The 57,671-nt window shown below is 44.3% G+C and carries 48 protein-coding genes and 2 pseudogenes (1 of these 50 cut by a window edge); 6 read left to right on the forward strand and 44 right to left on the reverse strand.

The features are described from left to right. The 29 genes and pseudogenes from rhgW to KHQ79_RS16715 all read right to left on the reverse strand — a co-directional run. A protein-coding gene (gene rhgW / locus KHQ79_RS16575; protein ID WP_472771074.1) for a rhamnogalacturonan lyase crosses the window boundary here: on the reverse strand, positions 1 to 1,374 show its 5' portion. It extends 471 nt beyond the left edge of the window; 1,374 of the gene's 1,845 nt are visible here — the first part of the coding sequence; it begins with the start codon at positions 1,372 to 1,374; the stop codon falls past the left edge of the window. A 138-nt stretch (positions 1,375 to 1,512) separates the two neighbouring features. Continuing rightward, positions 1,513 to 2,139, reverse strand: a complete 627-nt coding sequence (locus KHQ79_RS16580; RefSeq protein ID WP_003240013.1) for a YesL family protein — start codon at positions 2,137 to 2,139, stop codon at positions 1,513 to 1,515. Then, positions 2,136 to 2,798 carry a YesU family protein gene (locus tag KHQ79_RS16585; protein ID WP_225516122.1) on the reverse strand — a complete coding sequence of 221 codons (663 nt, stop codon included), beginning with the start codon at positions 2,796 to 2,798 and terminating at the stop codon, positions 2,136 to 2,138. Before KHQ79_RS16585 ends, KHQ79_RS16580 begins: the two co-directional genes overlap by 4 nt. Further along, entirely contained in the window at positions 2,791 to 3,489 is a 699-nt protein-coding gene (gene rhgT / locus KHQ79_RS16590; protein WP_080030867.1) for a rhamnogalacturonan acetylesterase, read from the reverse strand. The genes KHQ79_RS16585 and rhgT overlap by 8 nt, the downstream gene beginning before the upstream one ends. A gap of 13 nt (positions 3,490 to 3,502) precedes the next feature. Beyond that, on the reverse strand, positions 3,503 to 5,788 hold the full coding sequence (yesS, locus tag KHQ79_RS16595; protein WP_225516124.1) for a transcriptional regulator YesS: 2,286 nt from the start codon (positions 5,786 to 5,788) through the stop codon (positions 3,503 to 3,505). Between the two features lie 22 nt (positions 5,789 to 5,810). Then, a complete protein-coding gene (gene yesR / locus KHQ79_RS16600; protein WP_225516126.1) occupies positions 5,811 to 6,845 on the reverse strand; it encodes a rhamnogalacturonyl hydrolase YesR in 1,035 nt (344 codons plus the stop codon). 14 nt (positions 6,846 to 6,859) lie between these two features. After that, on the reverse strand, positions 6,860 to 7,750 hold the full coding sequence (locus KHQ79_RS16605) for a carbohydrate ABC transporter permease (RefSeq protein WP_225516128.1): 891 nt from the start codon (positions 7,748 to 7,750) through the stop codon (positions 6,860 to 6,862). 3 nt (positions 7,751 to 7,753) lie between these two features. Beyond that, positions 7,754 to 8,683, reverse strand: coding sequence for a carbohydrate ABC transporter permease (locus KHQ79_RS16610; RefSeq protein ID WP_080030868.1), 930 nt, complete (start codon positions 8,681 to 8,683; stop codon positions 7,754 to 7,756). Further along, a complete protein-coding gene (locus tag KHQ79_RS16615) occupies positions 8,680 to 9,963 on the reverse strand; it encodes an ABC transporter substrate-binding protein (protein ID WP_060398109.1) in 1,284 nt (427 codons plus the stop codon). The genes KHQ79_RS16610 and KHQ79_RS16615 overlap by 4 nt, the downstream gene beginning before the upstream one ends. A gap of 103 nt (positions 9,964 to 10,066) precedes the next feature. Beyond that, a complete protein-coding gene (locus KHQ79_RS16620; RefSeq protein WP_225516130.1) occupies positions 10,067 to 11,173 on the reverse strand; it encodes a response regulator transcription factor in 1,107 nt (368 codons plus the stop codon). Next, positions 11,173 to 12,906 (reverse strand): two-component system sensor histidine kinase YesM, encoded by a 1,734-nt coding sequence (gene yesM, locus KHQ79_RS16625; RefSeq protein WP_225516132.1) that lies wholly within the window; start codon positions 12,904 to 12,906, stop codon positions 11,173 to 11,175. The genes KHQ79_RS16620 and yesM overlap by 1 nt, the downstream gene beginning before the upstream one ends. After that, positions 12,903 to 13,532, reverse strand: coding sequence for a YesL family protein (locus KHQ79_RS16630; protein WP_225516134.1), 630 nt, complete (start codon positions 13,530 to 13,532; stop codon positions 12,903 to 12,905). The genes yesM and KHQ79_RS16630 overlap by 4 nt, the downstream gene beginning before the upstream one ends. A 114-nt stretch (positions 13,533 to 13,646) precedes the next feature. Next, a pseudogene (locus KHQ79_RS16635) lies at positions 13,647 to 13,947 on the reverse strand (YesK-like family protein). Positions 13,948 to 13,969: 22 nt separating this feature from the next. Continuing rightward, the gene (locus tag KHQ79_RS16640) at positions 13,970 to 14,512 is read right to left on the reverse strand and encodes a GNAT family N-acetyltransferase (RefSeq protein ID WP_119913525.1); all 543 of its coding nucleotides are present in this window, start codon (positions 14,510 to 14,512) and stop codon (positions 13,970 to 13,972) included. A 122-nt stretch (positions 14,513 to 14,634) separates the two neighbouring features. Beyond that, positions 14,635 to 15,204 (reverse strand): spore coat protein CotJC, encoded by a 570-nt coding sequence (cotJC, locus tag KHQ79_RS16645; RefSeq protein WP_003240039.1) that lies wholly within the window; start codon positions 15,202 to 15,204, stop codon positions 14,635 to 14,637. 14 nt (positions 15,205 to 15,218) lie between these two features. Further along, positions 15,219 to 15,482 (reverse strand): spore coat protein CotJB, encoded by a 264-nt coding sequence (gene cotJB, locus KHQ79_RS16650; RefSeq protein ID WP_003240040.1) that lies wholly within the window; start codon positions 15,480 to 15,482, stop codon positions 15,219 to 15,221. Beyond that, positions 15,466 to 15,714: a spore coat-associated protein CotJA gene (gene cotJA, locus KHQ79_RS16655; RefSeq protein WP_003240042.1), complete on the reverse strand. Its 249-nt coding sequence runs from the start codon at positions 15,712 to 15,714 to the stop codon at positions 15,466 to 15,468. The genes cotJB and cotJA overlap by 17 nt, the downstream gene beginning before the upstream one ends. Positions 15,715 to 15,844: 130 nt before the next feature. Then, entirely contained in the window at positions 15,845 to 16,708 is an 864-nt protein-coding gene (locus KHQ79_RS16660; protein ID WP_119913733.1) for an NmrA family NAD(P)-binding protein, read from the reverse strand. After that, positions 16,705 to 17,148, reverse strand: coding sequence for a nuclear transport factor 2 family protein (locus KHQ79_RS16665; protein ID WP_119913732.1), 444 nt, complete (start codon positions 17,146 to 17,148; stop codon positions 16,705 to 16,707). The genes KHQ79_RS16660 and KHQ79_RS16665 overlap by 4 nt, the downstream gene beginning before the upstream one ends. A 77-nt stretch (positions 17,149 to 17,225) precedes the next feature. Next, entirely contained in the window at positions 17,226 to 17,810 is a 585-nt protein-coding gene (locus KHQ79_RS16670; RefSeq protein WP_225516138.1) for a TetR/AcrR family transcriptional regulator, read from the reverse strand. Between the two features lie 107 nt (positions 17,811 to 17,917). Further along, positions 17,918 to 18,286, reverse strand: a complete 369-nt coding sequence (locus KHQ79_RS16675) for a spore coat protein (protein WP_225516275.1) — start codon at positions 18,284 to 18,286, stop codon at positions 17,918 to 17,920. Between the two features lie 124 nt (positions 18,287 to 18,410). Beyond that, positions 18,411 to 19,130 (reverse strand): YebC/PmpR family DNA-binding transcriptional regulator, encoded by a 720-nt coding sequence (locus KHQ79_RS16680; protein ID WP_032732215.1) that lies wholly within the window; start codon positions 19,128 to 19,130, stop codon positions 18,411 to 18,413. Between the two features lie 160 nt (positions 19,131 to 19,290). Further along, positions 19,291 to 19,467 carry a phosphatase RapH inhibitor PhrH gene (phrH, locus tag KHQ79_RS16685; protein ID WP_060398102.1) on the reverse strand — a complete coding sequence of 59 codons (177 nt, stop codon included), beginning with the start codon at positions 19,465 to 19,467 and terminating at the stop codon, positions 19,291 to 19,293. After that, positions 19,457 to 20,599: a response regulator aspartate phosphatase RapH gene (gene rapH / locus KHQ79_RS16690; protein ID WP_225516140.1), complete on the reverse strand. Its 1,143-nt coding sequence runs from the start codon at positions 20,597 to 20,599 to the stop codon at positions 19,457 to 19,459. The genes phrH and rapH overlap by 11 nt, the downstream gene beginning before the upstream one ends. Before the next feature lie 296 nt (positions 20,600 to 20,895). Next, entirely contained in the window at positions 20,896 to 21,099 is a 204-nt protein-coding gene (locus KHQ79_RS16695) for a lysozyme inhibitor LprI family protein (RefSeq protein ID WP_225516142.1), read from the reverse strand. Between the two features lie 100 nt (positions 21,100 to 21,199). Further along, entirely contained in the window at positions 21,200 to 21,466 is a 267-nt protein-coding gene (locus KHQ79_RS16700; protein WP_225516144.1) for a hypothetical protein, read from the reverse strand. Between the two features lie 38 nt (positions 21,467 to 21,504). After that, complete coding sequence (locus KHQ79_RS16705) at positions 21,505 to 21,903, reverse strand: hypothetical protein (protein ID WP_225516146.1); 399 nt, start codon at positions 21,901 to 21,903, stop codon at positions 21,505 to 21,507. Positions 21,904 to 22,064: 161 nt separating this feature from the next. After that, positions 22,065 to 22,502: a hypothetical protein gene (locus KHQ79_RS16710; RefSeq protein WP_225516148.1), complete on the reverse strand. Its 438-nt coding sequence runs from the start codon at positions 22,500 to 22,502 to the stop codon at positions 22,065 to 22,067. A 191-nt stretch (positions 22,503 to 22,693) separates the two neighbouring features. Beyond that, entirely contained in the window at positions 22,694 to 23,710 is a 1,017-nt protein-coding gene (locus tag KHQ79_RS16715; protein ID WP_225516150.1) for a hypothetical protein, read from the reverse strand. Between the two features lie 213 nt (positions 23,711 to 23,923). On the opposite strand from KHQ79_RS16715, the gene yeeF reads away from it, so the two are divergent. Together yeeF and KHQ79_RS16725 are read left to right on the forward strand one after the other, a co-directional pair. Then, on the forward strand, positions 23,924 to 25,933 hold the full coding sequence (gene yeeF, locus KHQ79_RS16720) for an LXG family T7SS effector deoxyribonuclease toxin YeeF (RefSeq protein ID WP_225516152.1): 2,010 nt from the start codon (positions 23,924 to 23,926) through the stop codon (positions 25,931 to 25,933). Positions 25,934 to 25,952: 19 nt separating this feature from the next. Continuing rightward, positions 25,953 to 26,408: a TIGR01741 family protein gene (locus KHQ79_RS16725; RefSeq protein ID WP_250648344.1), complete on the forward strand. Its 456-nt coding sequence runs from the start codon at positions 25,953 to 25,955 to the stop codon at positions 26,406 to 26,408. 71 nt (positions 26,409 to 26,479) lie between these two features. Here the strand turns inward: KHQ79_RS16725 and KHQ79_RS22440 are convergent, their stop codons facing one another. From KHQ79_RS22440 to srfP, 10 genes are all read right to left on the reverse strand, one after another. After that, on the reverse strand, positions 26,480 to 26,743 hold the full coding sequence (locus tag KHQ79_RS22440) for a hypothetical protein (RefSeq protein WP_225516277.1): 264 nt from the start codon (positions 26,741 to 26,743) through the stop codon (positions 26,480 to 26,482). 126 nt (positions 26,744 to 26,869) lie between these two features. Further along, the gene (locus KHQ79_RS16735; protein ID WP_225516156.1) at positions 26,870 to 30,208 is read right to left on the reverse strand and encodes a DEAD/DEAH box helicase family protein; all 3,339 of its coding nucleotides are present in this window, start codon (positions 30,206 to 30,208) and stop codon (positions 26,870 to 26,872) included. Positions 30,209 to 30,246: 38 nt separating this feature from the next. Beyond that, complete coding sequence (locus KHQ79_RS16740) at positions 30,247 to 31,458, reverse strand: restriction endonuclease subunit S (RefSeq protein WP_225516158.1); 1,212 nt, start codon at positions 31,456 to 31,458, stop codon at positions 30,247 to 30,249. Continuing rightward, positions 31,445 to 32,941, reverse strand: a complete 1,497-nt coding sequence (locus tag KHQ79_RS16745) for a type I restriction-modification system subunit M (protein ID WP_225516160.1) — start codon at positions 32,939 to 32,941, stop codon at positions 31,445 to 31,447. Before KHQ79_RS16745 ends, KHQ79_RS16740 begins: the two co-directional genes overlap by 14 nt. Before the next feature lie 57 nt (positions 32,942 to 32,998). Then, a complete protein-coding gene (locus tag KHQ79_RS16750) occupies positions 32,999 to 34,816 on the reverse strand; it encodes an N-6 DNA methylase (protein ID WP_225516162.1) in 1,818 nt (605 codons plus the stop codon). An 88-nt stretch (positions 34,817 to 34,904) separates the two neighbouring features. Then, entirely contained in the window at positions 34,905 to 35,303 is a 399-nt protein-coding gene (locus KHQ79_RS16755) for a hypothetical protein (protein ID WP_225516164.1), read from the reverse strand. Positions 35,304 to 35,361: 58 nt separating this feature from the next. Beyond that, positions 35,362 to 35,676, reverse strand: coding sequence for a hypothetical protein (locus tag KHQ79_RS16760; protein ID WP_225516166.1), 315 nt, complete (start codon positions 35,674 to 35,676; stop codon positions 35,362 to 35,364). Positions 35,677 to 36,095: 419 nt separating this feature from the next. Then, positions 36,096 to 37,490: a 23S rRNA (uracil(1939)-C(5))-methyltransferase RlmD gene (rlmD, locus tag KHQ79_RS16765; protein WP_225516168.1), complete on the reverse strand. Its 1,395-nt coding sequence runs from the start codon at positions 37,488 to 37,490 to the stop codon at positions 36,096 to 36,098. A gap of 56 nt (positions 37,491 to 37,546) precedes the next feature. Continuing rightward, a complete protein-coding gene (locus tag KHQ79_RS16770) occupies positions 37,547 to 38,458 on the reverse strand; it encodes a diacylglycerol kinase (protein ID WP_003219448.1) in 912 nt (303 codons plus the stop codon). A gap of 151 nt (positions 38,459 to 38,609) precedes the next feature. Continuing rightward, positions 38,610 to 41,768, reverse strand: coding sequence for a surfactin resistance protein SrfP (srfP, locus tag KHQ79_RS16775; RefSeq protein ID WP_225516169.1), 3,159 nt, complete (start codon positions 41,766 to 41,768; stop codon positions 38,610 to 38,612). Positions 41,769 to 41,899: 131 nt separating this feature from the next. Between srfP and KHQ79_RS16780 the strand changes: the two are divergent. Then, positions 41,900 to 42,788 (forward strand): annotated as a pseudogene (locus KHQ79_RS16780) (TetR/AcrR family transcriptional regulator). Here KHQ79_RS16780 and gatB read toward each other — a convergent pair. Genes gatB through gatC form a run of 3 tightly spaced genes read right to left on the reverse strand, consistent with a single transcriptional unit; the run spans position 42,785 to position 45,992 of the window. Further along, the gene (gatB, locus tag KHQ79_RS16785; protein WP_225516171.1) at positions 42,785 to 44,215 is read right to left on the reverse strand and encodes an Asp-tRNA(Asn)/Glu-tRNA(Gln) amidotransferase subunit GatB; all 1,431 of its coding nucleotides are present in this window, start codon (positions 44,213 to 44,215) and stop codon (positions 42,785 to 42,787) included. The pseudogene KHQ79_RS16780 and the gene gatB overlap by 4 nt on opposite strands. Positions 44,216 to 44,228: 13 nt before the next feature. After that, positions 44,229 to 45,686 carry an Asp-tRNA(Asn)/Glu-tRNA(Gln) amidotransferase subunit GatA gene (gene gatA / locus KHQ79_RS16790; RefSeq protein WP_003240095.1) on the reverse strand — a complete coding sequence of 486 codons (1,458 nt, stop codon included), beginning with the start codon at positions 45,684 to 45,686 and terminating at the stop codon, positions 44,229 to 44,231. A 15-nt stretch (positions 45,687 to 45,701) separates the two neighbouring features. Continuing rightward, entirely contained in the window at positions 45,702 to 45,992 is a 291-nt protein-coding gene (gene gatC / locus KHQ79_RS16795; protein WP_003219442.1) for an Asp-tRNA(Asn)/Glu-tRNA(Gln) amidotransferase subunit GatC, read from the reverse strand. A 413-nt stretch (positions 45,993 to 46,405) separates the two neighbouring features. On the opposite strand from gatC, the gene opuE reads away from it, so the two are divergent. From opuE to KHQ79_RS16810, 3 genes are all read left to right on the forward strand, one after another. Continuing rightward, entirely contained in the window at positions 46,406 to 47,884 is a 1,479-nt protein-coding gene (gene opuE / locus KHQ79_RS16800) for a proline transporter OpuE (RefSeq protein WP_060398089.1), read from the forward strand. Positions 47,885 to 47,989: 105 nt separating this feature from the next. Further along, positions 47,990 to 48,688: an MgtC/SapB family protein gene (locus KHQ79_RS16805; protein ID WP_072181537.1), complete on the forward strand. Its 699-nt coding sequence runs from the start codon at positions 47,990 to 47,992 to the stop codon at positions 48,686 to 48,688. Between the two features lie 112 nt (positions 48,689 to 48,800). Continuing rightward, complete coding sequence (locus tag KHQ79_RS16810) at positions 48,801 to 50,177, forward strand: alkaline phosphatase (RefSeq protein WP_225516173.1); 1,377 nt, start codon at positions 48,801 to 48,803, stop codon at positions 50,175 to 50,177. Positions 50,178 to 50,247: 70 nt separating this feature from the next. On the opposite strand, the gene KHQ79_RS16815 is transcribed toward KHQ79_RS16810, so the two are convergent. Next, positions 50,248 to 51,249, reverse strand: coding sequence for a phosphotransferase enzyme family protein (locus tag KHQ79_RS16815; RefSeq protein ID WP_060398087.1), 1,002 nt, complete (start codon positions 51,247 to 51,249; stop codon positions 50,248 to 50,250). Then, a complete protein-coding gene (locus KHQ79_RS16820) occupies positions 51,242 to 57,670 on the reverse strand; it encodes a type I polyketide synthase (RefSeq protein WP_225516175.1) in 6,429 nt (2,142 codons plus the stop codon). The genes KHQ79_RS16815 and KHQ79_RS16820 overlap by 8 nt, the downstream gene beginning before the upstream one ends. Position 57,671 lies beyond the last annotated feature (1 nt).

Below are 57,671 nucleotides of genomic sequence, written 5' to 3' on the forward strand. Positions count from 1 at the left end.
TCCCGGGTAACGCGGGTCAATATCAGCAGCCATCCCCCGGCCTACATCCTTGCCGGCATAAACGCCCCAAAGGATTTTTCCGGTTGCCGCATCACGGAAGGATAAGCCGTATTTTGCGTTTTTGTCCTCATGCACCTGAAACACCTCAAGACCAGGCCGGCTCGGATCAAGATCCCCGGTATGGAGGGCATCCCCGTGGCCTAAGCCAGTCGAGTACATGCCTTTGCCATCATGATCAACAGCCATTGAGCCAAAAATGATCTCATCTTTACCGTCTCCGTCAACATCCGCGATGCTCAGGTTGTGATTCCCCTGTCCGGCAAACGCTTCATTTCCCGACTTCGAAGAATCAAGCGTCCAAAGCTTTGACAGCTTTCCGTCTCTGAAGTTATAGGCGACAAGCATGGTTTTGGCATAATACCCTCTAGTCATGATCAAGCTCGGCCGCTGTCCGTCGAGGTAGGCAATGCCGGCGAGAAAACGATCAACACGGTTGCCGTAGCTGTCTCCCCAATCCGACACATTGCCGCGCGCCGGTTCAAAGTTTGCGGTGACAAGCTCTTTCCCGGTTGCACCTTGAAACACAGTGAGATATTCAGGGCCTGAAAGCACACGCCCCTGTTCATTTCTGTAATCAGCATTGGCATTTCCAATCACTTTGCCCGTGCCGTCTTTTGTCCCGTCTGCCGTTTTCATCGCCACTTCCGCTTTTCCGTCACCATCAAGGTCATACACCATAAACTGGGTGTAGTGCGCTCCCGCTCTGATGTTTTTGCCGAGATTGATCCGCCATAATTTCGTTCCGTCCAGTTTATACGCGTCAATCAGCACGTCACCCGTATAGCCATCCTGTGAATTGTCCTTTGAATTAGACGGGTCCCATTTCAGGATCAGCTCGTATTGCCCGTCTCCATCCACATCGCCAACACTTGCGTCATTGGCGCTGTAGGTGTAAGCTTCACCCTTTGGCGTCGTGCCGCCAGCCGGTTTATCCAGCCGGACAGAATGATACGGCTGCGCCCATACGGAGGCTTTTTCAGAAGCCGCCTGTTCGGTTCCGTTTACGATAGCCCGAACCGTATACGCAGAGCCCGCCGATCCGTTTTTATCCACATAGTTCGTGGTTTTGACAGGCACAGCATTCAGCTTTTGCCCGTCTCTGTACACATTGAACGAAACAGATGCGTTTTCAGTGCCAAGAAACCGCCAGCTGACAAAAATGCCGCCGTCCGTCTTGACTGCCACAAGCCCCCGGTTCAGCGCTTCCATCTGCCGCGCTGCCCCTTCAGCTTTCACAGGACATACAGAGGCTCCCATCATCAACAAGACCAGCAACGTAACAGCGGTACATATGAGTTTCCTTCGTGTAATCATCAGACAGCTCCTTCTCATTTATCTGTAAGCGCTTACTTAAATTGGATTTTATGCGTTGCGGGAGCTGTCTTCAATTTCACTTTTTTGCATCTGCCTTTTTCGGACACTGCACTTTTTTGCGCGATTGTCATTTTTTTGTTACCCGGCTTGGCGGTGTTGGACCTCTGTCTTTTGAAACCCTCTGAAAGCAAAAAACATCGACACAAGCCCAAATAAACATGGGCCGTAAAATGGAATCAGGCCTGGGAGCGTATACAGCAAATAAAGGACAAATCCGCACCCGATCAGCATACAGCCGGTCGTCAGCGGCCGCATGGCGCCAAACAGCAGCGCTTGAGGAATATATTTGCGAAGCGGGAGCTGGTAGTGCACATAAAGGGGAAACACATACATCAATGCGACGATATACAAAAGACCCGCAAGCAGCGTGCAGCTCGTCACGGTAAAGGACAGCCAATCCGTACTGGCTGAAAAATAATGATAATTCGCGGACAATATGAGCAAAAGAGCAACAAACGCCAATCCGATCGCATTGACCTTGAGAAACTCTTTTTTGTAGATAGCGAGGAATAACGGAAACACCGGGACATCCTTCTGCCCCATCAGCCATTTCCGAATGACGGCACACATCGCGGCTGTGCTCGGCGCCCAGCCGAAAAGAACGCCGCCCAAAAGCGTAAACAACAGCCACAGCCCGTTGAGCCACGCAATTTTCACCACCGCTTCGCAGCCCGCATAGAGCGCATCCGTTACCGTCGTCTTCATCTTCTCACCGCTTGATGCACAGCAAAATCTTGATAAGCCGCTTTCATGGGCGCCATCTGCCGGAATCCGATTTTCCCTTTCGTTAACACAGGCCCATACGTACTGCCGTCGTCCATCCACTCAAGAATGGGCAGATCATTGATTGAAAAGTGCACATAACCTTTGTCTTTGATGAGCTTCATATGATACGGAGAATCAGCGTCGTCTGGAGAAGGCAGCGGATCGGCTCCCATCGCGGCGAGGTGGAAACCGCGGCTTTTTCTTAAATTACAAGTGCGGAATGCTCTTTCCTCCGCGTATTTTCTGCGGAAATACGACAGATGGAGCGCGTTGATGTCCCCCGAATGATATTCGGGGTATTTTCCCGTTCTTTTCTTAAGACTCGGATCAAACAAATCCTCGCCTCCAATCCCCGCAGCGGAAAAAAACAGCATACACAGTCCCGGCTGCTCAATCGGAGAGAAGTCCCACGTCACAATGACGCCGTCCGGAAAGGTTTCGGGGCACCAAAAGACAAAGTGTGCTTCATCTTGAACATGCGACAGGTGCAAGCGGTGATCGTCAAATGAGATCTGTCCGCCTCCCTCCATCCGCCAGTCCTTCACATCGCTTGCTGACCGGAGCGGATTGCGGTACAGGCACGCGCCTTCCTTATACATATTCTTTTCCCTCCCGGCTCACAAGGTGGTCCTTCAGGGGAAGGCCGAGCTCTTCAATGCCTTCTGCCACAAGCTTCGCAACCTCCATTGCCCCTTCTTCCGAAAAATGCGTATTGTCCTCAATGCCGTCCGGATAATTCGGATGTTCATTCGGCTGAAACCAAACGAACAATCGCTTCGACTCCTCCGGTCCGTATGCTTCATAGAGCTCCTTTGTTTTTGCCAGCAGATCAATCACGGGCACATCAAGCTCCTTCGCCAGTGCTTTCATCGCATCAGGGTACTCGCCGAGCGTATGCTCAATCCGCCCGTTTTCATCGAAGCGTCGGCGCTGCACTGATGTGATAAACACAGGATGCGCTCCCTTTTCGCGTGCCGTATCTGCAAACAGGGTGAGAAATTGCTGAAACGTGGAGTACGGCTTCGTCCCGCGCGGTTTCTGGTCATTGTGGCCGAATTGAATAAACAAATAATCGCCTTGCGTGATACGCTCAGCAATCGACTGAAGCCTTCCTTCCTCCACAAAAGAATTGGTGCTCGCTCCTCCTTTGGCGTGATTGTGCACCTTCACATCTTCAGAAAACAATTGCCCGAATACCTGCCCCCACCCCGCCATCGGCGCTTCATGAGGCGGGCAGTCACTTACGGTGGAATCCCCCGCTAAAAACACTTGAATCGGTTTCTCCATCACATGTTCTCTCCTTTCACGGCGTTTCCTGATACATTTGCCTGAAGACACCCGGCGGCATGCCGACCTGTTTTTTAAAAATCCGATTGAAGTAATTGTGGCGGTAGCCGACTGCTTCTGACACGTCATGAATTTTTTTATTCGTATTCACCAGCAGTTCTTTCGCCTTTTCGATTCTGATTTGGGTTACATAATCAATAAAATTAATGCCGGTTACTTGCTTAAATGCCTTGCTTAACGTATATGAATTCATGCCGAGCGCATCGGCACAGCTTTCCAGTGAAATATCCGCCATATACTGTTCGTGAATCATGGCTATGACACGTTCCGCCAGCTGCTTTTGCTGTCGGTTTTTTCTGCCCTCAAGCTTGGAAAGATAAGGCGTTACGACAGCATCCATCAGCCAAGCCGCCGCTTCACCGGGTTCGCGCAGTTCTGAAATGTCAAGAAGCAGATCCCGATGCTGAAGCAGTTCACTCGGATTGAGCCCGGAATGCAAAATATCCTCCTGAATGCGGGAAAACAGCTGAATCAGGGCGGAGTGCACATGCCTGTCTATAGCCGCCTTTTCCGCCAGTTCCTCCATGCATACACGAATCAGTTCCTCGGCCTCCTGTTTTCTTTCCAGCCGGATAGCCTGAACAATTTGTTTTTCCAGTTCAAAAGGATAATAAGGGGCGGATTGCTCATCCTGAGGAAAGTCTGCCTGCAAATCAATCACCTGATGCCGGTTGGCAAACTGCCTGCGGGATTTGCCGCTTTTCACATCTTGAAATAAAGCAGGGATCTCTGTGACACGCTCCGCCTTCCTGCTCATCGTTCCGGTCAGGCTTAATCCGGTGACATCACCAAATTGGCATGCCAGCTCCGTTACATACTCCTTCAGATCAGAGCTGTTTGTTTTCATCACAAGCACGGTGACGGAAAGCCGGCCGATATCAAGTATGGAGGGATGAAAACAGCGTTTTGCCGCAAGCTCCTCGGCCAGATTGGTCAGTGTAAATACAGCGAGCTGTTCATCCCCTTCACGGAAGATGCTTTTTTCAGAGCGGAGGCCTGTCACCTGAAGATCAAGCACATGAAACACGTTTTCTCCGATGCTCCATCCTGCCTCCTCCATCCGCGATCTGAGGCTTTCCTCGTTGTCATAGTAAAAATCGCCCTGCAAGAGGTGCTGTAAAAAACTCTTTTTCATGTGGGGTGTCTGCCGTAGGAGCTGCTCTTGAAGCTTCCGGCTTTCAAGGGATAAATCATGCCATCTCTTTTCAATCCACTTGAATTCATCCTGCCCGGACGCCTGCCATGTTTTCTTCTCTCCGCCGGTAAACAAGCCAAGCAACTGCTGAATGGGACGATAGATTTTTTTCGATGCATACCACGTCATGCACACCGCTAAGATAATGCAAATGACAAGCATCACGATGATCACTTTTGATAAAAACACCATCGGCGCTGTAATGGCTGAAAGAGGCGCCGCTGACACAAAGGTCCACTTCTGATGCATTCGGTTCATATCCCCAAAGGAGACGGAATACACCGTGCCGTCCCATTCCATCTGAAAATGGCCTTTCTCATCCGGCTGTTTTTGTACCTCTTCAATTAAAGCCTTTTGAAAATCTTTTTCTCCCTCATGAAATAGAACCTTCCGATTTTGATCCAGAAGCAGCGCACTGCCATCAGGATAAGGGGACAAGCTTTGCAGGATCGACTCCATTTCTTTCGGATCAACCGCCAGCATGATCGCGCCGAACGGTTTCTCCGCCGCGCCCGGAATGAGCTGGATCAGCATCGCCTGATTTCCCGACCGGTTCCAATAAATACTGTTGTCTGAGGCAAGCAGCGGGCGATACTTGCGAAGTGCCTCCTGTTCTGTCAAAGCGCTGTATTCGGGGCTCAGCACAAGAGGCCGGGGGCTGTTCAGAAAGATGGAAGCCTGCTCAATCAGCGGCTGCTGGTCCCGTAAAAGAAACAGTTTTTTCGTTAATTGATAGGAGAACGTAAAGTCTTTCTCCAAATCCCTCTCGGCCAATCCGTTCATCAGCGAAGAATCGTATGCCATCTGGGTGAGAGTCAGCTCGAGCACTCCAAGCTTCTCATCCATCCGGCTGACTTCACGCGCCACCTGTGTTTCATGCGATTTCTGCAGCTCTTTCTCTACCTTGTCGATCGAAAGAAAGTAGATAGCGCCGCCAGTCAGCAATCCGGGAATACAGGCAATCAGCAAAATGAAGACAAAGTTTCTTTTGAAATACGTTCCCTTCCAGCGTGAAACCCGTTCCTTCTGTTGAGGCTTTTTTTTCATCCCTTTCCCCCCGCCGCCGTCTTTACTGATACACGCGTTTTTTCGTTCTCAAAACATCAGCAAGAAAAGTCAGCGCAAGTCCCTGTCCCCATCCTTGTATTCGTTTGTAAGGCACCTGTTTGTATCCGTCGGCATTTTTCATGACGGCTGTTCCGGCCGATACCTTGCTGACCCGGCCGTCCTCTTCCACCGCATCCAAAATGGCGGAAAGCGATTTCTGCACGTATTTTGTATAGAGCTTTCCGCTCGACAGCAGAGCAGAGGCAATGCCCGCCGATGCCGACACCTCGAGATACGAATCCGGATCATCCAAAATGGTATGCCACAACCCTGATTCATCCTGAAGCCGGACAAGTGCGCTCAGCTGGTCTCTGAGCGATCCGTCGATGATCATGAAGGAGGGATGCGTCACCTCAATGAGCGGGAGCGCCTTCGCCATCGTGAGTGCTGCCCAGCCATTCGCCCTGCCCCAATAAATCCCTGACAGATGATTTTGCGCTTTGTTGTCCCAGGCGTGGTAGTACAAATTCGTGACAGGGTCCTGAAGCACGTCTTCATGTCCGTGAAACTGGCGCAGACCGTCTTCAAAATAATCCTCGCGCTCCATCACCCGCCCGATTCTCAGCATAAACAGCCCCGCCATCATCAGCGTATCCGCCCATGCCTGCTCAGGAAACACATATTCAGCCGAATTCACCGTATGCTGAAGGATGCCCTCGCCGAAGCGCGGTGCTTTATGCAGCACATATTCCGCCATCTCGCCGGCCGTTTCCAAATACACGTGATCACCCGTCATTTTATGGAGAAATAAAAGCGTATGTCCAATAGATACCCCGTTGATCGAAAGCGGGGGAAGCCCATCCTCCAGCTGTTCATCCACCCACGTTTTTAACAGATTGATATATTCCTCGTTTTCCGTCGCTTCATAAGCCTCCGCCACGCCGTAAAACGCGACGCCGCCCGGCCAATCCCACGCAAAATCCATCTGAAATGTCCGTTTCACGATCCGGTCAATGACGGACGTCACCTTTTCTTCATCAAAAATAAGCTGTGCCATCTGCAACACTCCTTTTATTTTAATCCGGTCGTACTGATGCCCTGAACGATATATTTTTGAAACAAAAAGAATACGAGAATCACAGGCAATAACGAGACTGCTGACATAGCAAACATCGCACCCCAGTTCGAAGCCGATTCCGTATCGAGGAAAAGCTTCAGCGCAAGTGAAACTGGATAAAGCTCCGGCTTATTCAGATACAAGAGCGGCTGAATCAGCTCCTCCCACTTCCAATAGAAAGAAAAAATCGCAGACGTCGCAAGCGCCGGGGCAATCAGCGGCAGAATAATCCGCCAAAAGCAGGCAAAGCGCCCGCAGCCGTCGATTCGCGCGGCTTCATCCAGCTCCTCGGGAATCGTCCGGATAAACTGGATCATCAGAAAGATAAAAAACGCATGCCCGAAAAATTGCGGAACGACAATTGGTTTAAAGGAATTCAGCCAGTCTAATTTCGCAAACATAATATACTGCGGAATCATCAAAACTTCATGCGGCAGCATTAACGTCCCCATCATGCAAGCGAACCAAAACGCTTTTCCCTTAAAAGGGATGCGCGCAAATCCGTACGCAATAACAGCCGATGACAAGACGGCGCCGATTGTGGACAGCCCGACAATGATCGCCGAGTTTTTAATAAAGGTCAGAAACGGCTGTCCCGCAATCCCCTTCCATCCTTCAGCATAGTTACTGAGAATAAAAGGATCGGGAAATAGAGAATGAGAGGTTGTAAAAATACTGGAGCTTTCCTTAAACGAGCTGACAAACAGCCAAATGACCGGGTACAGCAATAACACCGCCAGCGATGCCGTAAAAACATGGAACAGTATGCGTTTGGGCCTGACGCGCCCGGCTTTTTTTCTCTCAAAAACCGGGGCTTCTCTGACAGGCTGGTTGACCGGCTCCATCCATCATTCCTCCTTTGACTCGTAATGAACCCAATATGACGATGTTTTAAACAAAATCAGCGTAATCAGCCCGACAATGAGAAGCATGACCCACGCCATCGCCGATGCGTAGCCCATTTGAAAATAGTTAAACGCCCGCTGGAACAAATAGAGCGAATATAAAAGCGTCCCGTCAAGCGGCCCGCCCTCGCCCTTTGAGATGATATAGGCAGGTGTAAACGTCATAAAAGCAGAAATCGTCTGCATTACCAGATTGAAGAAAATAATCGGCGTAAGAATCGGAAGCGTGATCTTAAAGAAACGCTGCACCCGATTTGCCCCGTCCACGCTGGCCGCTTCCAAATACGAAGACGGAATGTTTTTCAGCCCGGCCAGAAAAATCAGCATTGATGACCCGAACTGCCAGACAGACAGCAGAATCAATGTCCACAGCGCACTTATCGGGTCCTGATACCAAAGAATTTTTTGATCAATCCCGACGAAAAACAGCAGTGCATTGATGACCCCGTCATTGCCAAAAATATTGCGCCACATAATCGCCACGGCCACGCTCCCGCCGATGATGGAAGGCAGATAAAAAAGCGTTCTGTACATGGCCGTTCCTTTTGATGCATTGTTTAAAATGACAGCGATAAAAAGCGCGAAGCCGAGGCGGAGCGGAACCCCGGCAAGCACATACGTAAACGTCACCTTCAACGACTGCCAATACTTTTCGTCACCCGTAAACATTTCCTTGTAGTTGTCGAGCCCGATCCACTTCGGCGCCGTAAACAAGTCATAGCTTGTGAAGGACAGAAACAGGGACGCCCCCATCGGAATCACCGTAAAACAAAGGAACCCGATAATGAACGGAGAAATAAAAGCATATCCCGCCAGATTGTCTTTTCTCATGCTCCGGCTTTTTTTCATTGCGTCAGCCCCATTTCCCGTCAATTATTTCTCTCTAATATCTCATTGGCCTGCTTCCGGAACGTTTTGGCGGCTTTTTCCGGCGATATCTTCTGATACAGAATCTGATCAGACGTATCCTTCAGCAGCTTGATGACCTCCGCGCTTCCCACAGGCTCCGGCGGATCGGCTTTACTGATGTTTTTTGATGCTGTTTCTACATATTCCACGATGTTGGCTTCTTTCTCATTCAGCTTCGGTTTAATCGCATCCGCTACCTTGTCGGATACCGGTACACCCCGCTCGCCTTTGATCAGCATATTTGCTTCTTCATTGTTGACGAAGAAGTCGATAAACTTTGCGGCCTCTTTTTTATGCTCAGAGCTTTTCGGAATCGAAAACAGCATACTCGGCTTCAGCGTCAGCGCCTTTTCCTTCATTTGCTCCGGCGGCAGATAAAGAGACAGCGGCGAGTCTGTCAGCCGGGCAAATCCCAAATATTGATTGGAGTAGTTCCACGTAATCGCTGATTTGCCTTTGACGATAAAGTCGTCCTCCATCCCTTTAATCTGTGCGCTTTCATCAGGTGTTGGGGATGTTTTTGCTTTCACCAGCCTCAGCTGCCGTTCAAAATAATCGACGAACAGCTGATCATCCTGATACGCGAGGCCTGTGCCGTCTTCTTTATAAAAACGCTCACCCTTCGTGCGCAAATAATAAGGGAAGAAAATATCAGGCGGATGCATTCCGTTAGATCCGTAGACGCCGGCTTTTTCCTGAAGATCATACGCCAGCTTCTCGTAATCCTCCCACTTCCAGTTTTCCTGATTGATGGACACACCGGCTTTCTTCAGCAAATCATCATTCGCAATTACAGACAGCACGTTGACACCTAGCGTAAATCCATAGAGCTTATTGTCAATTTTTCCGCCCGACAGCATATTCTCCTCGATTGAACTGACATCAATCGTTCCATCCTTTGTATACGGCGTTAAATCTTCCAGCTGGTTTTTCTTGCCGTATTGTGCCAAATAGGCGGTATCCATTTGAATGACATCGGGAAGCTGGCCGGCGGCAGACATCGGCGCAAGCTTTTTCCAGTAGTCATCCCAGTTCGCAAATTCCGCATCAATATGGACGTGCGGATTCTTTTTCTCATATAGTTCAATCACCTTCGTTGTATAATCATGCCTTGGCTGCCCGCCCCACCATGCGATTCTGAGCGTAATGTCTTCTTTTTTCCCCGATGCCTCTTCCCCCGCAGAACATCCGCTGAAAATAAAGACGCAGACAAGCGATAACAGCACGTAACAAATCTTCTTCAAACCAATCCCCCCTTTAATGTAAGTGCTTACATTTTATTTTAAAGCGTTCATATGGGGCGAAACACTCAAAAAACAGTGACGAAAGTAAAAAAAACAGAGATGGCTATCCTGCGGAAGCGCCTCCCTGTTTTCTTCTGAATTCTGACGGTGTCAGACCTGTATATTTTTTAAAGACGAGACTGAAATACTTTGGATTATCGCCAAACCCGATTTCTTCCGCGATCTCTGAAACACTCACGTCCCGCCTTAATTTCATCTGCTTCATCGCATGCTCAAGACGCACTCGCGTAACGTATTGGGAAAATTTCTCGCCTGTTTCCTGCTTAAATAATTTCCCGAGATAATCAGGATTCATAAACAGCATATCCTTCGCCACCCACTTCAAGGAGAGATTCGGATTTCCGAGCTCGTCGGCAACAAGCCTGATCATTTTTGAAATCACTGCGCTCCCGTGCAGGTCACCAGACGCTTCGGCTGTGTCACGAAACAGCTGCCCCGCGTTCCGAAGTTCTCCCGCCTGGCTGATGGCTATCTGGCGGTTCGCGAAAACGTCCGTCGCCTTGTCAGCGGCGTTCTCCGCCACAGCGAGCACGGTCCACTCTCCGCTGCTGCAAACCGCTGTCAGCGCAGAACCGAATGCCTCTTTGGCCGCGGCATCAACAGATTGTTCCCCTTTTAAAATCAGGAGGCGAACCTTTTTTTCGGCAAGTGAAGGCGGCGGAGACAGCTGGGCTACGCCGGCGATCAAACCCTCCAAGTATTGATCGGCAGCAAAGGAACGGATATGATCGAGCTCATGTTTCAGATGAGCGGTTTTCTTTTTCCGCACCTCATGCTGCTTCAGCTCAGCAATGATTTCCTCCAGCGAGCTGATAATTTGCTGTTCATTGCAGGGCTTCAGCAAATAATGCTTTACACCGTATTTCATGGCTTCCTTCGCATACTCAAACTCTCCAAACCCGGACAGGACGATAAATTGAACCGACGGACTCACGGCTGACACCTTTTTGATCAGCTCAAGCCCGTCCATGCCGGGCATTTTGATATCTGTAATAACGATATGCGGCTGCTTATATAATATCTTGTCATACGCCTCATTCCCGTTCAGCGCTTTGCCGATCAATGAAGCACCAAGCGCCTCCCACTCAATGATTCCTGCCATTCCGTCAAGAATAATCCTCTCATCATCAGCTAGTAATATCTTATACATCACGCCACCTCATTTCGGCACGGTATTGTGATCACAATCCTCGTTCCCTTTCCTTGCTCACTTTGAATGTGCAATCCGTACGACTCTCCGAATGTCAGCCGGATGCGTTCACGGATATTCCAGAGTCCGATTCCTCTTCCGCCCGATGTTTCGAGGATCCGCTCATCCATGCCGGGGCCGTTATCTTCGACCGTAATACAGACACAATTCTTCGTCTTTTTTGCCTGAAGGCGGATGGCGCACGGCCTTGTGAAGGGCTCAAGCGCGTATTGTATCGCATTTTCCGCCAGCGGCTGGAGCGTCAGTTTTGGAATGAGGCAATGCTTCACTTCTTCGTCGATATCCAAAGTGAAGTTCAGGCGCTCTTCAAATCGAAACCGCTGAATGGTCATATAGTGAAGAACGATGTCCGCCTCCTCCTGAATGGTCACTGTATCTTTCTCCATATGTATGCTGTTACGCAGAAGAAAACCGAGCGATTCCACCATTTTTGAGATTTGCTTTTGCTGATTCGCCTTTGCCAGCCAATTGATGGACTCGAGCGTGTTATATAAAAAATGGGGGTTAATCTGGGCTTGCAGTGCTTTCAATTCGGTTTCTTTAATGATAAGCTGCTTCTCCACATTTTCTTCCATAAGTTCATTAATCCGTTTCATCATGACCGTAAAATGGCGGTTCAGCATGCCGGCCTCATCCTGTGTATGTTCTGGCAGAGATAGAGATACACCCGCTTCAAGACCGCCGTGCTGCACCGATTTCATCGCGGACACAAGCTGCTCGATCGGCTCCGTAATGCTGTTGGCGATTTTCCGTCCGAAAAGCAAAACCACACAGAAAAACAGAAGAAAACACGTGCCGATCACCGTTTTCATAAAGGAAATTTTTGCGAACATCTGATCAAAGGGGATGACATTATAGTAGCTCCAATTTTGATAGGATGATTGAAGAAAAGAAATAAAATAACGTTTGCCATTCTTTTTTATCAAGTCATAACCGGGATGCTTTAGCGTCTCTTTTGCAGCCTCAGGCGCAAGCACCGAACCATGTGCCGAATACACCAAATTCCCGCTTTGGTCGGCGATCATCATGTCTCCGACCGAATCGCCCCAATCCTTCGGCAAATCACGAATCATTTGTTTCACATTGACTTGGATCAGCACCATACCCAAGCCATTCAAACTCAGCTGGTGATAAGATCTGATTTGCCGCGCTGAAATCAGGACAGGATCTGAACCGCCGAGCGTCATCCAAAGATTTCTGCCATTTTTCGCTTTGGCTCGTTTAAACACCTCTTCCTGCTGCTGCTCCAAAAGATCTGAAGAACTGCTTCCGGCTGAATACTCTGAGCCGCGGGCATCGATCAAATGAATGGAATCGATGTACTTTTCATCACTGGCATATTCCGCCAGCTGATCCCACAGCTCCTGCTTCATTTGATACTGATCGTACGTATCATCACGATTTTGCATGCTCAGGATGCGCTGAATCTGTTCGTCCGTAATAATTTCATATGACACATCCTCTATCTTCTTCAGCTCGTCTTCGATTCTTTCAGAAGACATCCGCAGCACCTCCGAGGATTTGCGGTAAATCTGCTCATCATACACATGAAAGGCGTATTGCACCCCGCTGTATACAAACAGAAAGGACACGGCCATAATCAGTGAAAGGAACACAAACAGCTTATCCTTAATCTTCATCCGCCTGTACCAGCCAGCAACTCTTTTTTTCATGCCGCCTTTTCTTTCTCCTGCCGCTGATCCATTGACCGAAACGCTTTAAAGGATAGCTTTGTTAAAATCAGGCTAAGTAAACTCCCGCTGAAAAACAGCAAAAATGTGACATGAAACAGCACAAGAAACAACACACCGACAGCTCCCGCCGCCATGAGGAGCGTCACCGCCGGACGGCTGAAGGCAATCAAAAAGCTGATGCTCAGCACCTCTCTGATTTTCACATCAAAATGAGAAAACACCGGGAACACATACAGCACAACAAATGCGAAAATCAGGCTGATGCTCAGGAACACATTGACAAGCACAGGCTGATTCATTTGAGCCGCAATCCGCATATCCGCAAACAGAAACAGGCCGGCTGTCACAACAATAAGCCCGAGGATTTGCGCTGCCCGCCACTCCTTTTTAAACGCCCGAAAAAAGACTGAAAAGACCGGGGCATCTGTGTTCCCCTTCGCCCATTCTCTCGCCACTGAAAACATCGCGGCAGTAGCGGGCATCAATCCAAACACAACCAAACCTGCAAGAGAAAACAAAATCCAAAGCACATTCAAATAGGCTAATCTCATCACCCACGTACAAAAACGATTCAGCCCATTCGTCACACTGTGTATCATCAACATCACCTTCCTGCTACAGAAAACGCTTTCATTTTAAAGTAATATGTATTTCTCCTTCCGAAAGAAAATTCCTGCCGCCCTGTGAAAAATTCGACATCATGAGAGCAGCCGCAGCCCTTATTTTTTCCTGTATCGTTGGATGACCTTTTCAATCAAATATCCGGCAGTGGCCCCGCAAATGACATGAAATCCAAGCACTCCGAGCACTGCCCCCTCCCAGCCGCGTACAAAAACGAGGCTGTACCAAATCGCAAACACGCCGAGGACAACCAGCCCGGCCAACATCCATTCCGGCAACCTTCTGTCAGGAAGCTTCATCCGTACAAAAAACGAGACGCTAGCGAACAGACAAGCCGTCACGATCCCTATCACAAAAAAATTGGCCACATCGCCTGCCCTCCCTTTTAGAAAAAGACAAAAAAGCCTCCTGCAAAGGACGCTTATTCTGCCGAAATCTCTTTCTCAAATAAATGATACCCGGATGCATCGGCACCCATGAATTCATATCCCATACGCCGATAAAAGGAGTGCAAGGCGTCGTTATCAGCGACACAGTCAAGCCGGATCCGTGTTTTTCCCGGATAGTCAACACCCGTCTCTGCCCAATGAAGAACACGCGCGCCAAGCCCCTGTCCTGCAAACCGGCGGCTGACCGCCAGGCGGTGCAAATAAATGGACTCCTCGTGCCCATCATCTCCCCAAAGTGTCCTGTCCCACTCGCTCGGTTCCGGCAGCAGCATCACGACAGCCGCAAGCTCTTCGTCTTTTTTAAACACAAACACATGTCCATTTTCAATTGAACCCGTGATATCATGTGTATCTTGCCCTTCCAGCAGTCCGCTCCATTGGTTAGAGCCCCGATCCCGAAGCCATTCAGCAGTTCGAACGAGCAATCCAGTAATCGATTCCGCATCCTCATACACGGCCGGACACGCGTAAAATCCATCTGCAATCGTTTTACTCTTAATCTTAAAAGATGACATAAAGGCCTCCCAATCAAAAAGTAAGCTTGCACACACCTTGATTATAATGCAGACCTAACAGCAAAAACAGACATTTTCTCTGTATGTAAAAGGGGTGCATGAAAGAGAGGCCCATCTGCCCATTAGAAAAACTTCTTTTTATCCCGTTCTTCTTTTAAAATCTCAACCGCTTCTCTGAAGCGCATAGAATGCACGATTTCACGTTCACGCAAAAAACGCAGGGAATCGTTCAAATCAGGATCATCCGATATATCGATCAGCCATTGATACGTCGCCCGCGCCTTTTCTTCTGCCGCAATGTCTTCGTATAAATCGGCAATCGGGTCGCCCTTCGCCTGGATATAGCTCGCTGTAAACGGCACGCCCGCCGCATTGTGGTAAAAAAGCGCGCCATCATGATTGGCATAGTGATCGCCGAGCCCGGCCTCACGCAGCTGCTCCGGCGTGGCATCTTTCGTCAGCTTATAAACCATGGTCGCAATCATTTCCAAATGGGCAAATTCCTCCGTGCCGATATCCGTTAAAAGGCCGATGACCTTATCAGGAATCGTATACCGCTGATTCAAATACCGAAGAGCCGCGGCCAGCTCGCCGTCCGCTCCGCCATACTGCTCAATCAAATATTTCGCCAGCGTCGGATTGCACGTGCTGACCTTGACAGGGTATTGCAGCTTCTTTTCATACACCCACATTCAGGCATTCCTCCTTATACTTGCCACGGCCAAGGCCCTTTTCCCCAATCCCAATCCTCGCCCGCGGGGCTGTTTCCGAACTGCAGAAGCGGTCCGTAAGAGGATTCGAACTGTCTTTTTAAGTGCCTTGAATAACCGGAGTATTGATTGAATTGCTTCAGCGCGTCTTCATCATGAGGATGTGTATTTAAATAAAGGCTCAGCTCAACAAGCACAAAATCAGCGGCCTGGATTTGCTCAAGCTGACGGTAATATTCGGCATCAATCTTTTTTGCCATGTACGTCTCCCCCTCGATAAGGGTTTTCATAAAAATCATAGAGATCCTTCCAAAGGGTGCCTTTCCTTAAAGCCTCCATTGGCGAGAACTGCTCCATATGCTCAGGCTGAAAGGTCATATAAAGATTAGGCGGCGTTCTGTAATATTTCTTCCCTATGGGCGGACAGGGATCAAAACGGCTGTGAAAGGGCGTGTATGTTTTGATAGGCGTAAACGGCTGCATATCCTTCATTCCGGCTCCTCCTTTCTCAAAAACAATGACCTTAATAGGTATGAGGCAGGAGGCATGATTATGACTGAAACACGACTTAGCTTTTTCAAAAAGAAGACCTTCGGCATCGCCGAAGGTCTTTCTAGATCAATCAGTCCAAAATAAGATCGGGTTTCCAGTATGCAGCATGAGCAGCCGCAAACTCAGTCAGCGAACGGGGTTCTTTTCCCGTCACACACTTCACTGTATCCGTTACCCGATGTTCCGCACCATGGCGAATCGCTTCATCCAGCCCCGCCATAAAACGGGCATAGTCCGCCGGCAAACCTGCTGCCTCCATCCTATTCTGCAGCTCGGAACGAGAAATGCTGACGTGCTCCACCCGGCGTCCCGCCGCAGCTCCGATGATCTCCGCCGCTTCGGCATAGCTCAGCGCCTCGGGTCCTGTCAGAATATGATGTGTTTGATGAGGAACATCATCTATCAAAGCACGCACGGCCGTTTCTGCGATGTCATCAGCGTCGATGAACCCTAGCTTTCCCTCACCCGAAGCCGTGATGATGTGCCCCTCAGTTTGAATAGACATGCGATGCTGGACATTGATGAAGTTTTGCATAAAGTATGAAGGCCTCAGCACCGTCCATTCAGGGAAATCACGTACCGCCCGATGAAGCGCACCAAACACAGGGCCATCCTCAGGGACAACCGACGCACTGAGCATTACCACACGCTCTGCACCGAGCCGCTTTGCCTCCTTTAAAAACGGGAGCACATAAGGAGCCGGGTCAAATACACCGACCGGGGCAACAAGAAAGATCTGTTTCACCTGTTCCAAAGCAGGTGTAAAACTGGACGTGTCCTTCCAATCAAAATACACATACTCAGCATCAGAAAGCGTGCCCTTTTTCCGGCTTGCAATACGCACTCTGTACCCGAGCTCTATTAAACGGCTGGCGATTCGGCTCCCGGTTGTGCCGGTCCCGCCCGTGATTAAAATCGGCTGCTGTTTCATTATTTTCCACTCTCCTCTGTTTGCAAAAATGATCCTCCAAACGCCTCTTTTACGACAAGCGGATTCCAATAATCCTTATAACGCACAATGCGGCCGTCCCTCGTTTCGATGACACTGATATAGCTTTGGCGATAAGGCAGCCCAGTCTCAATCACATGGCCGTCACATTGAAACTCCGCGATGATCGTATTCGTATCTGCTGAGCGGTACACTGTCGGAGCCGTAAACGAAGAAAGGTGAATCTGATCAGGATAATCTTTAATATAATTGTAAATGGCCGCCTTTCCTTCTATTCTTTTTGGTGACCCCTCCGGCGCATAAGGAAACTCAAATACGGCATTCTCATCCCAAAGCTCCGTCCAGCTCTTCATGTCCTTCTCAAGCATATAGGCCATAAACTTTCTCAATGTGTCACATGCCTTTTCAAATTCATTCATTAACATTCATCATCACCTCATTTTTATTTTAGACCATTCAGTCCGAAAAGTGCATACATGGGCAAAGAATCCTTTACCACATGTTAATCAAGCACCGATAAACTTACGTCAACATGGTCCTGAAGCCGGCCCATATCAGCCGTCACTTTGGCGACAAACGTCAGAGACAGCCTGCTCTGATTCAAATACCGGGCAAGCGCCGATATATCATTGTCTTCGCCAGTCAATTCTCCTTGATCCTTCGCTCTTAAAAGCGCCTGATAAAAAGCGTCCTCAAGCTGCTTCGACTGTCCCTCAAAATACCAGGCAAGCTCAGGATCATGCGGGATCTGTTCAATCGCACTGTTAATGATGAAACACGCCTTCGCCCGTTCCGGATCTTTAAGGACATTGACGCCTTCTTGAAAAATTTCACGAATGGCTTCCTTTACAGATCCAGGCGCCTCAAGCCTTTCCATAACGGCAGCATTTTTCCCCTCAAGATACGTTTTCACAGCTGACAGAAACAAATCACGCTTTGTGCCATACGTATCATACAAACTTTGGCGCGCAATGCCTAAATGAGAGAGCAGTTCCTGAAGAGACGTGCCTTCGTAGCCGTACTCTCCGAAAACCTCTATCGCCCTGTGAAGAACAAGCGCCGTATCAAATTCTTTATTCCTCCCCAAAAGGATATCACCTCCTGAAACAAATGTTATCAGTTTCCAGACTGAACAGTCAAGAAAAAGATAAAAAACACTCTTGAACTGCAAGAGTGCCTCTTTTTACATCATCTTTATTTATAGCCGTCTTGTCCCCAGTGGCCCATATGGTGGTGGTGATGGTGACCGTAATTACTATCATGATGATGGTGGTGATGATTATCTTTTCCATCATGATGATGGTGATAATAGTGGTGATGCCCATCGTTCTCATGGTGCATGCCGTAGCTCGGATCACTTACAGTTCCCGGATAGCCTGCATAGCCGCCGCTTGGATAACCGCCGTAGCCCCTGTGTGCGGCATGGCCCGGATATCCGCTGGCCCCTCCATGCATGCCGTATCCTGGGTAGCCTGCATCTTGCATACCGTACCCCTGATGGCCAATACCACAGCCCGGATAACCAAAACCGGGTCCGCCATACATATGTCTAATATCAGTCATATTCATCCACTCTCTCCTTCGCATAGGTTACAGTCCAGAGTATGAGAAGATCTTATAGATCGTATGGGCGGCCGCCTAAACCAGCTAAAAAGAAAAAAGCAGACCATGACAGTCTGCTCACTTCTTATTCACCTAAATCAACGTTATGATACACCTGCTGAACATCTTCCAAATCCTCTAATGCATCAATCAACTTTTCAAACTGTTCCTTCGCATCATCCGGAAGCGTCACTTCACTTTGCGCAAGCATGGTCAGCTCCGCTACTGTAAATTCCTCAACGCCCGCGTTTTTAAACGCCTCCTGCACCGCATGGAATTGATCTGGCTCAGCATATACGATCACGCTGTCATCCTCTTCTAAAATGTCACGGACATCGACATCCGCTTCCATCAGGATTTCAAGCGCTTCGTCAGCTGTTTTGCCTTCTACACCGATTACAGCCGTCGCATCAAACATGTAAGCAACAGATCCGCTCACACCCATGTTTCCGCCGTTTTTCCCGAACGCCGCACGCACTTCCGGCGCCGTACGGTTTACATTATTCGTCAGCGCATCAACGATAATCATTGATCCGTTCGGCCCGAAGCCCTCATAACGAAGCTCATCGAAATTCTCTTCCGCTCCGCCCTTCGCCTTCTCGATCGCACGTTCAATGATATTTTTCGGCACGCTGTAAGTCTTCGCGCGCTCAAGCACAACCTTCAGCGCCTGGTTGGATTCCGGATCAGGCTCTCCCTGTTTCGCCGCCACATAAATCTCACGGCCAAACTTCGCATAAATCCGACTCGTATTCGCGTCCTTAGACGCCTTCTTCTCTTTAATATTGTTCCACTTACGGCCCATGATGCTCCACTCTCTTTCATATATATCAATCTGTATATTGTTATTCACTTTATCCATTATACCTCAAATGGTTTGGTTGTTTCGAGTGTCTTGCGTTAGAAATAGAAGGAATGCCGCGGTGTGGAGAATCGAACGTCTTCCGTAAAGCAAGAAAAAAGCCCTAGCTAAGGGCTTTCTTCTTCTGATCCATGAGCTTGTAAGGGGAATGATCGATATACGTCGTGTTTCGATCCGTTGATTCCTTAAAGCCGCCGGAGTTTGCCAAGAAAGGAAACGAAATGCTTCCGAAAATAAGGGTAACACCAAGGCACATCAACACTTTTTTCTTAATAAGCATATAAACACTCTCCTTTTTGAATATCTTCTTGCGCTTTTAGCACTTTCCGATAAAACGCAGCAGCGTGCTCAAAATGACAGCGGCTTTCAAAAACAGCGGCAGCGCTGCGGGCACATGCTTCAATGTAAGCGTGCAGGTTCTTTTTTTCGAAATAGGCTAACATCTCAAGGATTCTGGTCTCATCAACACTCTCTTTGTAGACGGCCTGCAAGAACAGATACAATTCTTTATAAAATTTGTAAGAACTCGCATTTGGATATGTTCTAATATGGCCTAATCCTTCCTCTATGAACTGAAACGCCTTCTGTGTTTGGCCTGTTTTACATAATGTCCAGCTTAATCCAAACAAGACGTTCGGAAGCAGATCAGGGACCGTTTCTCTGCTTACCTTCGCTGCTTTTTGGAAGTGTTCTATAGCCATCTGATCGTCTCCTGATCTGTCATAACTGTTCGCGATGTTCAACAAAGAAATGGCGATAAACCGGTCGTTTTGAATGTCCATGGCCAATTCCAGCGCCGCTTCTAAATGCGGCAGCGCTCTACCATAATGTTTGAAATCATCATAGTTGCCGGCGATCACAAACAAGCTTTGTATGGTTCTAATGCTGTATAGAGGATGGTTTTGATAAATGTCTAAGGCTTGAAGAATATGATGCATCGACACATGGGTTTGCTTCATGTGATAATACGCTTCTGCCACTTTAAAATGGAATTCCGCTTTCTCGATTTCATCTGACACAAACGGCAGTTCTTTCTCCGCCTCGCGATAAAACCCGATTGCTTCCACATATTCTTTTTGATCAAATTCATACATGCCGCGGAAAAACAAAGAGTAGTATTTCAAAAGGCCTGTGAGTTTTTTCTGAGGAGTCTCAATCGTTTCCAGAAGCTCTGTCACTGTAGGACGATTCCCGTATGTTTGTCCCGGCTCCAAATAATCCAGCATCAGCTGGTGCCGAAAACACATCAGAGAATAATAGATCAGCAAATCCTGATCCTCTTCCATCTGCTGAATGTCCTGCTCCACCTCCGCTTTCAGAACCTCAGCATCCGGAACACTGAACTGGCGAATCATCTTGTACCATTCATTAATCTTAACACCGACACGCGAAGACGGTATGGCTTGACTCAACGGCTTCCCTCCTTCTCTGTGAGATATGTCATATTCTATCAATCCCAAATTTTGAAAACAACACAGAAGGAAGAAATTGTTTTTTCATCCTGTCAATTTGTTTTTCCCCGCAAAAAAAATACCCTTTGCGCAAGGGTCCATGTCATTCTTATTTCATATACGTATTCACTAGCTCGTAATAGCGCTCTTTCGTCTGTTTAGCAAGTCTTCTGTTTGGACGACTCGGATAATGAACCGCCGCCCTCCTCATCATATCGTTTCTGGGCCGAAGCATCTCTATCCTTAATCCATTGCCGCTATTCATTTTTTAAATTCGCCATGTCTGAAGCAGAAAGCTGCTTTTGCAGCACGCCGTATATCTCGTTCAGCAATCCGTCCCACATTTGATAATTGTAACCGTAATCCTCAATCATCTGATAATCACTTTGATAGTCATTGTGCTTTTCTTTCTGTTCTGTCGCTGACAATTTGGCAATATAATCTGCTTTTGTGCTTCCCATTGTCTGCTCACTGCTCTGTGTATCTAAGGTATCAGTTGACTCGGTTTCCTCAGTCGTCTGAGCCGTTTCTTGCTCCGGAGTCTCAGCTTCGTCTTTACCATCACTCCAGGCTGGTATCCTTTGAGCTGATCACCGCCTGTCTTTCCCCATTCGAACTTTTCACATTGAAAAGATAAGCTGTTCCGCCGGCAGCCTTCGATTCATAGGATTTCACGAATTCCGCTGTTTCTCCGTTTCTCGACAGAATCGTTTTCGCTTCTTCTTTTGTCAGCTTGATATCGTCACCTTTAAGCGACTTGCTGTCCCACTTGTTTATCTTCCAATCGCCATCTTCCTTCACCAGTTCAAACGTCCATGACGTGCCCATGTTGTTTAATTCTGTTGCCGTATCTATTGATGAAGCCTTTATCTTATTCTTGTCCTGTTCATATGTAAAACGCACATCGAAATCAGTGTGGGGTGAAAAGGAGCATCGCACTCACAATAGTACTCCCCGGCCAAATCCTTTAACGTCTGATCAGCAAATATCTCTGTTGCATAAGGCAGCACATCAGGCCGCAGCTTGCTAAAGTCCGCCTTGTTTGCCGTGCTCCATCCGTTTTCTTTTCCCGCTTTATCAAATGCATTAAAGATCGAATCAATATCGTTTTTTAAAGCAGATTTTACTTCCTGCTCCGTCAGCTTCACAACACTCGCTTTCTTCACGGTTTGCTTTGCTTGATCCTTATCAGAAGCTCCGTTATCCGAACACGCCGATAATAGAAATAAAATAGATAAAAGCAACGCCCCCAATTTATAACTCATCGTCTCTTCTCACCCTTCTGTTCTCTCATGGTAGCTTTCTTATTTTATAGGTCTTTTATAGGTTTTTAAATTTAAAATCTATATCTAGACAAACTAAGTATAGTTAGGGGCGTATTGTTGCAACAAAAAAGCTACCCTTCATAAAAAGGATAGCTTTTTCTTCATCTAGTCCATTTACTAGAATATACTGTTTGCATATAGTCTGAGTGATTCCAATTATTATAAAGTTTTAGTTTCACTCTAGTCGATGCAGATTTTTTTGCAATGTTTGTGAATGTAACATTTAATTTTCTACCATATGATGCATTTCCAGAAGCTGTATCGATTGTTTTCCAAGAACCGTTTGTATAACGCTGCAGATATAATTTGCAATAAGCAGCACTTTCCCAAGTTCCTGTTCTTCCCATTTCAACTGTAGTATAAACATTCTTATAGTTTTCTGATGTGTGAATATAAGATTTTGATTCTACAGTTGCATGAAAAGTAAAACTCGTAGTTTTACTAACAGCCTTGGCTGAATGACCCGATCCAATGAATACTAGTCCAAATGCCATCACACCCGCAAGAACTAGCGTCATCAAATGATTTACTCTTTTCACTATCAAATACCTCCATCAATCAATTAGAATTGTAAAAAACAGGGCTGTTATACATTATAGACCATAAAGTCGAGAATTAAAATATAATTAATGAAAATTTATAAAGATTTCTATTATCCTGCAGAAAGACATTTGATTAATTTGCTCACCTTGAAACATAAGAGCTTGATTCAAGATCTTAGCTTTGGAGTCTAATCAACCACAACAAAATCCTGTTCCTTAACCTGTTCCTCAGGCAAATCAAACTGATAAAGCTTCTTCTTAGAACGAATATCAAACACACCCACATATCCGCCAATGCCCTTTTTATGCTCTTCCTGGGCAACAATATACAGTTGATTCCCCTTAAACTTTGCATCCATATAAGGGAATTTCAAGCCGTATGTGTGAAAAGAAAAATCCTTCCCATATTCCAGCAAGTTCGCTTCACCCTCTTTGTCTTCATACGTCACATAAAAGGTGCCGTTTTCTTTGTCATAGTACACGGTATCAGCGTATTCAAGCTCATCAGGATATGGAATATATTTCGTCTTCCATGTTCCTTTTTCAATAACAGTCAGTTCATGCTGCGAGCTCGCGACAATAAATTCCTCCGAGTCTGCGAATTTATCAGCGTATGAGGCTAAGCTCAGGGTTTCTATGATTTCCTCTGTGTTTCTGTCGATCACGTAAATAGACATGCTTTGAATAATATAAATATAGTTTTTATCACTCGACCCCATCGTGACAAGTGAAGGCAAGGTGAGGCTATATTCCTTTTTCGTTTTTTTGTCGTTTATATGGACGTCATTCCCCGTCGTATCAACGTTATAGGCCTTAACAGTGACATCCTTTCCCTCATACCAAAACGCAAATGGATCTGACAGCGGATGCTCTTTGATCACATCCTTCTCCAGCGTGTAATAAAACGACTCGTGCTCCGCTAATAAGACAATATCTGTTGATGCGTTAGATTTCGTTTGAATATAAGGCACATCCGCCACCTTGAATGTACGCCTGTTAAACCGTTCGCCTGTTGAGGTTGAGAGTAGCGTGCTTTCTTTTATGAGAGGATTGGAGTAGATAAAAAAGATGCGGTCTTCTTCAGGGTGGATGGCGGAAGTTTTGACAGGAATATTGTCTTTATTGTGTAACTGACCATACAGAGCAAACAGTATGAAGCATACCATTAACACTAATAAACCAAATGTAACCCGTTTTTTCTTCATCAACATGCTCCTTAAAAATACAATATAGAATCCTAACTTCCAAAAAATGTTTAGTGGTCAATATCATTTCGACCGTGTTTCCTCCAATCCCTTCATGAATAAAGACACATGCCAAATGACTCATTTTTCCACCAAAACATGTTCTCACACCCACCCTCATCCCGCACCGTGGTAAAATTTTGATATTGAATGAACAAAAGAAGGGAAATGGTCATGAAAGTATTTGAAGCGAAAACACTGCTTTCGGAAGCGACAGACCGTGCAAAAGAGTACAAAGAACTAAGAACGCAAATGGTGAACTTGAGGAAAGCTTTAAAAAGCGTCGCTGATCTAAGTGACAGCGAATTCTCAGGAAAAGGCGCCAGCAACATCAAAGCCTTCTACCACGACCACGTCGGCGTCACCGACCAATGGATCGACTACATCGACATGAAAATCGCATTTTTCAACAGCATCGCCGGAGCCGCCGAGGACAAAGGCCTCTCAGACGCCTACATCGAAGAATCCTTCCTGGAGCACGAACTGGCAAATGCCCATAAAAAATCGAAATCCATCATGTCTGAGCAGAAAAAAGCGATGAAAGATATCTTAAACGATATCAACGACATCCTCCCGCTCGACCTGTTTTCAACAGAAACCTTCAAAGACGAGCTGGCCGATGCCAACGAAAAACGAAAAAAAACACTGGAAAAATTGGACGCCTTGGACGAAGACCTGAAGACAGAATACGCCCTGTCAGAACCAAACGAACAATTCATCAAGTCGGACTTCCAAAAGCTCCAAGAAGCAACGGGCAAAGGCAAAAACGCCACACCCATTCACTACAACGCCAAGGCGTACCGTGAGAGCGACATACATAAGAAAAAAAGCGACATTGAAAAGCGGACAGATGCTTACTTGAAGATTAAGAAAGAGGAAGCGAAGGAACGCGAGATTGAAAAACTAAAAGAAAGACTGAAAAACTACGATTATGCAGATGCCGATGAATTCTACGAAATGGCAAAAACGATCGGCTATGAAAATCTGACAGCAGAACAACAGAGATACTTCACCCAAATTGAAAACACGCGTGAGTTTGAAGCAGGTTTCAAAGGGGTCGCCGTTGGCCTTTATGATTCCGGAAAAGACGCGGTCACAGGCCTGTGGGATATGGTCACAGATCCGGGCGGAACCGTTGAAGCGATTACCGGAGCGATGGCTCACCCGATCAAAACGTATGAAGCCATTTCAGCGGCAATCGAAGAATCATACCAAAAAGACATGGTGAATGGTGATACCTACTCAAGAGCAAGATGGGTGTCATATGCGGTTGGCACTGTTGTCACATCAATTGTCGGCACAAAAGGCGTAGGAGCCGTCTCAAAAACTGGCACAGCCGCCAAAGTGACAACCAAAGTCAAAACAGCAGCAAGCAAATCAGCAAAAGCTCAAAAAGCCATCACGGTCTCAAAACAAACCATTGATCACATCAAACAAAAAGTAAACAAAGGCATAGAAGTATCAAAAAAACACGTCAAAACCAAATTAAATCAAATCGGAGATCTTACACTTGCGGATATTCTCCCCTATCATCCCCGTCACGATTTAGTGCCGGCAGGCGTTCCTTACAACGCAGTCAACGGGGTCACACTTAAAGAGGGGCTGCAAAAATTCGCCAAAGTCATCCGGCCGAAACCGTACGGAACTTCTTCAAGCGGAAGACGAACACCAGCGCCAGTTGTACCGCCGGTAACAGTCAAATACGGCGAGCATTATGCAAAATGGAGCAGAAAGAAAGTGCTGAAGCCGAATGTAGTTTATAAAACAAAAGAAGGCTACACGTACACCACTGATAACTATGGTAGAATTACAAGTGTCAAAGCCGACTTGCAGCTAGGAGAAGCAAAACGTAACCAATATGCACAGTCGAATGCTGGAAAGCCCCAAGACCGAAAGCCTGACGATGATGGCGGCCATTTAATCGCCACCCAATTCAAAGGCTCAGGCCAGTTCGACAATATCGTACCGATGAATTCTCAGATTAATAGGAGCGGCGGAAAATGGTATGAGATGGAGCAGGAGTGGGCAAAAGCTCTAAGCAAAAAACCACCTAAAAAAGTAGCAGTTCAAATAGAGCCAGTCTATTCTGGGGATTCACTTAGACCATCATATTTCGATGTAACCTACAAAATTGGGAGCAGAAAAGAAATAAGCGTCTCTATTAAAAATCAGCCTGGGGGTTAAAAGAATGGAAACTAGGAAGATGCAAGATTTGTATCAACTTATTGGAGAAAAACTCAATGACATCATACCTGGTGAATGGACAAAGATATATCTTTATGCAGAAGTATTAGATGATTCCACAATGGTTCTTTTTCACTTCAGAACACCAGAAAATAATCAAATTATTTATTCACAAGATATACCTAGCCATTACAACGTAAGCAAGGATATTTTCAAGACGTTGTTAAGAGAACTAAGAGAACTTTTTGAAATATTAAGAACTGAACACAGAAATAATAACGATGATGTTTGGACTAACCTTACACTAACATTGGATAGTAGCGGAGAATTCCAATTAGATTATAATTATGATGATATTTTAGCATCAGAATTAGATGGATATGAAAGAATCGCAATATGGGAATATAAAAACCTTGGTATTTTGCCTGAAGATGAGGATGATAAAGAATTTGTAATTAGCTACCTCGGTCTATAATTAAAAAATAGCTCAGCCCTACTCTGCTGAGCTATTTTTTATAAACCAATCTTAAAAATAGAAATTTAAATTTAGAGGTTTTCTATATAGGTGGTTATCATTTTTTTTAAGTCAATTTTCGTTTTATACGTGTCTTGTCTTAATGTTTCATTCCAATATAGAGTATTCGCATAAGTCTTTAGTTTATCGGAATATTTTTCATTACTACTCGAAATACTATCTTTCCCTTTAAATAAAAGTAGACCACCAAGACGGTTTCTTTCACGTTCAAATCTGTCATTATCATAATCAAATTTAGCTAGATTGTCTGGGTTTACAGCAAGTATATGTTCAATATGAAATCAATTAACAGAACCAGTATTGGAAACCAAATCATATAAAGAATGCCTCATTTGCATATTTGTTTCCTTTGAAATAAACTTTGCGCTACTTTCCACATCTTTAACTTAGGGGGTTACTACTCAAGAAATCCCCTCAGCATTACGATTAATCATATCAATAATATCCAAAATTCCTTTTGCTTTTGGCAGTTGGTCTTTAAACACGACTGTTATTCCACCTAATGTTGTAAAAGGATCTTGTTGTAATGCTTGGCGCTCAAGAGTTCCGTTTTTCACTACATAATCAATAATTAACTCGACAAATTGAGTTTGTTGTAGATTTAGGTTCTCTTCTGATAGGAATCTAGAAAAAGCTTCAACAGCTGCTTTTCGGTCTAGTCCAACGATTTTCCGAACAAGTTTTGTTATTGGTGTATCGCCAAAGTCTTTCTCATACTGTTCTTTAGAGCCTAGTTCATTCCATAGGATTTGCTCTAAATACTCTACATCTTGCTTGGTTAATGGTTTATTGTTACGTAGTTTATAGATTGCTAATGTGTCTTCATGTTGATGCTCTTTTAAATAGTGTTCGACCTTTTTACGATAGCTTTGAAGATCATTCACATTTAAAATCGACTCATTTTCTCTTACTTCCATTACTTCATCTTTAAAATCAGTGTAATAAATTTTCTGTTGGGTACGCTCAATATAGCGAATTAAATCGCGCAAGGCCTCACGTACTTTTTCTAAATCTGCTATCGATGCTTCTTGCCAAAACTCACTTGTTCGCACTTCATCAATGATTTCTTTTTGTGCTTCTACTGCTGGAATTGTTCCTAATTTAGAAAGTGCCTCTGCTGTATCAACAACTCGACGAATAGATTTAGTTGCATTGTTTGACTGCAATTGTGCCAATTCTATTGTTAACATTAATAAGTCAAAACGCTTGGCTAATTCATCATCATCAATTGGTGCTATTAACGGTGAAATATTTTCCTTTACTTCGTTAGTCTGAACAACAGATAATGCTTGCCAATTGTCTGCGTTTTGATACTTATGCACATATTGCAAATATTGACGCACTCGAAAATTTTCATCGTTTAATGCGCGTATATCACCCAAGATTTCTTTTAATAGCTGTTGACGGTATTTAGAATATGGCTGCACTTGATACTGAACATCTTGCAACTCACGAACAATATCAACCTTTGAGTTAAACAACTTTTCTGTAAGGGTTTGTGTGACTTTTGATTCTTCTCCTTTTTCATTGGCCCGAAAGTACTCGAAGTTTCGCAAATAATCAAAAATCAAGAAATACTCTTTATCCATTCCCGGACCAAATAAATCCTCACATAAACGTGTTCCCCGACCAATCATTTGCCAGAATTTCGTTTTAGAGCGGACCTTTTTGAAGAAAACGAGATTCACAACTTCTGGTACATCAATTCCTGTATCAAGCATATCAACCGAAATCGCTATTTGTGGCATTTTATTTTTATCTGAAAAGTCATCAATCAACGTTTGGTAATATTCCACGCTGTAATCAATAACTTCTGCAAAACTACCACCATATTCAGGGAATTTCAAATCGAAACGCTCTTTAATGGCTAGGGCATGCTTATGATTTTTCGCAAAGATAATTGTCTTTCCTAGTTTATCGCCACCTTCTACTTTGATGCCATGTTCCATAACATCTTGCAAAACGTGATCAATTGTATTTTTATTAAAGACAAATTGATTTATTGCAGTACTGTCGATATCTTTTACCAGTGGCTCATCTTCAAAAATTTCATCAAATTCTTCTTGTTCTTCTTTTGATAGATCATCATAGCGAATCCCATCATCTAAAATCTTCAATGTTGTCTCACGTGTGCGATAATCAACTAAATACTCGTCTTCTACTGCTTTTGACAGCTCATAGGCAAAAGTAGGTACGCCGTTTTCTAAATCAAATATCGTATACGTGTTTTTATCCAGTTCATCCTTTGGTGTTGCGGTTAACCCAACAAGCATCCCATCAAAATAGTCAAAAATACTTTTATACTTTTGATAAATCGAACGGTGGGATTCATCGATAATGATTAAATCGAAATGACCGACCGTAAATAAACGGTTACCATCTTTACTTTTCACCTCATCAATCGAGTTCATCATCGTTGAATACGTTGAAAAGACCATCCTCGCATCCTCTGGATTCGACTTTTTCTCAAGCATATTACTTAAAGACAAATTTGGTAAGAGCGTGTTAAAGTTACGGAATGCTTGCTTAACAAGTGACTTACGATCCGCTAAAAATAACACATTTTTAATCCAATGATGCCTAGTTAATACATCTACTAATGAAATGGCAGTACGAGTTTTTCCACTTCCTGTTGCCATGACGAGTAATGCTTTACGCCCGTTATGACTGAACGCATCACAAACAGCCAATATTGCTTCCTTTTGATAATATCGATTAGTTATGTCATCATTAATTTCAATATTGACTAATGGTTTCTTCAACTTTCGGCGATCAATGATAAGTTGTAATTCATCTTGAGTATAAAATCCAGATGTACTGCGAGCAGGATATTCATCATGCCAAATATGGGTTTCAAAGCCATTCGTATAGTAAATAACTGGTCGAGTTTGCTGAGCTTGTTCGATGCTATCTGCATACAGCTTAGCTTGCTGACGACCAACTTTCGCATCTCTTGAAGTCCGTTTTGCTTCGACAACTGCTAACACTTTACCGTTTGTCCCAAGTAACACATAGTCAACAAAGCCTTCCCCCGTGTTATTTGGCATTCCTTGCACTGGATATTCCTCAATCACATTTTTCCCGATTTCCCAACCTGCTAACTTCAAGTCTAAGTCAATATAGCGTTTTCGTGTTTCAAACTCTGAGATTTCATCGACTTGGAACTGATAATCTTCCTGTTGCATAACTCGGTTCGCTGTTAACTGGTTTCGAAGTTCTTCATTTTGTTTACGCAACTCTTCTAGACTCTGGTCTTTGGCACTTAGCTTTTCATATAAATCGTGAAGTTCTTCTGGTCGTTCACGCTTATACTCCGATGTATAAAGAAGAGATTCATTAAATTCTGGTGCTGTATATTCCTCTGCATAACAATAATCAATCCACGAAATAAATTGGTGTAAATTATGTAACGACAAAACCGCTTCATCTCGTGTAATTGCAACATTTGTATGAACAGCTGCATTGCCTAACTTTACAATGTATTTCAACACTGGCAACAATTCTTCATCTATAATGGCTAGGAAATGTCGATCATGAATCAAGCTTGATAAATTATCTTGATACGGAATTTTCACATCCTGATCGAACTGATAAACCCATTTCACAGCTAACTCCAGCGCACGGCGCGATAAAATCGCACACGTTGCTGGACTAACTTGCATAGCTTTTTCTGCGTCTATACAAGCATTCGCAAAACTACTAAACGTTTGTTTCTCCTGCAAAAAGCTATAATTTGTCATTACACCAACTCCTTTTGCGAGATAGATTCATTCAACTCTTATTGTTGAAACAGTTCACCTTTGAAGGCTTTTTGGAGTAGTGAACGATACAGAACATTTATCTCTTCTTGTGAATTTATTAAATTTTGCTTCATTTGCTGAATTTTATTAAATTTCTTACTAAACAATTGTTGTTTTTCAATGGAAGGTAAATTGATTTCCACTCCTTTAAATTTTTGCATTGAAATATTTAACATAGATCCACTAGTTCCAGTCGCATTTTTCGAAAATTCATTACGGATTTTCTTTGAGTTTATAACTGTATGAAAATATTCCGGTGTAATTATTTCTTTACGTAAATTAATTTTCCAGAGCTTATCGGGTAAAATTAAATCATTATAATCTTTAGGAACAATAGCAGAAGCTCCAACTAGTTCCCTTGTATTTGCTCGACTGAATAAGATATCTCCCTTATGAGGATAAACTGCTTTTTTTATTTCTATATTTGGATTTAACACTTTGTATTCGTTGTCATTAAAGTATCCTTTTGTAACAGCACTTATCTTTAAAACTGCAGTTTCTTTTTCCTCTTTTGCACGTTCTTCTCCCGAAACACTCCAACCAGCTTCAATCGAATCTACAACTTGCTCTATACTCACTTTTGAAGAATCTTTATTATCTTGAAACATCTCTAAAAAAACACTTTGCGTTAATTCTTCTAATGCTGTAATTTGGGATTGACGTTTATTTATAACCTCAAATGTATGATCTAGGACTTTGACAATTTTCATTTGAATATTCATTGAAGGAATAGTTACCTTAGTCTGGTTTAAATATTGATCTAACTTTAAATTAATAATACCTGTAGTTTTATTTTGGAATTTTAGAACTTTCCTAGTACGATATAAATTAAACATTAAGTACATAAAATATTTAGGTAAAATTAATTCTCTATTTGGTCTTAATATACTTGTAAAGTTATTACACAAATAGAGATCATCCTCTTCAAAGTAAACAACTCGGCCAACAGGTTGTTCAGGGCTACCACCTGATTTTTCAATAATGGTGTCTCCAACTATAAGTTTCTTTTTTTCTACTTTATCTACATCAATATCCCTAAATACAATATCTTTATTTATATTTATCTTTCCTGAATTTGAAAAATTTGTTGTTCGAATAACTTTTACTCCTGTCATTTCACCTGTAACTTCTTGACCCCACTCACCACTAATGACTTCTTGAACTAAATCCTTTAATTTATAAGTTGGCATTCAATAAACCCTCCAACTCTTTCAAGCTTATTTGGATCTCTTTCTCCATTTCATTAACATTATTTAGTATCTCTTGAGGACTAGAATATTCCACTTCTTCAAACTCAATTTCTTTATACTTATTAATCGACAAGTCATACCCTTGCTCACGAATTTCATCGACTGTCACAAGGAATGATTGTTCTGTCCGTTTTCGTTCTGCTTCACCTTGTAAATTCCCGAAACGTGCAATTATATCTGGAATATCATTTTCTTCAATTGGTGTCCGTTTATCGTCTAGTGAATATCCATCCGCCTTCATATCATAAAACCAAACATTTTCTGTTCCACCTGTACCTGTTTTGGTAAAAACCATAATCCCTGTTGATACCCCAGCATAAGGTTTGAACACACCACTTGGCATTGAAATAATTGCCTCCAGTTTGTTGTTGTCAATAATTGCTTTACGGATGGCTTTATGAGCATTGGAACTGCCGAATAATACACCATCTGGTACGATAACCGCTGCTCGGCCACCCGGTTTTAGAATACGTAAAAATAAGGATAAGAATAGTAGTTCAGTTTTCTTTGTTTTCGCGATTTTTAATAAGTCATTCGAAACCGATTCATAGTCTAATGATCCTTTAAATGGCGGATTGGCTAATACTAGTGTATATTTCTCCGTCTCTTTATTGTCTTCCGATAACGAATCTCGATATTCGATGTTTGGTGAATCTACACCGTGTAGCATCATATTCATCGCACCGATACGCAGCATCGTTGTATCCATATCATTTCCATAAAACATATTTTTGTGAAAGTGTTCCTTTAAACCTTCAACAAGGAATAAATCGTTGTGATTTTTACGTAGATATTCACTTGCTGATACTAAGAATCCTGCCGACCCCATAGCTGGGTCAATGATAGTATCTTCAGGTGTTGGTTTCATCAATTCGACAATCATATTGATAATGTGACGTGGTGTACGGAACTGTCCGTTTGTACCAGACGTTTGTAACTTTGATAATAGATACTCATAGATGTCTCCCTGCGTATCACGATCTTCCATTGGAATACTATCAAGAGCAGTAACAACTTTTTGAAGTGTTGCTGGTTTATTAATCATGAAAGAAGCGTCTTTCATATATTTAGAGAACGCAGAATCTTCTATGCCGCCTAATGTTTTAATAAACGGAAAGATAGTCGCAATCATAACTTGATGCATTTCTTCAGCAGGAAGTTGTTTAAATTGAGTCCAGCGCATTTTTGGCCAATGCTCTTTTTGTATTTCTGTAAAATCAGCTGGCATTTCAGAAAAAATCCCTCTATGTTTTAAGCCTAAAAAAGCTGCATCCTTTTCTTTACGCAATTCGCTTTCATCTAATCCTTTAATGAACAGCAAATAAGTTAATTGCTCAATATTTGTTAATGGATTTGTATTGCCCTCTGTCCAAAGCGTTGTCCAAATCCCATCGATTTTATTTTTAATTTCGCCTGTTATCATGTAATGACCTCCATTATAGGAAGATGCCCATCAGAATAGACACCTTTCTGTTATTTATTATTTTAAGGTAAATGTTTGTTGAATGCCCATTTGTTTAAATGCATTTAATTTAGATTTCTTTAATTCTGACTGAATTTTTTCTAATTCAGCTTTTAATTCAGCTTGTTGTTTTTGATAACTTGCAACAATTTGTTGCTGCTGTTCCAAAGGTAAAACTGGAATCTTAAATTCTTCGATATCTTTCGGTGGTAAATTCAACACTGTTGAACCAGTTAGTTTGTTATGCATAATGAATTGCATGGTTGGCGATTCTAAATACAATTTCAGAAATACTGGGTCCATATCTCTATTGCAACGTATACCAATAAAGTTTTGTGAAAGAAGTACATCATCACGTTCACTCTCAAAAATAGCTACTTTTAATTGTCCTCTAATTGATAGCACAATGTCTCCTTGTTGAAGTCGATAATTTTCTATCTTCACACGTCCCCCTAAATCATATCGTGTTAAATTATCGGCTTGAATCTCACCATCTATTATATCTGAGATTTTTATCATTGCGACATTTCCATTAGGGTTCTCATCTTTTGGTAATGCATTATAGCCGCGAAAAATCGTTGCAACTTTGTGTAATGGAATAGTATTTAATTTTTCCAACGCATTTAAATCTACTTCAACAGTACCGTACATATCTAAATCCATTTCGTTTTCAAAAACATATCGGCTTGGTACAAGTTCATAATCATGTAATTCATTTGTTCCCACAATTTTTGAAATACCTTTAACTTCTCTACGTTCTGAAAGAATTGATAAAATCTCTTCTAAACCTTTTTCTGTTAGCATTGTTTTCCTACGGATATTTTCCGATAATGCTGCTGCATTAATAAATAGAATTTGATCTTGTGCATGGTTCATTTTTGCTTTATTCACTAATACTAAAACGGAGGTAATACCTGTTGCTGGGGCATAGAAACCTCCGGGGAATTCAATTACCGCTTCGATTACGTCATTTGTTACTAATCGTTCACGAATTTTTCCATCTGCTCCACTACGTGAAAGCGCACCTGTTGTAAAGAAGAAAGCTCCTTTACCTTTATCATTTAGTGCTTGAATACCAGCAACCATAAAACCTAAGTCTGCATTCATTCGAGAAGGTACACCATAATAGCTAAATCGAGGATCGCGCTTTAATTGATCCATTTCTTCGGATGTAGGTTTATATCCAAAACGTGGTGTATCATAAATAAAATCAAAATATTGGCTATCAAAAGCTGGGGTTGTTAAAATGTTGGCTTGCTTTAATTGAACATTTCTAAAACCAGCTAAATATAAACGTATTTCTGCAATAACCAAATCATCTACTGCAAAATCTTGACTGCAGATTGAAATTCGTGTTTTGTCTTGTAATATATCTGTTAGTTCAATTCCTTTTCCAATACGACCACTAAACACTGTTTCATGCTCTTGTATATTGAAATACTGTTTTACAATCTCTGTTTGTTGTTGTGTCGCTTTTACTGAAACTAAACCACCAAGCTTTTCTTCTGTTAATTCAATTAGTTCATCATATATTGTTAATGGGTCTCTTACTTCTAGTAACTTGGCGTAATCTAAGATAATATCTACTAACATACTTACAGAGATACTGGATTTGAATTGATATAAATCTCGCTGAAGTTTCTCTGTTGTGAATTGACTATATGATAAAGTTTCAATTGATGCTTCTAATTGTTCTACAACATTTATTGAACTCGCAATTTGTCTTAACATTTTGCTATCTCCAATCGATACGATTAGTGATCCTATTTGTAATTGCTGTTGAGGCGATAGCGTCCCTCGATGTTTATCTAAAAAATTTATCAATTCTTTTTTCATTTAGAATAACCCACTTCCTTTTTTTATTCACTATATAAAAAGTTAGTATTATATATACTAATTTACTACGATTAAAAATTAAATGCAACTATTTCATTGCGCACTCTATCATCCATTGAACTAAATCATTATATTTTTGTTGATTTACCAATTGTTTTATCTCTACATTCTGTCTACCAAATGCTTTGGATTTAAGATCACGGATTGCTTGAGCATTTTTTTGTAAACATTCTGCCATTTTCATTGTGTCTTGATGAATACGGTCCATATCCCATTCCGTTCCAATAGCACGAATCTCTGCTTTAGTTTCTCCTTGATAGAACACTTTCCATTCATAATTTAGTAATAAATCTTTCATAAATAATTGTTGGACTGTTTCAAACCAAGCACCATAATAAACACCCGTGATTTGGAATCTTGGTGAGTTACGTTTATGACCGTTACAACCAGATAATACTCGAATCCCTGCTAAATTTGCAGCTTTCACAAAAGAAGCATATTGTATTCAACCGCCAACGCATTTATTCAAATCCCAAACGTGTGATTCAGGAAATAGCGCCAGTGTGTTTGACATTCTGCATAAGGGATTGCACACGGTCTCCCCCACCAAAACGAGCTACTTTATTATAAATACTTAATGGGAGAAATGTGATCAACACTTCAATTAGGTTATTAGCCTGCATTATAAATGGAATATCTAGCTTATTTAAAATCATCGTAGCATGTTTTACATCCTCTTTAGAACTTGAAGCTAAAAATTCGATACAGCCATTTGTTTCTTTTACCTGAAATCCACGTAAATGTAATGCATCCACACAAACCTTTGTAGCATCCTGTAATTTAAAATCAAAGTAGTTCATTAAACATTCCACCTTTCAGTATTGTTTGTTTCTTTACATTAACTATAATACATAAAGTTAGTATTGTAAATAGTAACTTTTAATATTTTTATAATTTATTTTTAATAAATAATTTAGCCCTTATTGTTTGTCGTAATTAGAGTGATTATCTCGGCTTCATACGTTTCCCCTCCAAATAGCATTTAGCCTTCAATAAGCGGTTACTTAGCCACTTAAATGAATAGTAGGCTATGTAATTCTGCGTTTTTTTAATATCTAAAGGAGAAAGAAACATCAATGAATAGTGTTCTTAGAAAGCTCCGAATCTTTATGAAATCTTACATCGTCTGATAAATCGAATCGATGTAAAAGAAGACGGCACACCGGTTAGTCATTACCGATTTGTCGCCCCAACATTTGAATAGAAGCAGGTTTATCCCTTACCGGGAACCTGCTTCTTCTTTTAAAATCATCTGCGATACTACCTCAACATGATTCGTATGCGGAAACATATCCACAGGCTGCACTTCGCGCGTCGCATACCCGCCATCCTCAAGCACCCGCAAATCTCTCGCAAGCGTACCCGGATTACAGGACACATACACTACACGCTTCGGCTTCATCTCCACAATCGTCCGCAGGAGGGCTTCGTCGCAGCCTTTTCTTGGCGGGTCGACGACTAGCGTATCGGCCGTGATACCTTCTTCATACCATTTTGGAATCACGGTTTCCGCTTCACCGACCGCGAACTCTGCGTTTGTGATGCCGTTTAATTCAGCGTTTCGCTTTGCGTCCTCAATTGCTTCCGGTACAATTTCAACGCCGTACACTTTTTTCGCCTGCTTTGCCAGGAAGAGAGAAATCGTTCCGATGCCGCAGTAGGCGTCGATGACGGTTTCTTCACCTTGCAGCTCTGCGTACTCAAGCGCTTTGTCGTAGAGCACTTTTGTTTGCTCCGGGTTGACCTGGTAGAACGATCTGGCGGAGATGGCGAATTTGACGTCTCCGATGAGGTCGTAGATGTATTCTTCGCCCCAGATGACATTTGTTTCGTTCCCAAAGATGACGTTTGTTTTGTTTGGGTTGATGTTTTGCACGATTGATTTGACATGCCGGAATTGTGCTGTGATGTCTTCGATGATCTTCGCTTTGTGCGGAAAGTCGTTTGTTCTTGTGATGAAGACGATCATCATTTCACCCGTAACGACGCCGTATCTGACCATGATGTGGCGGAGCCAGCCTTTGTGGCGTTCTTCGTTGTAGGCTTTGACACCGTATTTGGCGCAAATGTCTTTGACGGCTTGGACGGCTTCGTCGTTTTTGGATTGCTGGATCAGGCAGGCGCTCATGTCGATGATGTCATGGCTTCTTTGCTGATAAAATCCGGCGACGAGTCCGCCTTCCCGTTCTCCTACCGGCACCTGTGCTTTGTTTCTATAGTTCCACGGGTCTTCCATGCCGAGAGTCGGGTGCACGGTGACGTTTGACAGGTCCAGCTTGCCGATCCGTTCTAAGACGTCTTTGACTTGTTTCTGTTTAAACAAGAGCTGGCCTTCATAGGTCATGTGCTGAAGCTGGCAGCCTCCGCATTGTTTGTAAATCGGACACGGGGCGTCGGTTCTGTGCGGGCTCTCTTCCTTCAGCTCAATTAGGCGGCCAAAAGCAAAGCCTTTTTTGACGCGTGTCACTTTGATTTGGGCTTTTTCCTCCGGCAGGGCGTTCGGCACGAAGATCGGGAAGCCTTGAACCTTTGCGACGCCCGCTCCTTCGTGGGTCAAATCCTCAAATGTCACGTCGTAGTATTCGTTTTTTTCTACTGGGGGTTTCATTTTCATGTATGTTCACCTCTTGTTTTAAGCGAAAGAAAAACTTGGCCTATTCAAGCCAAGTTTTAGTCATCCAGCTGTTCCGCTTTCTCCTTCGGCATGACGACGTGAATGTGTCGATACAGATTCACGAATTCGCCCGGCAGCATGCCGCCGTACTCGCCGTCCAGGTTCAGCTGCATCTTTTCTGATACATTGACTTTCACGCGGTTCGCTTTTGTATAAATAATGTGTTGGTCGTTGATGTGTTCGCCGCGGAGCGCCATCGTTGCGACCCTGATAAATTCAGCAAGGTTTGCTTTCTTTAGTATCATCAAATCAAACATGCCGTCATTCAGGCTGGAATCTGGCGCGAGTTTTTCGAACCCGCCGACGGAATTTGTCAGCGTGACCAAAAACAGCATGATTTCACCTTGAAACAGCTTGCCGTCATATTCAATCTCGACTTCTGTCGGACGAAGTGAAGGCAGCATTTCCATTCCCTTTAAATAATAGGCAAGCTGGCCGAGCATCGTTTTGAGTTTGCTTGGCACGTCGTACGTCAGCTCCGTCAGACGGCCTCCGCCGGCGATATTGATAAAATACTGGCCGTTGACCTGTCCGATGTCAATCGGGCGGGCAACGCCGTTAATGACCGTATCTGCCGCTTTTAAAATATCCTCACGCGGAATATTGAGCGCTCTCGCAAAATCATTCGTTGTACCGACAGGAATCACACCGAGTGTCGGACGGTTGTCTAAAGGCGCAAGCCCGTTGACGACCTCGTTGATCGTTCCGTCTCCGCCTGCCGCAACGATTAAGTCAAACTCACGCAATGCCGCTTCCTTGGCGGCGTGCGTTGCGTCTCCTGCGCATGTCGTGGCATGGGTGGAGGTTTCATAGCCGGCTTGTTCAAACTTTTGCAGGACCTGGGCAAGATGCTTTTTAAAGATCTCCCGTCCCGAAGTCGGATTGTATATTATGCGTGCACGTTTCATTATCTCATCATCCTACTTAAGAGTATCCGATCCATTTTTACACTAACAACCTTTAATTATACTATGAGTTAAAAAAATCGCAACAAAATGTACATAATCTTACAGGTGAAAACGCACAAAAGCCTCAGCAGAGCTGAGGCTTTTTGTTTTTTTACTCTTCTTCCGTTCCCGGTTTTTTCTTGCGGAACTTCGCCAATACTTCGTATACGATTGGCACGATTAAGAGCGTTAGGAGCGTCGAACTGATTAAGCCGCCGATAACCGTTACGCCAAGTCCTTTTGAAATGACCTGGCTTCCGCCTTCGAAGCCTAGCGCTAACGGAATCAAGGCGCCGATTGTCGCGATGGCTGTCATCAGGATCGGACGGAGTCGTGTAGAGCCGGCTTCTAAGAGCGCTTCTCTCGTAGACAGTCCTTCCGCTTCCTTATGGATGACGCGGTCAATTAAGACAATGGCATTCGTGACAACGATACCGATCAGCATGAGCATACCGATCATTGCGTTCAGACTGATCGTTTCACCTGATACATAAAGTCCGACCAGGGCACCGATGACTGTGAACGGCAATGAGAACAGAATCGCAAATGGCGCTAGTGCTCCGCCAAATGTAATCACAAGCACGAGGTAAACGATCGCTATTGCTGCCAGCATCGCTAAACCGAGCTTCGTAAAGGAATCAGCGATATCTGCTGATACCCCGCCTGTATCGATCGTTACGTTATCAGGCAGGTCAAGCTTATCAATTTTCTTCTGGACATCAGCTGATACGGCTGTGACGTTGTCAGATGTAACCTCACCCGTGACATCTGCATAGACTTTTCCGTCACGTTTGGAAACAGTATCAGAGGTTGATCCTTCTTTCACTTTTGCGACATCGCCGATTTTGACTTCCTGGCCAGTCGCAGAAGTAATCTTTTTGTTCTCTAAATCTTTCACACTCTTATACTCGTCTTTTTCCGTCTTAATGTTCACATCAAGCTCTTTGCCGTCTTTTTTCACGGTTGTGAGCGGTTCTTGTGATGTTTGTGTCATTAAGGCCTGAGAAATTTGAGACGCAGTTAAACCGAGTTTGCTTAATTTTTCTTGGTCAGCGACAAATGTGTATTCATCGTATTTGCTGGAAAGGCCTGAGTTTACGTTTTTCAGATCCTTTTCATCTTTCATGATTTTTTCAATGTCTATGACCGTGTCTTTAATGTCGTTTTCAGAATCGCCATACACATAGTATGTTAATTCATTGTTATTGCCTGAAGAGCTGAAGTCCTGTGACTTCCATTCTCCGCGGTCAGATTGCTTTTGGATTTCCTTCAGCACGTTGTCTTTTTCTTTATCAAAATCAGGCGTGTCGGTTTCATATTTGATATAGAATAACGCGCCGTTTGAATCTCCCCCGGCAAGCGGGCTGCCAGAGCCTAATGAATACTGAACCGTATCGACATGCTTACGGTCAAGCAGGATTTTTTCCGCTTTTTCAGCTTCATCTTCGGCTTCTTTTTTTGTTTCACCCGGTTCTGGGCTGTATGTGAGCTGCATCGTTTTTTCTTCCTCGGACGGCAGGTAGCTGGCACCGATTAACGGTACGAGGAACAAGCTTCCAAGCAGCATCAGAATGGCGACGATAGACGTGATCCATTTGTGGCTCAGCGCCCAGTTCAATACTTTTTTATAGATGTTTGCAAGTCTGCCAGGTTTGTGCTCTTTCGCTTTGATTGGCGCGCCCGTTAATGATTTTTTGAACAGGCTGTGCGCCAGCATCGGCACAAGCGTGATCGAAATCACCAGGGATGCGGCAAGCGCAAAAACAATCGTTAAGGCAAACGGAATAAACAACTCACCGATTTGTCCGCCTACAAGTGCGAGCGGCAGGAATACCGCAATTGTCACAATCGTTGATGACATGATCGGTTTAAACATTTCCTTCGTCGCTTCACGAACCAAGGCTTTTCCGCGGAGCGGCTCATCCTTGAGTCTCATGCGGCGGTAAATGTTTTCGATAACAACGATAGAGTCATCGACAACCCGTCCAATTGCAACAGTCATTGCGCCGAGCGTCATGATATTCAATGTGATATCAAGCTGTTGCAGCACAAGAAGTGCGATGAGCAGTGATAATGGAATAGAAACAACCGAAATTAATGTTGATTTGATATCTCTTAAGAATAAGAGAATAATCACAATCGCAAAAATAGCACCGAAAATGGCTTTGCTTAACATCGTGTCAACTGACTGTGTGATCGGCTCTGCCATGTCGAGTGTTGCGCTATAGTCGAAGCCTTTATGGTCTTCTTTGAACTGCTTCAGCTCATCTTTGACATCGTCAGCAACCTCTACTGTATTCGCATCGTTTGCTTTGACGATGTTGATGCCGATGCTGTCTTTGCCATTTGTGCGCGAAACGGACTCAGCTTTTTTCACATCTTTCATTGTAGCAATGTCAGAAAGCTTAACCGTCGGCACATCTGTGCTTGCGCTTTGCTGCGCCTGTGCTGCCGCTTGCGCGCTTTGAGCTGCTTGCGCACCCTGCGCCGCCGCTTGTGATGCTGCGCTGCTGCCTGCACTTGAAGCTGATGCCGTCGGGATTCTCATATTCTTTAAATCTTTAATTGTTTCGATATCGCCGCTGACGACGACAGATTTTTCTTCATTTCCGAATGTGTACAATCCAAGCGGAGTTGTCACATCTGAACCTTGAATCACTTGTTTGACTGTATCTTCATCAAGGCCGTATTCTTTCAGTTTGTCTTCTTTGAAAGAGAATTCAACCTCTTCCACCTGCTGGCCTGATACTTGGACTGAAGCAACGCCTTCTATGCCTTCAAGCTTAGAAACGAGGCTGTCTTCCACTTGTTTTGTCAGTTCTTGCAGGTTGTCTTTATCACTGGACACGCTCAGCGTCAGAATCGGGAAAGAGTTCAAGCTGTAGCGTGAAATTTCCGGATCCTTCGCGTCATCAGGCAGGCTGACGTTTTCTAAGGCTTCAGCCGCTTCTGTTTTCGCTTTGTCCATATCTTTCTCATAGTCATATTCAATCATGACTGACGATGCGTTTTCGTAGGACGTTGACGTCACAACGCTGACTCCGTCCAAATTCTGCACCGCTTGTTCAACCGGTTTGGTCACCTCATCAGCCACTTGGCTTGGGGTCGCACCCGGATATGTCGTGCTGATCGTCAGGTAAGGCATGTTCACGTCAGGAATGGATTCTTGCTTCATATTCATACCCGCATACAATCCGGCTGCTGTTACAATAATCGTCATCAGCCATACGGCGAATTTGTTTTTCAGAACGAAATTAATAACGTGATTCATCATATCCTCCATTACATTTTTTATTGACTGACTGGTCATTCTATATAATACTAAACGTTATAATGCAACAACGTCAACTCATATACCAGAAAATTTTACTAAATTTTTCAAGGATTAAGGGGAAGCACGTCATGAATGAAAAAAAAGAGAGAATCATAAAAACCAGCATTCATTTATTTGCGAAAAAAGGATTCGCAGCTACGACGATCCAGGAAATCGCCAGTGAATGCGGTATCTCGAAGGGCGCTTTTTATTTGCACTTCAAATCAAAAGAAGCGCTGCTGTTATCTGCCTGTGAATATTACATTGGCATGTCTATGAAAAAAATGAAGAATATAGAAGAGAATCTCGCCGGAAAACCGCCTAAGGAAGTTTTAAAAAAACAAATTGGCGCTCAATTTGATGATTTCCGTGATCATAAAGATTTTATCGTTCTTTTGCTTACCGAGAATATCATTCCGGAGAATCAAGAAATCAAGCAATACTTTTACAAAGTAACCGCGGAGACGGATAAACTGTACCGGAACGCCTTGCTGGCGTCCTATGGCGAAGGAATCGAGCGGTACGTCGCAGACCTCTCCATCATGGCAAGGGGCATTGTGCATTCCTATATGAATGTGATGGTATTTAACGGAGAGCTCAATATCGATGCAGAAGAAATTTCAGCCTTTATCATCGAGAGATTGGATGACCTCGTACAGGGGCTGAGCCGTTCATCCCTCAATCCCATTGTGCCAAAAGACATTTTCAGCCCGATGCCTGCGGGGAAAGATCAGCTGCTTGAGGACATACAGAAAATAAAAGAAAGCAGCACGCTGCCTGAGGATATCGTCGTGTCGCTGGATGTCATCGAGGAAGAACTGTCTCAGGATAAACCGCGCAAGCCGATTATTAAAGGCATGCTGTCCAATTTGACCGGGACCAATGACAAAGAAGTTGAAAAGCTTCGGGCTCTGATCTCTGTCTTCATCTCGATTTGACCATCAAAAAAGCAGCCCCTGCGGGCTGCTTTTTTATTAGCGCTTTTTAATTTCTTCAAGCAGGATTTTATTGACCATCGGCGGGTTGGCTTGTCCTTTGGACGCTTTCATTATCTGTCCGACAAGGAAGCCGATCGCACGGTCTTTCCCGTTTTTATAGTCTTCGATTGATTGAGGATTGTTGTCAAGCGCCTCTGTGACAAGCTTCAGAAGCACGCCTTCGTCAGAAATCTGCACGAGGCCTTTTTCTTTCACAATCTTCTCAGCGTCGCCGCCTTTTTCAATCAATTCCTTAAACACTTTCTTCGCGATCTTAGAAGAAATGGTTCCTTTTTCAATCAATTTGATCATGCCGGCAAGGCCTTCAGGTGTCAGCGCAACGTCAGCAAGCTCTTTTTGCTCGGCGTTCAGATAAGCTGACACTTCACCCATTAGCCAGTTAGACGCTTGTTTGGCTTCAGCGCCTTTTTGAACGGTTTCTTCAAAGAAATCAGCCATTTCTTTTGTCAGCGTAAGAACCATCGCGTCATATGCAGGCAAGCCAAGCTCATCGATATAACGCTTGCGGCGCTCATCTGGAAGCTCAGGAATACTTGCTTTTACGCGTTCCTTCCATTCATCATCAATGTAAAGCTCGACAAGGTCTGGCTCCGGGAAGTAACGGTAGTCGTCAGATCCCTCTTTGACACGCATGAGAATGGTTTTCTTCGTTGATTCATCATAACGGCGTGTTTCCTGCTGGATAACGCCGCCGGAGAGAAGAACCTGCTCCTGGCGTTTTTCTTCATGCTCAAGGCCTTTTTGAACAAACGCAAAGGAGTTCAAGTTTTTCAATTCTGTTTTTGTGCCGAATTCCTCTTGGCCGATCGGGCGAAGAGAGATATTGGCGTCACAGCGAAGTGAGCCTTCTTCCATTTTACAGTCAGAAACGCCTGTATATTGGATGATGGACTTCAGCTTTTCCAGATACGCGTATGCTTCTTCCGGCGTGCGGATATCCGGCTCTGACACGATCTCAACAAGCGGCGTTCCTTGGCGGTTGAAGTCAACAAGAGAATAGCCGTCGCCTGTATGCGTCAGTTTTCCGGCATCTTCTTCTAGGTGAAGGCGTGTGATGCCAATTCGTTTTGTTTTTCCGCCGACTTCAATTTCGATCCAGCCGTTTTCGCCGATTGGCTTATCAAATTGAGAAATCTGATACGCTTTCGGGTTGTCCGGATAGAAATAGTTTTTGCGGTCAAACTTCGTATCTGTTGCGATCTCACAGTTGAGCGCCATAGCGGCTTTCATTGCGAATTCAACAGCTTCTTTGTTCAGAACAGGCAGGACACCCGGGTACCCGAGGTCAATGACGCTTGTCTGCGTATTCGCCTCCGCGCCGAATGGCGTCGGAGAGCTTGAGAAAATTTTTGATTTTGTTTTTAACTCGACGTGGACTTCAAGTCCGATTACCGTTTCAAAGTTCAATTCTTTTCACCCCTTACAATTCAGGTTTTGCTTTATGATGGTCTGTCGCTTGTTCAAATGCATGAGCAACACGGTATACAGTGCTTTCGTCAAAGTGTTTTCCGATGATTTGCAGGCCGAGCGGAAGTCCGTCTGCTAAACCGCATGGCACGCTGATTCCCGGTACGCCGGCAAGGTTGACCGGAATCGTTAAGATATCGTTTGCGTACATTGTGAGCGGATCTTTCGTGTTTTCACCGATTTTAAACGCAGGTGTCGGTGTCGTCGGTCCGACAATGACGTCATATTTCTCAAATACGTCTTCGAAGTCTTTCTTAATCAAAGTACGCACTTTTTGCGCTTTTTTGTAGTACGCATCGTAGTAGCCTGAGCTTAAAGCGAACGTTCCGAGCATGATGCGGCGTTTGACTTCATTTCCGAAACCTTCAGCGCGCGTTTGCTTGTAAAGGTCGATCAGGTTTTCCGCGTTGTCTGTGCGGTAGCCGTAGCGGATGCCGTCAAAGCGTGCAAGGTTGGCTGACGCTTCAGAAGATGACAGCAGGTAATATGTCGCAAGCGCATATTTGCTGTGCGGAAGAGACACTTCTTCCCATGTAGCCCCGAGGCCCTCAAGAACTTTCAGCGCGGCAAGAACAGATTCTCTCGCTTCTTTGCCGACACCTTCACCAAGGTATTCTTTCGGAACCGCAATTTTCAGTCCTTTGATGTCGCCAGTTAATGAAGAAAGAAAATCAGGCACGTCCACATTTGCGCTTGTAGCGTCCATTTTGTCTACACCGGAAATCGCTTGAAGCAAGAATGCGTTGTCCTCAACCGTACGGGTAATCGGCCCGATTTGGTCTAATGAAGACGCAAATGCGACCAGCCCGTAACGGGATACACGTCCGTATGTAGGCTTTAAACCGACAACGCCGCAGAAAGATGCCGGCTGACGGATGGAACCGCCTGTGTCAGATCCAAGAGAGAACGGAACTTCTCCCGCAGCAACCGCAGCCGCTGAACCGCCGCTTGAACCGCCGGGAACTGTATCCAGATTCCAAGGGTTTTTCGTCAGCTTGTAAGCTGAGTTTTCAGTAGATGATCCCATGGCAAATTCGTCCATGTTCAATTTTCCGATTGTGACCGCTTCAGCGTCTTGAAGGCGCTGAACGACAGTAGCGTCGTAAATCGGATCGAAGTTTTCGAGAATTTTGCTGGAGCATGTTGTGCGCAGCCCTTTTGTTACGATATTATCTTTTACGCCGATCGGCATACCGAAGAGAAGACCATGCTCAGAACGGCCGTCAACCGCCTCATCAAGCTCCTTCGCGTACGCGCGCGCTCTTTCTTCATCTAATGCCAAAAAGGCTTGTACCTTATCATCAACCGCTTGGATGCGTTTATAAGATTCGTCAACCAGATCAGAAATTTTAATCTCTTTTTTATGTATGAGCTGTTTTAATTCTGTGATTTTGTGATCAAATAATGACATTCTTGTGTCCCTCCTTTAGTCCAGAATTGATGGCACACGAATATAGCCGTCTTTATGGTCAGGCGCATTTTTCATGACGTCCTCAACCGGAAGACCTTTACCCGCTTCATCTTCTCTCATGACATTTTTCATTTTCAGAACGTGAGTTGTAGGTTCCACATTGTCTGTGTTGACCTCATTAAGCTCCTCGGCAAATGAAATGATGCTGTCGAGCTGTTCAGTGAACATTTTTGCTTCTTCTTCAGTAATCGCAAGTCTTGCAAGGTGCGCAACGTGCTTTACTTCTTCTATTGAAATTCGTGACATATGATCCACCTCCACATATTTCTCCGTTAAGTCATATAATACTGATCATATCAAAAACAAGCCCTTTAAAGCAACAAAACGCCTTAGGACAGGCCTGTGTTTTCGAGACAATACCCTATATATTTTATACTAAAAAGAGGCGAAGGAGAAACGAAATATTTTTCTGAAAATTTTTACTTTAATTATTTTTTGAAAGCGTTTTAATCTTTATTCCCTTCTAGGTTAGCAGCGGTATTTCCCTCTGATGATCCATGTTTCATCGCTTGAATGGCCGGGAATACTTTGTTAGGTTAAGTTACCAAGTGCACCCGCAAAAGAATTGCTTTCGGTTTGCACTTGCGCCAGGCTGCTTAACTGGCACCATCAATTTGAGAGGTGATGCAACATTATTAGAAATGAAGAGAGGGTAAAACGTGAGTATTGAAATTATTATATCGTTAGGAATTTACTTTATTGCCATGCTGTTAATCGGCTGGTATGCATTTAAGAAAACCACTGACATCAACGATTACATGCTTGGAGGAAGAGGTCTCGGACCGTTTGTCACTGCTTTGTCTGCCGGCGCGGCGGATATGAGCGGATGGATGCTGATGGGTGTTCCCGGCGCGATGTTTGCGACAGGGCTGTCAACCTTATGGCTTGCTTTAGGGCTTACAATCGGGGCGTACTCAAACTACTTGCTGCTGGCTCCAAGACTGCGAGCTTATACGGAAGCGGCGGATGACGCCATTACGATTCCTGATTTCTTTGATAAACGATTCCAGCATTCTTCATCACTGCTGAAAATCGTATCTGCTTTGGTTATCATGATCTTTTTCACATTATATACCTCTTCGGGTATGGTATCTGGCGGACGGCTGTTTGAATCTGCTTTTGGCGCGGATTACAAATTAGGCTTGTTTCTGACTACCGCAGTAGTCGTGTTATATACACTGTTTGGCGGCTTCCTTGCTGTCAGTCTGACTGACTTCGTGCAGGGTGCGATCATGTTTGCAGCACTAGTGCTTGTGCCGATCGTTGCTTTTACCCATGTGGGCGGCGTTACTCCAACTTTCCATGAAATCAGCGCTGTTAACCCACACTTATTGGATATCTTTAAAGGCGCGAGCGTCATTAGCATTATTTCCTATTTAGCCTGGGGCTTGGGCTACTACGGCCAGCCTCATATTATCGTCCGATTTATGGCCATTAAAAACATTAAAGATTTAAAGCCTGCGCGCAGAATCGGCATGAGCTGGATGATCATTTCAGTTCTCGGTTCCGTGCTGACAGGTTTGATCGGTGTTGCTTATGCCCATAAATTCGGAGTTGCTGTAAAAGATCCGGAGATGATATTCATTATCTTCTCTAAAATCTTGTTTCATCCTTTAATTACAGGATTCCTATTGTCAGCTATTTTAGCTGCGATCATGAGTTCCATCTCCTCACAGCTCTTGGTAACAGCAAGTGCTGTGACAGAGGATTTATACCGGACGTATTTCAGACGAAAGGCTTCCGATAAAGAATTGGTCATGATCGGGCGTCTGTCCGTCTTAGTGATTGCCGTTATCGCGGTTCTCTTATCATTGAATCCGAGCAGCACCATTCTTGATTTAGTCGGATATGCTTGGGCCGGCTTCGGTTCAGCTTTCGGGCCTGCGATTCTGCTCAGCCTGTATTGGAAGCGGATGAACGAATGGGGCGCGCTTGCTGCGATGATTGTCGGGGCTGTGACCGTGTTGATCTGGATTACAACCGGCCTGGCAAAATCAACCGGAGTGTACGAAATCATCCCTGGGTTCATCCTCAGTATGATTGCCGGCATCATAGTCAGCATGATTACAAAGCGTCCTGCAAAAGCCTCTTACCGATTATTTGGTGTTATGGAAAAGCTGTTAAAACGCAAAAAGTAATCAAAAAGCCATCAAGCGCAGCTTGGTGGCTTTTGTGCCCTTGTTTTGCTATAAATACTGTGAGAAAATCATATTTATTTAAAAACACCTTAGATAAGGGGGAAGTTGCTGTTGAGCTGGTACATTGATCCTGATATTTTATTAAAATTGGGCATTGCCACGTTGATTGGCATGGTCATCGGGCTTGAGCGCGAATTAAAAAATAAGCCGCTCGGATTAAAAACCTGTATCGTTATCGCCGTCAGCTCATGCATGCTGACGATCGTCAGTATTAATGCGGCATATCATTTCCCTAAATACTACCGCATCATGATGGACCCGCTGCGTCTGCCGGCACAAATCATCTCCGGCGTCGGGTTTATCGGAGCCGGTGTCATCTTGCGGAAAAGCAACGATGTCATTTCCGGCCTGACGACATCGGCTATGATCTGGGGGGCTGCGGGGCTCGGGCTGGCAACGGGAGCCGGATTTTATAAAGAAGCGTTTGCCAGTCTTCTGTTCATCCTGATCAGCGTAGAATTTCTGCCATGGGTGGTCAGAAAAATCGGTCCCGACCGCCTGCAGGAAAAAGACATCCGCATCAGAATGTCGCTTTCTGATAAGGACAAAATGACAGAGATTTTAAAAGAAATGAAAAGAAGAGATATCAAAACACACTCCGTCCGGATCGACGACCTGGGCGAAAAGGAATTTCCGATCATGGAAGTAAAGGTCCGCGTCCATAAAAACAGATACACGACCGATGTCTACTATGACATTAAAGACATTGAAGGCGTAGTCGGCGTAAAGTGTGATACATTATAAAAGCCAATGGGACATGAATCCCATTGGCTTTTCGCTGTCATCGAAAAAAACATTGAAGTCTCTATTACTTTCAAATAAAATACATATTAGTAAATAAATATAATAAAAGGAGATGTTCCTCATTACCAAAGCCCGGTTTACAGTAACTGTCGCCCTCATTTTGACTGCTTTCTTAAGTATTTTTGCCATAACAGAATTCATATCCCCTCCTCAATCTCAATCATCCAAGAGCAGCAAGAATCCTAAAAATATTATCTTAATCATCGGAGACGGAATGGGTATGCCAATGATTAACAGCTATAGGACATTAAAAAGCGAAAAGCTGAACACTCCCGTCCAAACAGCATGGGACTCTTATTTAACAGGCATGCAGATGACACATCCTAACGATCCCAGAGACAATATTACTGACTCTTCGGCTGCTGCAACCGCCATGGCAACCGGAACGAAAACGTATAACGATGCCATTGCTGTAGACAACAATCATCAGCAGCTCAAAAGCGTAACAGAAGCTGCCAAGGAGAATAAGAAGTCCGTCGGCTTTGTCGTGACTTCGGACTTAACCGACGCCACTCCCGCTGCTTTCGGCGTACATAACATCTCACGGAAAAACTACACTGAAATTGCTGACCAATACTATGATGAACGGATTAATGGATCTCATAAGGTTGATGTTTTACTGGGAGGCGGAGCGAAATATTTCATTCGCAATGACCGAAATCTTGCTGAAGAATTCCAAAAAGACGGCTATCATTATGTGACCACAAAGCAAAACCTGAAAAAAAATCAGCACGATAAGCTGCTCGGACTGTTTGGAGAAGTAGAATTAGATAAAGCGATTGACAGAGAGAACAGTACACCTTCTCTAAAAGACATGACAGAAGCGGCACTCACTCAGTTACAGAAGAACGAAAACGGTTTTTTTATGCTTCTGGAAGGAAGCAATATTGACAATGCAGCCCATGAAAATGACGTGGTGAGCGCTTTGAGTGAAATGGAAGATTTCGAGAAAGGTGTTCAAGCTGCTCTGGATTTTGCGAAAAAAGATAAAGAAACGCTGGTTATTATTACAGCTGACCACTCTACAGGCGGGTTCTCTTACGGCGCAGAGGGAATGACGCGCGAGACCGGCTATAAATGGGATCCTTCCCCAATCATCGCCGCTAAAAAAACGCCGGGCTATATGGCAGAGAAGATCGCTGAAGGCCAAGATGCCGAAAAAGTGCTCAGCACTTATATTGATATGAAGCTGACGGAAAATGAGATCAATCAGGTTAAAAACGCAGCCTCACAATCGAATACAGCTGCTGTCCAAAAAAGCATTCAATTGATTTTTGATAAACGGTCTTTTTCAGGCTGGACGACGTTAGCCCACACCGGGGAAGACGTACCGGTTTATGCTTACGGTCCGGGAAAAGAAAAATGGAAGGGGCTTATCGACAATACGCAGCAGGCAAAAAACATTTTTGCCATTTTAGAACAAAAATAAAAAACTCCGGCTCACAGCCGGAGTTTTTTTATTAAGGAGCGCCGCCCCAGAAAGGATCGGCGCAAATTTCTTAAGCTAACTTCGAAAAGTCAAATTCGGTTATCGGCGTTTGATTTTCGATATCGTTTCTGAATCCCTTCAGCATTTCTTTTTCTTCTTCTCCTATTGAATCAAGGTCAAACATTTGGTGGAGCAATCCATAAATCAGCATATGGCGCAGGCGGAGGAAATCCGGGATTTTCTTGAGCCATTCGGCGGCAATTTCATTTTCCTCCCTGTACCCTTTCATAAAATGTGTCATAAATTCTTCTGTAAAGGCTGCTTTATTTTCATATGGGACAACCGGATACCATAGTACATTGTAGAGAAGAATGCTGATGTCATTCACAAACCAGTTGTACCCGATATCATCAAAATCAAATGTAGTGATCTTCCCATGATCCCAGTTAAAATTACCATGGTGAAGATCTGCGTGAACAAGGCCGTAGCTGTCACGTTTTTTTGGCAGTTGCCGCAACTCATTCATTAAATCGTCTGCCTGCTGAAAAACCTTTGTCTGATCTTCAGGGACATATTTTCTGAGCTTCAACTGCTCTTCTTCATCCCACTCTTGTCTTTTAAATCTTGGATTGCTCAGTTTATAGCTTTTTGTCAGGCTGTGCATTTTCCCTGTATATCTGCCAAGCTCAAAAAATAGGGTTTCGTTCCACTCAGATTCGTCTACTTTATGACCCGGCGCCTTTTCATACACTCTCAATAAAAATGCTCCGCCGTTTCCGTCCGGCACTTCCTCAACATCCTTCCCGTTTAACGACGGGATCGGTTTGGCGACTGAAAGCCCGCCTTCAGCAAGATGATGGAGCCATTCCATCTCTCCCATAATATAATCCGGCGACCGGCGAATCGTGTGTGTAATCTTTAAAATATAAGATTCATTGTCTTTGGCAAACTCATACACATAGTTTTCCGCATCCGCTAAAAACTGTACTTGATCTCTAGTAAATCCATATATAACGGCAGCTTCTGCCAAAACCTTTTCTTCATCAAATATTGCTTTAATATCTTTATGCATGCTGATTCTCCCTCTTCATATATTTAGATAATTCTCTTATCGTGTGTTTTTTCGCAAGATTCAAATCATCAACATACCAGCCTTTCTTTTCCATCTCTACTTCCATTTTGACAGCGAGCAGCGAATTTCCTCCTAAATCAAAGAAATCGTTGTCAATTCCTACATAATCCAGGTGGAGAATTTCCTTCCAAATATCTAAGAGAATTTTTTGCTGTTCTGTCTCCGGCCCGCTATCTTCTGTTTCAGCTCCTACATGTTCCTTCACTAACAGAGCCCGCAAATGCTCCGGCTGATTGGTATCTAAGGCCATTAAATATGGAGAATGCAAGGATTTTTCAGCATGCAGCACTTCCCAATGAGCGTTTGTGTTTTCCATTAAAGCGGATTGCAATACGTTATCAGCAATCACTTTCGCCTTTTTGCGAGGCGCGGGCTGTAAAGAGGACGCCCATTCGATATGTCCGCTTTGATCCTCTACCTCATCGACGGTTATGTGATAAACCGTTTTTAACAGGCCAGCCTCTTCCTTAAAGTGATGCTCAGCCAAAAACTCAGAAAAAGCCCGGTTCTTTTCTGATTTCTTATACTCCAAGGACAACGTCGCAAGCTGTTTATCCCGTGCATAAGAAGCAAGGCCTGACAGCACTTTATGTTCAATTCCTTTGCCTAGTGCGCGGCAGCTGAGCAGAAAAGTATCTAGCTTTAATGAATCTTCTGTTCGGATTCCCATGATTGCACCGACGATGCCTTCATCACTGAATCTGTCCGCTGCTTCAACGATCCAGCCGATATGGCCGTCCGTATTGAGCCGCTGGGCAAGCTGCTCTTCACGATAGACTGACGGATTCATATTGAACTGATTAATTCTCGCACTCATCTGAGCAACTCGCGGCAAATGCTCTTCTGTCATCTCAGTCAAGGCGATACGCAAGTGTAAGCCGGAAAGAAAGTCTTCAAGCGAACGGGACGTATTCAAATCTATTTTTCTTTCTTGCGCTGCCAAATATCGTTCCGTGCGCTTTTGATCAGCTTCTGTCACTCTGAATCTGTCAAATGCCCAGACATGGTCTAAGAACATCGGAATAGAATCTGTATCAGACGGCAGAAGCAAGGTCAGAACCTCTGGCAGGCGTTCGTTCATTTCCAGGCATTGAGCCGGATCATCATCTAAGAATATGAACCGATCCACTGAAATGTTCAGCTCATCGGCCATTTCTTTCATGTTTCTTGCTTTCTCATTCCAATTAATGCGGGACAGGACAAAGTCCTCTTTCTTCAAAATCATATCTGGATGACGTTCAAACACATTCCAGACGTCTTCTTCATTATTTCTGCTTGAAAGCACAAGGAGCAGACCCTCTTCTTGTTTCTTCTTTAAAAATTGCTGCAGCGCTCGGTGGGCAGGAGTAATCATGACTCCTTCCGGACCAACTTCAGACACGGTACCGCTCCACAAAGTGCCGTCACAATCGATGGCGGCCGCTTTAAATGGCGGTTTGAGCCATGCCGCAAACTCACGTGCCACCCGTGTTCCCATCGCCGCATAAAATTCTTCAGTAAACGGTATTCTTGCCGCTCTTTCACTTTGCGGGTCAAATATGGCATCAAGCTGGTATGTTTGATGCAGCTGGCGGAGATCAATCAAATGTACATCCGTTTCTCCAGCAAGCTGCGCGATCCAATTCTGCTGGGATTGCACAAGGATGTCCCGGAGCTCCTGCTCTTTCACATTTTCCAGCGGCAGCAATCCAATGAAATAAGGCACTTCCTTTTTCTTTTGTTTCATGATGGCGAGCAGTTCATCTGAATTATATTGAACGTGAGCCATTCTTTCTTCCAAAGAAAGACCTGAATCCCCTGCCATATCCTCAAGGCGAATCAACAGCAGGTTAGCACCATTTTTTTGCCGTGACAGCAAGCTTTCTTCATTAAGCAATTCTTGAAACACCTGACCGTAAGGAGACAGCTTTATATCTAGATTGATATCAAACTGTTCGCCCCACCATTTTAGGTAAGGCACAATCGGATCAGCCGTAAAATTGGAACAGATGGTTAATGGGCACGAGATGACTCGGTTTGACTCTCTCTCCCTTTTCCGCTCGGCCTCTTCCTGCTCTTTTTGGCTCAGCACCGGAATGTCCTTTATGCGTTTTTCAGGCTCTTCTGCAGCTTTTTCAGCAAGAGAGATAAAATGAGAAACAAATGCCTGCATGGATTCATGAGTGAAAAGGGACCGGTTGTATTGAAGCACACATTTAAGCTCTCCCGTCACTTCCTTCACGACGTCCATTTTCATATCAAGCTTTGAAATGCCCTTTGCGAATTCGTATGTTTCAAATGTTAATCCGCCCGCCTCTATTTTTATATTCGGGTCATACTCATTATGATAGATCAGCATGGTATCAAAGAAAGGGTTGCGGTTCGGCTTGATCACCGGCTGCAGCGCTTCTGCCATTTGATCGTATGGATAATCCTGATGGTCATAAGCTTCAAGCAGAGTTTGTTTTGTGTGTTGAAGGTTGCCGGCAAACGACTCTTCAGGATTCAAATGAATTTTGATCGGCAAAAAGTTTGTAAACATGCCGATCGTATTCTCAATATCCGCATGTCGCCGGCCTGCCACCAATGACCCAATCATCAGCTCCTGCTGTTTTGTATAGCTGGACAAAAGCATGGCATAGAGCTGAAACAGTATGACATTGTTGGTCAGCTGCTGCGCCTCTCCGATTTTCTCAAGCTTTTCTAAAACGCGAGGCGGGATTGTAAACTTAATTGCCCTGCCTAAAAAGCTTTGTTCTTTTCGTTCATAATCAAGAGGCATATTCAGCACGGGCACTTCGCCCTCAAGCTGCTTCAGCCAATACTCTTTTTGTCGTTTAAACATGTCACTATTAAAAAATGCCTGCTGCCACTCCGCATAATCTTTATACTGAATGATTTTTTCCGGGAGCTGTTCCCCTCTATATAAATGGGTAAATTCTTTTATAAAAATATTCATCGAGGCGCCGTCCGCCACAATATTATGCATATCAACAAGCAACGCATGTTTTTCTTCCTCAATTTTGACGAATTTCACCCGAATTAATGGAGAGACCTTAAGATCAAATGGCCGTATAAATGAACTGATTTCGTCATCAAGCTCATCCATTTTCGCTTCGGTTTGTTCAATCGAAAAATCAAAGTTCTGATGGATTCTCTGCACAGGTTCTCCATCCTTAATTTCAAACGTTGTACGCAGTGTTTCATGCCTTTCGATCAGCTTTTTGAATGTGTCCTCGAAGCGGGCGGCATCAATTTTTCCGAAGCACAAAAGAGCCATCGGCATGTTATATGTGGTGACTTGCCCGATTCTCTGATGAATCAAATACGTTCTCCGCTGTGCCGCTGACAGCCTGTATACGTCTTTTTTCTCTGAAGGCTGAATGGATGTATATTGATTTCTGTCAGAGCGCTCAATAAGTGCGGCAAGCGCACGGATTGTTGGGTGCTGGAACACGTCGCTTAGCGTAAGCTCCGCTCCAAATTCCTTGTGAATGCGGGAAATCAGGCCAGTGGCGTTCAATGAATGCCCGCCTGTTTCAAAGAAATGGGTATCTAATGTGACACGTTTGACTCCGAGAATGTCCTTCCACGTAGCTGCCAAGACCGCCTCTGTCTCATTAAATTGAACATCTGATTCTGTATCCGCTGTCTGCCCGTCATTTGCTTGCTCAGGCACCAAAAGCTGAAAATTTTCTGCCACCGGTGTTCCCGACTGTTCATTTGTCCGGCCAATCCAATATCTTTCTCTTTCGAAAGGGTACGTTGGAAGCGGAATAAGCTGGCATTGCTCTTGATCATAAAAAGCTGTCCAATCGACCGGCACCCCGTGCAGCCACATCTCACCCAGTCTGCTCAGCAAGTAACGGTAATCAGAAGCTGCCTCCTTTGGATGCCTCATCAGCTGGATTGCAATGTGCTGCTCGTCCTCTGCCTGATACAATTTGCTGACAAACGAACGCAGCGCATTTCCAGGGCCGACCTCTATAAAAATTGGATCCAGCTCTTCTTTTAAGCGTTTTGCGCAGTTCATAAATCTGACGGTTCCCCGCAAGTGATCAGCCCAATATGACGGATCTCCAGCTTCCTCATCAGTGATCCAGTCTCCTGTTACATTTGAGACAAACGGGATCTTTTGTTTTTTAAATTGATAGGCTGAGAGCTTTTGTTTCATGCTTTCTAAAACCGGTTCCATCATATACGAATGGAAGGCATGTGATGTATGAAGCTTTCTGCAGCTGTGTCCTTCCGCGTTCAGCTTCCTTTCCAATGCATCAATCGCACTTGATTCTCCTGATACAACACATGAATCCGATGCATTCACAGCAGCGATTGAAATGGTTCCGTCTGTATACGATTTGATGTCTGCTTCGCTTAAAGAAACGCTAAGCATAGAACCGGACGGCAGATTTTGGAGTGCTGCCCCTCGATAGCTGACGATGTCAAGAGCATCTTCCAATGAGAGCACACCGGAAATGGCTGCAGCCGTATACTCACCGATGCTGTGTCCCGCCATTGCTTTCGGCTTAATTCCCCAGTGGATCAGCATTTTTGCAAGTGAATATTCGATACAGAACAGAAGAGGCTGCGTATATTCAGTTTGGTTAATCAGTTTTGCATCATGCTGATTATTGTCAGAGAAAAGCACCGTGCGCGGATCTGTGTCCATATGATTTTTTAATATGTCAAAACAGGCATCGAGCTCTTCCTTAAAAATCGGTACAGTATCGTAAAGCCCTTTAGCCATATCAACATACTGCGCCCCCTGTCCCGGAAAAAGAAAGACAACGGGCCGGCTTGCAGATTGAGAGCTGCCGGTTTTAACAGACTCATAGTCATTTTCATGAATAGCCTGAAGAAGCTCAGGCACATCCGCTGCCACAATCGCTTTTTTATAAGGAAACGAATGACGCCCTACTTTGAGGGTATATGCCGCGGCTGCCAAATTGGCCTGCGGATTTTTCACGAAATAGTTTGACAGCCGGTCTGTCATGCTGTTTAAAGCGGCCGGTGTTTTGGCTGACAGCAATAAGAGTTCAGCGTCATGTCTTTCCGCTGCCTTTTGCTGTGCCGGCGCTTCCTCTAAAATGACATGGGCATTTGTTCCCCCAATGCCAAATGAGCTAACGCCCGCTCTGCGCGGGAACTCATTTTCTTCCCAAGGGGTGAGTTTCGTATTGACGACAAATGGTGATTGCTCAAAATCAATTTTGGCGTTTGGCTTTTCGAAATTCAGAGTCGGCGGAATCACTTTGTGCTTTAAGCTTAGAACTGCTTTCATAAATCCAGCTACACCAGATGCATCATTTAAATGACCGATGTTGGATTTGACAGAACCAATTCTGCAGTAGCCGCGACGGTCCGTTTGGTAAGCTTGTTTTAATGCTTCAATTTCTATCGGATCACCGAGTGTCGTCCCTGTGCCGTGAGCCTCGACATAGGTAATGGTTTCAGGCTCCACCTCGGCCATGTGCAGGGCTGTTTTGATCGCTGTTACCTGGCCTTTGGTGCTCGGCGCTGTATATCCAACCTTTCTGCTGCCGTCATTATTGATCGCAGTACCTTTTATTACTGCATAAATATGATCTCCGTCTGCTTCAGCATCTTCAAGCGTTTTTAAAATGACCGCTCCTGCCCCGTCTCCAAATACTGTGCCTGCCGCCTCATCATCAAAGACGCGGCAATGCCCGTCTGGAGAATGGATCATACCTTCTTGGTAGAGATACCCGGATTTTTGCGGCAGGCGGATAGAGACCCCGCCTGCAACCGCCATATGGCAGTCCCCATTTAACAAAGCCTGAGCAGCAAGGTGAATAGAGACCATCGAGGTTGAGCAAGCAGTCTGCACCATCATGCTCGGCCCTTTCAGGTTAAGCTTATAAGAAATAAGTGTTGCCATGTAATCTCTCATATTCAAAACAGCTGTTTCCAGCGTCTTTGAGTCTTCTCCAGACTTTGCTCCCTGAAGAGCCCTCAGCACCCATTCTGCATTGAGGCCCGCTCCGGTATAAAGGCCGATCTGCCCTTTATAAGTGAAAGGATCGTAGCCGGCGTCTTCCAAGGCCGTCCACACGCATTCATGAAAGATACGGAACTGCGGATCCATCATGGCAGCTTCCTTCGGCGTATAATCAAAGAAGCCGGCATCAAACAGATCTACATCCTCCACAATTCCTTTTGCTTTGACAAATCGCGGATCATTCAGCAGCTCTTCATTAACTCCCTCTTCTCTCAGCTCCTCATCAGTGAAAAAAGAAATCGTCTCTTTCGCATTTTTTAAATTGCTCCAAAACTCCTGCACGTTTTTTGCTCCCGGAAATCGGCCTGCCATACCGATTACCGCAATTTCAGCTCCATGATTCGCATAATGAGAATTACTCATT

The organism is Bacillus sp. TSO22, from assembly GCF_020223595.1.
GTDB lineage: Bacteria > Bacillota > Bacilli > Bacillales > Bacillaceae > Bacillus > Bacillus inaquosorum.

Excerpts from the sequence above, each read along its gene's own strand:
- yesS (WP_225516124.1), bottom strand. The coding sequence starts at position 5,788 with ATGAAAAAAAAGCCTCAACAGAAGGAACGGGTTTCACGCTGGAAGGGA.
- KHQ79_RS16760 (WP_225516166.1), bottom strand. The coding sequence starts at position 35,676 with ATGAACTACTTTGATTTTAAATTACAGGATGCTACAAAGGTTTGTGTG.
- KHQ79_RS16820 (WP_225516175.1), bottom strand. The coding sequence starts at position 57,670 with ATGAGTAATTCTCATTATGCGAATCATGGAGCTGAAATTGCGGTAATC.
- gatA (WP_003240095.1), bottom strand. The coding sequence starts at position 45,686 with ATGTCATTATTTGATCACAAAATCACAGAATTAAAACAGCTCATACAT.
- KHQ79_RS16695 (WP_225516142.1), bottom strand. The coding sequence starts at position 21,099 with ATGGGAAGCACAAAAGCAGATTATATTGCCAAATTGTCAGCGACAGAA.
- KHQ79_RS16580 (WP_003240013.1), bottom strand. The coding sequence starts at position 2,139 with ATGAAGACGACGGTAACGGATGCGCTCTATGCGGGCTGCGAAGCGGTG.
- KHQ79_RS16810 (WP_225516173.1), top strand. The coding sequence starts at position 48,801 with ATGTTCCTCATTACCAAAGCCCGGTTTACAGTAACTGTCGCCCTCATT.
- KHQ79_RS16705 (WP_225516146.1), bottom strand. The coding sequence starts at position 21,903 with ATGAGTTATAAATTGGGGGCGTTGCTTTTATCTATTTTATTTCTATTA.
- yeeF (WP_225516152.1), top strand. The coding sequence starts at position 23,924 with ATGAAAGTATTTGAAGCGAAAACACTGCTTTCGGAAGCGACAGACCGT.
- yesR (WP_225516126.1), bottom strand. The coding sequence starts at position 6,845 with ATGGCACAGCTTATTTTTGATGAAGAAAAGGTGACGTCCGTCATTGAC.
- cotJC (WP_003240039.1), bottom strand. The coding sequence starts at position 15,204 with ATGTGGGTGTATGAAAAGAAGCTGCAATACCCTGTCAAGGTCAGCACG.
- KHQ79_RS16735 (WP_225516156.1), bottom strand. The coding sequence starts at position 30,208 with ATGACAAATTATAGCTTTTTGCAGGAGAAACAAACGTTTAGTAGTTTT.
- KHQ79_RS16700 (WP_225516144.1), bottom strand. The coding sequence starts at position 21,466 with ATGGGCACGTCATGGACGTTTGAACTGGTGAAGGAAGATGGCGATTGG.
- KHQ79_RS16715 (WP_225516150.1), bottom strand. The coding sequence starts at position 23,710 with ATGAAGAAAAAACGGGTTACATTTGGTTTATTAGTGTTAATGGTATGC.
- KHQ79_RS16605 (WP_225516128.1), bottom strand. The coding sequence starts at position 7,750 with ATGGAGCCGGTCAACCAGCCTGTCAGAGAAGCCCCGGTTTTTGAGAGA.
- KHQ79_RS16745 (WP_225516160.1), bottom strand. The coding sequence starts at position 32,941 with ATGATAACAGGCGAAATTAAAAATAAAATCGATGGGATTTGGACAACG.
- cotJB (WP_003240040.1), bottom strand. The coding sequence starts at position 15,482 with ATGGCAAAAAAGATTGATGCCGAATATTACCGTCAGCTTGAGCAAATC.
- KHQ79_RS16740 (WP_225516158.1), bottom strand. The coding sequence starts at position 31,458 with ATGCCAACTTATAAATTAAAGGATTTAGTTCAAGAAGTCATTAGTGGT.
- gatC (WP_003219442.1), bottom strand. The coding sequence starts at position 45,992 with ATGTCACGAATTTCAATAGAAGAAGTAAAGCACGTTGCGCACCTTGCA.
- KHQ79_RS16675 (WP_225516275.1), bottom strand. The coding sequence starts at position 18,286 with ATGACTGATATTAGACATATGTATGGCGGACCCGGTTTTGGTTATCCG.
- KHQ79_RS16665 (WP_119913732.1), bottom strand. The coding sequence starts at position 17,148 with ATGTTAATGAATGAATTTGAAAAGGCATGTGACACATTGAGAAAGTTT.
- phrH (WP_060398102.1), bottom strand. The coding sequence starts at position 19,467 with ATGCTTATTAAGAAAAAAGTGTTGATGTGCCTTGGTGTTACCCTTATT.
- KHQ79_RS16815 (WP_060398087.1), bottom strand. The coding sequence starts at position 51,249 with ATGCATAAAGATATTAAAGCAATATTTGATGAAGAAAAGGTTTTGGCA.
- srfP (WP_225516169.1), bottom strand. The coding sequence starts at position 41,768 with ATGAATCACGTTATTAATTTCGTTCTGAAAAACAAATTCGCCGTATGG.
- KHQ79_RS16770 (WP_003219448.1), bottom strand. The coding sequence starts at position 38,458 with ATGAAACGTGCACGCATAATATACAATCCGACTTCGGGACGGGAGATC.
- KHQ79_RS16725 (WP_250648344.1), top strand. The coding sequence starts at position 25,953 with ATGCAAGATTTGTATCAACTTATTGGAGAAAAACTCAATGACATCATA.
- rlmD (WP_225516168.1), bottom strand. The coding sequence starts at position 37,490 with ATGAAAATGAAACCCCCAGTAGAAAAAAACGAATACTACGACGTGACA.
- KHQ79_RS16630 (WP_225516134.1), bottom strand. The coding sequence starts at position 13,532 with ATGTTGATGATACACAGTGTGACGAATGGGCTGAATCGTTTTTGTACG.
- cotJA (WP_003240042.1), bottom strand. The coding sequence starts at position 15,714 with ATGAAGGATATGCAGCCGTTTACGCCTATCAAAACATACACGCCCTTT.
- KHQ79_RS16620 (WP_225516130.1), bottom strand. The coding sequence starts at position 11,173 with ATGTATAAGATATTACTAGCTGATGATGAGAGGATTATTCTTGACGGA.
- KHQ79_RS16585 (WP_225516122.1), bottom strand. The coding sequence starts at position 2,798 with ATGTATAAGGAAGGCGCGTGCCTGTACCGCAATCCGCTCCGGTCAGCA.
- KHQ79_RS16750 (WP_225516162.1), bottom strand. The coding sequence starts at position 34,816 with ATGAAAAAAGAATTGATAAATTTTTTAGATAAACATCGAGGGACGCTA.
- KHQ79_RS16640 (WP_119913525.1), bottom strand. The coding sequence starts at position 14,512 with ATGTCATCTTTTAAGATTAAGAGTAAAACGATTGCAGATGGATTTTAC.
- KHQ79_RS16680 (WP_032732215.1), bottom strand. The coding sequence starts at position 19,130 with ATGGGCCGTAAGTGGAACAATATTAAAGAGAAGAAGGCGTCTAAGGAC.
- yesM (WP_225516132.1), bottom strand. The coding sequence starts at position 12,906 with ATGAAAAAAAGAGTTGCTGGCTGGTACAGGCGGATGAAGATTAAGGAT.